49 protein-coding genes are annotated in these 57671 nt (G+C 64.9%); 27 read left to right on the top strand and 22 right to left on the bottom strand.

Going from position 1 to position 57671, the window contains the following annotated elements:
* The first annotated feature begins 83 nt into the window (after positions 1-83).
* The 6 genes from ACNJX8_RS02370 (at position 84) to ACNJX8_RS02345 (ending at position 7295) form a co-directional block, all read left to right on the top strand.
* Positions 84-1616 (top strand): caspase family protein, encoded by a 1533-nt coding sequence (locus tag ACNJX8_RS02370; protein WP_439359426.1) that lies wholly within the window; start codon positions 84-86, stop codon positions 1614-1616.
* Between the two features lie 145 nt (positions 1617-1761).
* Complete coding sequence (locus ACNJX8_RS02365; protein ID WP_249759107.1) at positions 1762-2433, top strand: OmpA family protein; 672 nt, start codon at positions 1762-1764, stop codon at positions 2431-2433.
* Positions 2434-2591: 158 nt separating this feature from the next.
* Positions 2592-3521: an efflux RND transporter periplasmic adaptor subunit gene (locus tag ACNJX8_RS02360; protein WP_439359425.1), complete on the top strand. Its 930-nt coding sequence runs from the start codon at positions 2592-2594 to the stop codon at positions 3519-3521.
* The gene (locus ACNJX8_RS02355) at positions 3521-6670 is read left to right on the top strand and encodes an efflux RND transporter permease subunit (RefSeq protein ID WP_128942594.1); all 3150 of its coding nucleotides are present in this window, start codon (positions 3521-3523) and stop codon (positions 6668-6670) included. The genes ACNJX8_RS02360 and ACNJX8_RS02355 overlap by 1 nt, the downstream gene beginning before the upstream one ends.
* Before the next feature lie 56 nt (positions 6671-6726).
* Complete coding sequence (locus ACNJX8_RS02350; RefSeq protein ID WP_128942620.1) at positions 6727-7014, top strand: hypothetical protein; 288 nt, start codon at positions 6727-6729, stop codon at positions 7012-7014.
* A complete protein-coding gene (locus ACNJX8_RS02345; protein ID WP_128930730.1) occupies positions 7011-7295 on the top strand; it encodes a type II toxin-antitoxin system RelE/ParE family toxin in 285 nt (94 codons plus the stop codon). The genes ACNJX8_RS02350 and ACNJX8_RS02345 overlap by 4 nt, the downstream gene beginning before the upstream one ends.
* Positions 7296-7300: 5 nt before the next feature.
* Here the strand turns inward: ACNJX8_RS02345 and ACNJX8_RS02340 are convergent, their stop codons facing one another.
* Entirely contained in the window at positions 7301-7975 is a 675-nt protein-coding gene (locus ACNJX8_RS02340) for a Crp/Fnr family transcriptional regulator (RefSeq protein ID WP_128930729.1), read from the bottom strand.
* Between the two features lie 248 nt (positions 7976-8223).
* Between ACNJX8_RS02340 and ACNJX8_RS02335 the strand changes: the two genes are divergently transcribed.
* Both ACNJX8_RS02335 and ACNJX8_RS02330 read left to right on the top strand, forming a co-directional pair.
* Positions 8224-10275 (top strand): AsmA family protein, encoded by a 2052-nt coding sequence (locus ACNJX8_RS02335; protein WP_439359424.1) that lies wholly within the window; start codon positions 8224-8226, stop codon positions 10273-10275.
* Positions 10276-10482: 207 nt separating this feature from the next.
* Positions 10483-12933, top strand: coding sequence for an adenylate/guanylate cyclase domain-containing protein (locus ACNJX8_RS02330; protein ID WP_439359423.1), 2451 nt, complete (start codon positions 10483-10485; stop codon positions 12931-12933).
* A 170-nt stretch (positions 12934-13103) separates the two neighbouring features.
* Here ACNJX8_RS02330 and ACNJX8_RS02325 read toward each other — a convergent pair whose 3' ends face one another.
* Together ACNJX8_RS02325 and ACNJX8_RS02320 are read right to left on the bottom strand one after the other, a co-directional pair.
* On the bottom strand, positions 13104-13508 hold the full coding sequence (locus tag ACNJX8_RS02325; RefSeq protein ID WP_439359422.1) for a PIN domain-containing protein: 405 nt from the start codon (positions 13506-13508) through the stop codon (positions 13104-13106).
* A complete protein-coding gene (locus ACNJX8_RS02320; protein WP_091897901.1) occupies positions 13505-13735 on the bottom strand; it encodes an AbrB/MazE/SpoVT family DNA-binding domain-containing protein in 231 nt (76 codons plus the stop codon). Before ACNJX8_RS02320 ends, ACNJX8_RS02325 begins: the two co-directional genes overlap by 4 nt.
* 240 nt (positions 13736-13975) lie before the next feature.
* Between ACNJX8_RS02320 and ACNJX8_RS02315 the strand changes: the two genes are divergently transcribed.
* A complete protein-coding gene (locus tag ACNJX8_RS02315; RefSeq protein ID WP_439359421.1) occupies positions 13976-14803 on the top strand; it encodes a hypothetical protein in 828 nt (275 codons plus the stop codon).
* Here ACNJX8_RS02315 and ACNJX8_RS02310 read toward each other — a convergent pair whose 3' ends face one another.
* Positions 14804-16075, bottom strand: a complete 1272-nt coding sequence (locus ACNJX8_RS02310; RefSeq protein WP_439362055.1) for a Spy/CpxP family protein refolding chaperone — start codon at positions 16073-16075, stop codon at positions 14804-14806.
* A 182-nt stretch (positions 16076-16257) separates the two neighbouring features.
* Positions 16258-17322 (bottom strand): LysM peptidoglycan-binding domain-containing protein, encoded by a 1065-nt coding sequence (locus tag ACNJX8_RS02305; RefSeq protein ID WP_439359420.1) that lies wholly within the window; start codon positions 17320-17322, stop codon positions 16258-16260.
* A gap of 177 nt (positions 17323-17499) precedes the next feature.
* Here ACNJX8_RS02305 and ACNJX8_RS02300 point away from each other — a divergent pair, with 177 nt between their 5' ends.
* The 7 genes from ACNJX8_RS02300 to ACNJX8_RS02270 all read left to right on the top strand — a co-directional run bounded on the left by ACNJX8_RS02300 (position 17500) and on the right by ACNJX8_RS02270 (position 26052).
* Positions 17500-18192 carry a hypothetical protein gene (locus ACNJX8_RS02300; protein WP_439359419.1) on the top strand — a complete coding sequence of 231 codons (693 nt, stop codon included), beginning with the start codon at positions 17500-17502 and terminating at the stop codon, positions 18190-18192.
* Positions 18193-18300: 108 nt separating this feature from the next.
* Complete coding sequence (locus ACNJX8_RS02295; protein ID WP_439359418.1) at positions 18301-20964, top strand: bifunctional diguanylate cyclase/phosphodiesterase; 2664 nt, start codon at positions 18301-18303, stop codon at positions 20962-20964.
* A gap of 297 nt (positions 20965-21261) precedes the next feature.
* A complete protein-coding gene (locus ACNJX8_RS02290; RefSeq protein ID WP_439359417.1) occupies positions 21262-22221 on the top strand; it encodes a helix-turn-helix transcriptional regulator in 960 nt (319 codons plus the stop codon).
* Between the two features lie 98 nt (positions 22222-22319).
* On the top strand, positions 22320-22625 hold the full coding sequence (locus ACNJX8_RS02285) for a hypothetical protein (RefSeq protein ID WP_439359416.1): 306 nt from the start codon (positions 22320-22322) through the stop codon (positions 22623-22625).
* Between the two features lie 118 nt (positions 22626-22743).
* Positions 22744-23949 (top strand): NAD(P)/FAD-dependent oxidoreductase, encoded by a 1206-nt coding sequence (locus ACNJX8_RS02280; protein ID WP_439359415.1) that lies wholly within the window; start codon positions 22744-22746, stop codon positions 23947-23949.
* A 149-nt stretch (positions 23950-24098) separates the two neighbouring features.
* Positions 24099-24884: an SDR family NAD(P)-dependent oxidoreductase gene (locus ACNJX8_RS02275; protein ID WP_439359414.1), complete on the top strand. Its 786-nt coding sequence runs from the start codon at positions 24099-24101 to the stop codon at positions 24882-24884.
* A 214-nt stretch (positions 24885-25098) separates the two neighbouring features.
* Positions 25099-26052: an MBL fold metallo-hydrolase gene (locus ACNJX8_RS02270; RefSeq protein ID WP_439359413.1), complete on the top strand. Its 954-nt coding sequence runs from the start codon at positions 25099-25101 to the stop codon at positions 26050-26052.
* Positions 26053-26189: 137 nt separating this feature from the next.
* Here ACNJX8_RS02270 and ACNJX8_RS02265 read toward each other — a convergent pair whose 3' ends face one another.
* Entirely contained in the window at positions 26190-26312 is a 123-nt protein-coding gene (locus tag ACNJX8_RS02265; protein ID WP_256477651.1) for a hypothetical protein, read from the bottom strand.
* An 85-nt stretch (positions 26313-26397) separates the two neighbouring features.
* Positions 26398-26574: a hypothetical protein gene (locus ACNJX8_RS02260; RefSeq protein ID WP_439359412.1), complete on the bottom strand. Its 177-nt coding sequence runs from the start codon at positions 26572-26574 to the stop codon at positions 26398-26400.
* Between the two features lie 121 nt (positions 26575-26695).
* On the opposite strand from ACNJX8_RS02260, the gene ACNJX8_RS02255 reads away from it, so the two are divergent.
* The 3 genes from ACNJX8_RS02255 to ACNJX8_RS02245 all read left to right on the top strand — a co-directional run bounded on the left by ACNJX8_RS02255 (position 26696) and on the right by ACNJX8_RS02245 (position 29418).
* The gene (locus ACNJX8_RS02255; protein WP_164935182.1) at positions 26696-26833 is read left to right on the top strand and encodes a hypothetical protein; all 138 of its coding nucleotides are present in this window, start codon (positions 26696-26698) and stop codon (positions 26831-26833) included.
* A 123-nt stretch (positions 26834-26956) separates the two neighbouring features.
* Positions 26957-28096, top strand: coding sequence for a lactonase family protein (locus ACNJX8_RS02250; protein ID WP_439359411.1), 1140 nt, complete (start codon positions 26957-26959; stop codon positions 28094-28096).
* Positions 28097-28524: 428 nt separating this feature from the next.
* A complete protein-coding gene (locus tag ACNJX8_RS02245) occupies positions 28525-29418 on the top strand; it encodes an efflux RND transporter periplasmic adaptor subunit (protein ID WP_439359410.1) in 894 nt (297 codons plus the stop codon).
* 276 nt (positions 29419-29694) lie between these two features.
* On the opposite strand, the gene ACNJX8_RS02240 is transcribed toward ACNJX8_RS02245, so the two are convergent.
* Positions 29695-31026, bottom strand: coding sequence for an IS1182 family transposase (locus ACNJX8_RS02240; RefSeq protein WP_439359409.1), 1332 nt, complete (start codon positions 31024-31026; stop codon positions 29695-29697).
* 221 nt (positions 31027-31247) lie between these two features.
* Positions 31248-32099, bottom strand: a complete 852-nt coding sequence (locus ACNJX8_RS02235; protein ID WP_128930716.1) for a caspase family protein — start codon at positions 32097-32099, stop codon at positions 31248-31250.
* A gap of 420 nt (positions 32100-32519) precedes the next feature.
* Between ACNJX8_RS02235 and ACNJX8_RS02230 the strand changes: the two genes are divergently transcribed.
* From ACNJX8_RS02230 to ACNJX8_RS02215, 4 genes are all read left to right on the top strand, one after another.
* On the top strand, positions 32520-34250 hold the full coding sequence (locus ACNJX8_RS02230; protein WP_439359408.1) for a hypothetical protein: 1731 nt from the start codon (positions 32520-32522) through the stop codon (positions 34248-34250).
* 290 nt (positions 34251-34540) lie between these two features.
* Positions 34541-35266: a thermonuclease family protein gene (locus tag ACNJX8_RS02225; RefSeq protein WP_128930714.1), complete on the top strand. Its 726-nt coding sequence runs from the start codon at positions 34541-34543 to the stop codon at positions 35264-35266.
* A 107-nt stretch (positions 35267-35373) separates the two neighbouring features.
* The gene (locus tag ACNJX8_RS02220; protein WP_439359407.1) at positions 35374-36561 is read left to right on the top strand and encodes a pyridoxal-phosphate-dependent aminotransferase family protein; all 1188 of its coding nucleotides are present in this window, start codon (positions 35374-35376) and stop codon (positions 36559-36561) included.
* A gap of 285 nt (positions 36562-36846) precedes the next feature.
* Positions 36847-38943, top strand: a complete 2097-nt coding sequence (locus tag ACNJX8_RS02215) for a S9 family peptidase (RefSeq protein ID WP_439359406.1) — start codon at positions 36847-36849, stop codon at positions 38941-38943.
* Positions 38944-39365: 422 nt separating this feature from the next.
* Here ACNJX8_RS02215 and ACNJX8_RS02210 read toward each other — a convergent pair whose 3' ends face one another.
* From ACNJX8_RS02210 to ACNJX8_RS02185, 6 genes are all read right to left on the bottom strand, one after another.
* A complete protein-coding gene (locus ACNJX8_RS02210) occupies positions 39366-40457 on the bottom strand; it encodes an SMP-30/gluconolactonase/LRE family protein (RefSeq protein WP_439359405.1) in 1092 nt (363 codons plus the stop codon).
* A 75-nt stretch (positions 40458-40532) separates the two neighbouring features.
* Positions 40533-41252 (bottom strand): ribonuclease activity regulator RraA, encoded by a 720-nt coding sequence (locus tag ACNJX8_RS02205; RefSeq protein ID WP_249759088.1) that lies wholly within the window; start codon positions 41250-41252, stop codon positions 40533-40535.
* Positions 41253-41262: 10 nt separating this feature from the next.
* Positions 41263-43005 (bottom strand): L-arabinonate dehydratase, encoded by a 1743-nt coding sequence (gene araD, locus ACNJX8_RS02200; RefSeq protein ID WP_128943452.1) that lies wholly within the window; start codon positions 43003-43005, stop codon positions 41263-41265.
* Positions 43002-43865 (bottom strand): ABC transporter permease, encoded by an 864-nt coding sequence (locus ACNJX8_RS02195; RefSeq protein WP_128930708.1) that lies wholly within the window; start codon positions 43863-43865, stop codon positions 43002-43004. The genes araD and ACNJX8_RS02195 overlap by 4 nt, the downstream gene beginning before the upstream one ends.
* 10 nt (positions 43866-43875) lie before the next feature.
* Positions 43876-44637 (bottom strand): ABC transporter ATP-binding protein, encoded by a 762-nt coding sequence (locus ACNJX8_RS02190; protein ID WP_439359404.1) that lies wholly within the window; start codon positions 44635-44637, stop codon positions 43876-43878.
* Positions 44637-45653 carry an ABC transporter substrate-binding protein gene (locus tag ACNJX8_RS02185; RefSeq protein ID WP_439359403.1) on the bottom strand — a complete coding sequence of 339 codons (1017 nt, stop codon included), beginning with the start codon at positions 45651-45653 and terminating at the stop codon, positions 44637-44639. Before ACNJX8_RS02185 ends, ACNJX8_RS02190 begins: the two co-directional genes overlap by 1 nt.
* Positions 45654-45747: 94 nt before the next feature.
* On the opposite strand from ACNJX8_RS02185, the gene ACNJX8_RS02180 reads away from it, so the two are divergent.
* The 3 genes from ACNJX8_RS02180 to ACNJX8_RS02170 all read left to right on the top strand — a co-directional run bounded on the left by ACNJX8_RS02180 (position 45748) and on the right by ACNJX8_RS02170 (position 50658).
* Positions 45748-46461 carry a GntR family transcriptional regulator gene (locus ACNJX8_RS02180; RefSeq protein ID WP_439359402.1) on the top strand — a complete coding sequence of 238 codons (714 nt, stop codon included), beginning with the start codon at positions 45748-45750 and terminating at the stop codon, positions 46459-46461.
* Positions 46462-46655: 194 nt separating this feature from the next.
* Positions 46656-47084, top strand: a complete 429-nt coding sequence (locus ACNJX8_RS02175; protein WP_439359401.1) for a response regulator — start codon at positions 46656-46658, stop codon at positions 47082-47084.
* Complete coding sequence (locus ACNJX8_RS02170) at positions 47062-50658, top strand: PAS domain S-box protein (protein WP_439359400.1); 3597 nt, start codon at positions 47062-47064, stop codon at positions 50656-50658. Before ACNJX8_RS02175 ends, ACNJX8_RS02170 begins: the two co-directional genes overlap by 23 nt.
* A gap of 159 nt (positions 50659-50817) precedes the next feature.
* Here ACNJX8_RS02170 and ACNJX8_RS02165 read toward each other — a convergent pair whose 3' ends face one another.
* Complete coding sequence (locus ACNJX8_RS02165) at positions 50818-51453, bottom strand: response regulator transcription factor (protein ID WP_091897867.1); 636 nt, start codon at positions 51451-51453, stop codon at positions 50818-50820.
* A gap of 149 nt (positions 51454-51602) precedes the next feature.
* On the opposite strand from ACNJX8_RS02165, the gene ACNJX8_RS02160 reads away from it, so the two are divergent.
* Positions 51603-51887, top strand: coding sequence for a hypothetical protein (locus ACNJX8_RS02160; protein ID WP_439359399.1), 285 nt, complete (start codon positions 51603-51605; stop codon positions 51885-51887).
* Positions 51888-52053: 166 nt separating this feature from the next.
* Here the strand turns inward: ACNJX8_RS02160 and ACNJX8_RS02155 are convergent, their stop codons facing one another.
* The 6 genes from ACNJX8_RS02155 to ACNJX8_RS02130 all read right to left on the bottom strand — a co-directional run bounded on the left by ACNJX8_RS02155 (position 52054) and on the right by ACNJX8_RS02130 (position 57651).
* Positions 52054-52557: a response regulator gene (locus tag ACNJX8_RS02155; RefSeq protein ID WP_128930701.1), complete on the bottom strand. Its 504-nt coding sequence runs from the start codon at positions 52555-52557 to the stop codon at positions 52054-52056.
* Positions 52558-52699: 142 nt separating this feature from the next.
* Positions 52700-53017: a pilus assembly protein PilZ gene (locus tag ACNJX8_RS02150; RefSeq protein ID WP_091897861.1), complete on the bottom strand. Its 318-nt coding sequence runs from the start codon at positions 53015-53017 to the stop codon at positions 52700-52702.
* Positions 53018-53019: 2 nt separating this feature from the next.
* A complete protein-coding gene (locus ACNJX8_RS02145; protein WP_439359398.1) occupies positions 53020-53898 on the bottom strand; it encodes a CheR family methyltransferase in 879 nt (292 codons plus the stop codon).
* Between the two features lie 61 nt (positions 53899-53959).
* On the bottom strand, positions 53960-54346 hold the full coding sequence (locus tag ACNJX8_RS02140) for a response regulator (RefSeq protein WP_091897857.1): 387 nt from the start codon (positions 54344-54346) through the stop codon (positions 53960-53962).
* A 32-nt stretch (positions 54347-54378) separates the two neighbouring features.
* Positions 54379-54852, bottom strand: coding sequence for a chemotaxis protein CheW (locus tag ACNJX8_RS02135; protein WP_128930699.1), 474 nt, complete (start codon positions 54850-54852; stop codon positions 54379-54381).
* Between the two features lie 21 nt (positions 54853-54873).
* Positions 54874-57651 (bottom strand): hybrid sensor histidine kinase/response regulator, encoded by a 2778-nt coding sequence (locus ACNJX8_RS02130; protein WP_439359397.1) that lies wholly within the window; start codon positions 57649-57651, stop codon positions 54874-54876.
* Positions 57652-57671 lie beyond the last annotated feature (20 nt).

Genomic DNA, 57671 nt, shown 5'->3' with positions numbered 1-57671 from the left:
GGTCTGATAATGCATGGAGCGAAAGTTAAGGTCGCCGCGGCGCAAGCTGGGAACGGTGCCTTTTTGGCTGGACCGCGCTGATTATGAAAATTCGCTTCCTTTTTCTGCTGCCTTTGCTGATCTCGCTTGTTCCGACTGCCCCGTCACTTGCGGCTGGGGACCGCTTTGCGCTGGTGATCGGCAACGCCAAATATCCGGATGCGGATGCCCCGCTGAAGGAACCGATCAATGACGCGCGCGACGTCGCCGACGAGCTCAAGCGCGACGGCTTTTCCGTCGAGATTGGCGAGAACCTGACCGGCGACGGGATGCGCCGCGCCCTCGACAAGCTCTACGGCAAGATCAAGCCGGGCTCGGTCGCGCTGGTGTTCTTCAGCGGTTTCGGCATCCAGTCCGCGCGTCAGAGCTACATGCTGCCGGTCGATGCGCAGATCTGGACCGAATCCGACGTGCGCCGCGATGGTTTCAGCCTGGAGACCGTGCTCGGCGAACTCAACACCCGCGGCGCCGGCGTCAAGATCGCGCTGATCGACGCCTCCAGGCGCAACCCCTTCGAGCGCCGGTTCCGCAGCTTCTCGGCCGGCCTGACCCCGGTGATCGCACCGAATGGCACGCTGGTGATGTATTCGGCCGCACTGGCCTCTGTGGTCTCGGACGCCGGTGGCGAGCACAGCCTGTTCGTCCAGGAACTGCTGAAGGAAATCCGCGTCCCCGACCTGATGGCCGAGGAGACGCTGAACCGCACCAAGATGGGCGTCACCCGCGCCTCGCGTGGCGAGCAGGTGCCGTGGATATCCTCTTCATTGGCTGAAGATTTCTCGTTCATTCCGGGGGCCGGCGGATCGCGTCCGTCAACGACGCCGCCACCCGCGCCGCCGGCCGTGGTCGCCAACAACCCGCCGCCAGCACCACCCGCGCCGCCGACACCGCCTCCACCGCCGAAGCCGGCCGACACGGCTGCGGCTCCTGCACCTCCTCCCGCTCCCCCTGCGCCCGCACCGGCTGCCTCGCCGAAGCCGCAGGTCGAGGCCGCCCTGCCGCCACCGCCGCCGCCCGTGAAGCCGGTTGATCCCGGTCCCGCGTCGAGCACGGACAGCGGACCGAGCCCCGCCGTGCTGGCTGACGACCCCACGATCAAGAGCCTGACGGCCAAGATTGCCGCCAATCCGGACGACGTGAACGCGCTGTACCGGCGTGGCCAGGTCTATGCCAGCAAGGGCGCCTACAACCTCGCCATCAAGGATTTCGACGATACGCTCCGCATCAACGCGAAGGACGTCGAGGCACTGAACAATCGCTGCTGGACCCGCACCGTGGTCGGCGATCTCCAGGGCGCGCTCAAGGATTGCAACGAGGCGCTGCGGCTGCGGCCGAACTTCGTCGATGCGCTGGACAGCCGCGGGCTCGTCAACCTGAAATCGGGTGCGGTCAAGAACGCCATCGCCGATTTCGACGCGGCCCTGAGGATCAACCCGCGCCTGACGTCCTCGCTCTACGGACGCGGCCTCGCCAAGCAGCGCAACGGGTCCGCTCAGGAAGGCGCGCTCGACATCGCCAATGCCAAGGCGATGGATCCAAACATCGTTCAGGAATTCGCAAGCTACGGAGTGCGTTGATATTTTTTTGGGTTGAGGCAGCAGACGCCTCGAACCTTCAACAGCCCAAGGAAGACTAATGGGCGGATGCCGCAAGGGGGCCTTTCCCGAGGGCTTGTTGCAGGAATTTGGAAATGCGCGAGCTGGCTGCGCAGGAGGGACTGCTATGAAATTGGCTGCAAAGGGACTGACCGCGATCCTGTCCATCATCACCATCGGCGCCGCTCTGTCGCTGCCGACTTCGCCCGCCTTCGCGGGCGACGAAAGTAACAGCAAGAACGTCACCGAGGACGAGATCGTCCGCGCACTCGCGCCGCCGCCGAAGAAGCCTTTGACCCGCGGCCTCTCGATCGCCCCGCAGGCCGATCCCGCGCCGAACGCGGCGGAGACCAAGCTGATCCAGTCCGTGCGCGGCCGCTCGACACGCTCGCTGTCGTCGACCGAGCGCGAGGAAATCGCCTCAGTCGCCAAGGACAAGCCGAACATCGATCTCGAGATCACGTTCGACTACAACTCCGCCAATATCAGCGCCAAATCGATGCCTTCGGTGCAGGCGCTCGGTCGCGCGCTGACCAGCCCCGACCTGAAGGGCTCAACCTTCGTGGTCGCCGGTCACACCGACGCCGCCGGCGGCGAAGCCTACAACCAGGACCTTTCGGAGCGCCGCGCGGATTCGATCAAGCGCTACCTCGTCGACAAGTACGGCATCTCGGCGACCGACCTCGTCACCGTCGGCTATGGCAAGAGCAAGCTGAAGGATCCGAGCCAGCCGATGGCGGAGGTCAACCGCCGCGTGCAGGTGGTCAACATGGAAAACAAGACCACCGCATCGAAGTAAGCACGACGCAATCCTTTGCAGTGACACGTCGTGATGTGGTGTAACGTCTCGCTTCCAAAGCGCGTCCCGCAGCCTTGCGGGACGCCGCTTTATTTCAGGGAAACGCTCTCGATAGGCCTCGTACGGACGGCCGTGAGCCAGGCCAGGGTGATCCGGCGATGAACCTTTCCGCATATCTCAAGCCGGCCGGAACGGTGGCGTTCGTCGTCGCGCTTGGCATCGGCTATTATCTGTTCGAGCATCGGCGCCGCCCCGAGGCGAAGGAAACGCCAGGCGAGGCGCTCGTCATCGTGACGAAGTCGACCAATGCCTGCTTCTCCGACCTCGTGCGGGTGACCGGCTTCTTCGTGCCGCGCCGCGAGGCCGTGGTCGTCGCCGACCAGGAAGGCTCGCGGGTCACGGACCTCTTCGTCACCGAAGGCACCACTGTCACCGACAATCAGGAGCTGGCGCGCCTGACCGCGCCACCGCAGATCCCGGGCCAGCCGCAGCGCCCCGGCTCGCAAGGCCCGATCTCGCTGAAGGCGCCCGCGCCGGGCCTCGTCACCGAGGTCCGCACCATCGTCGGCGCGCCTGCCTCGCCGCAGGCCGGCCCGGTGTTCCGCATCGCCGTCAACAACGAGATCGAGCTCGACGCCCAGGTCCCGGCGGTTCACATGCCCAAGCTGAGCTCCGGCGCGACCGTGCGCATCAGCCGCGACGACGCGCCCGATCTGATCGGCCGAGTCCGGCTGGTTGCGCCCGAAATCGACCGCACGACCCAGCTCGGGCGCGTCCGCATCAGCGTCACCAACAATCCCTCGCTGAAGGTCGGCGTATTCGCGCGCGCCTCGATCGACGCCAAGCGAAGCTGCGGCGTCTCGATCCCCAAGACCGCGATCGACCATCTCACCGTGCAAGTCGTCAAAGGCAATATTGTCGAGACGCGCAAGGTGCGGGTCGGACTGTCGTCCGACAGCGCGACGGAAATCCTGGAAGGGCTCGAGGTCGGCGAAATCGTCGTCGCCGACGCCGGCTCTTCGCTCCATGATGGCGACCAGATCAAAACCATGTTCGCCGATGAACTCGATCGCACGCGGGTACGCTGATGGCTCTTAATATCTCGGCATGGTCGATACGTCATCCGCTGCCGTCTGTCGTCTTTTCGATCATCCTGCTGGTTCTCGGCTGGACCTCCTTCACCAAACTCGCGATCACACGGCTGCCGTCGGCCGACATCCCCGTGATCTCGGTTGCGGTCTCGCAGTTCGGCGCAGCGCCAGCCGAGCTCGAATCCCAGGTCACCAAGACGGTTGAAGACGCGGTCTCCGGCGTCGAGGGCGTGCGGCACATCACCTCTTCGATCACCGATGGCCTGTCGGTCACCACGATCCAGTTTGCGCTGGAGACCAACACGGATCGCGCGCTCAACGACGTCAAGGACGCGGTGACGCGCGTGCGCTCCAACCTGCCGCAGAACGTCACCGAGCCGCTGATCCAGCGCGTCGACGTCATCGGTCTGCCGATCGTCACCTATGCCGCGATCTCGCCCGGCAAGACGCCTGAGCAGCTCTCCTATTTCGTCGACGACGTGGTCAAGCGCGCGCTGCAAGGCGTGCGCGGCGTCGCCCAGGTCGAGCGCATCGGCGGTGTCGAGCGCGAGATCCTGGTCTCGCTGGATCCCGACCGTTTGCAGGCGATGGGGCTGACCGCGGTCAATGTCAGCCAGAGCCTGCGCGGCACCAACGTCGACGTCGCCGGCGGCCGCGCCGAGATCGGCAAGAACGACCAGGCCATCCGCACGCTCGCCGGCGCCAAGACGCTGGGCGATCTTGCCGGCACCATGATCCCGCTGTTCGGCGGCGGCGAGGTCCGGCTCGACGATCTCGGCACTGTCACCGACACCATCGCCGACCGCCGCACCTTCGCCCGATTCAACGGCGAGCCGGTGGTCGCGCTCGGCATCAAGCGCTCCAAGGGCGCCAGCGATGTGAAGGTGGCCGAGGCCGTGCAGAAGCGCATCGACGCGCTCAAGACTGCCTATCCCGACGTCGATCTGAAGCTGATCGACACCTCGGTCGAATATACCAAGGGCAATTACCACGCGGCGATCTCGACCCTGTTCGAAGGCGCCATCCTCGCCGTCGTCATCGTGCTCCTATTCCTGCGCGACCTGCGCGCGACCATCATCGCCGCGATCTCGCTGCCGTTGTCGATCTTCCCGGCGTTCTGGGCGATGGACCTGCTCGGCTTCTCGCTCAACCTCGTCAGCTTCCTCGCCATCACGCTGTCGACAGGTATTCTGGTCGACGATGCCATCGTCGAGATCGAGAACATCGTCCGGCACATGAATATGGGCAAGTCGCCCTATCGTGCCGCGTTAGAGGCCGCCGACGAGATCGGTCTCGCGGTGATCGCGATCTCGCTGACCATCATCGCGATCTTCGCACCCGCGAGCTTCATGTCGGGCATCGCCGGGCAGTTCTTCAAGCAGTTCGGCATCACCGTTTCGGTGCAAGTGTTCTTCTCGCTGCTCGCGGCCCGCTTCGTCACTCCGGTGCTGGCCGCCTACTTCCTCAAGCACAGTTCGCATGAGGAGCCGCCGCCCGGCCGCATTTTGCGGTCCTATCATGGAATCGTGGCCTGGTCGGTGAGGCACTATTTCATCACGGTGCTGATCGGACTCGGCATCTTCGCCGCCTCGATCTGGAGCATCACGCTGCTGCCGCAGGGCTTCCTGCCGGCGCAGGACAGCGCCCGCTCGCTGCTTGCGCTCGAGCTGCCGCCGGGCACTCAGCTCGCCTATACCGAAAAGGTCACCGAAGACATCGTCGCGCGCCTGCGCAAGCGGCCCGAGGTGAAGAGCATCTTCGTCGACGGCGGGCGCGTCCCGCCGGGCACCCAGGAAGTCCGGCGCGCCGCCCTGATCATCAACTACACGCCCAAGGACAGCCGCGACATCACTCAGCGCGAGCTCGAGTTCTCGATCAGCCAGGAGCTGGAGAACGTTCCCGACATCCGCTTCTGGTTCCTTGACGAGAACGGCCTGCGCGCGATCTCGCTGGTGGTGACCGGTGTCGATCCCAACATCGTCAACAACGTCGCGAGCGAGCTTGCGACGCAGATGAAGCGTATTCCCACCATCTCCAACGTGATCTCGGAAACCTCGCTGGAGCGGCCCGAGCTGCGCATCGAGCCGCGCGCCGATCTCGCGGCGCGGCTCGGCGTCTCGACCGAAAGCCTGTCGCAGACCATCCGCGTCGCCACCATCGGCGACGTCGGGCCTGCACTCGCCAAGTTCGACGTCGGCGACCGCCTGGTGCCGATCCGCGTTCAGCTCGAGGATGCCGCGCGCGGCAATCTGAAGACGCTCGAGCAGCTCCGCGTGCCGCTCGGCGAGCACGGCGAGAAGGGCGGCGTGCCGCTCTCGGTCATCGCCGACGTCAAGCTCGACCAGGGCCCGACCAGTATCAACCGCTACGATCGTGAGCGACAGGCGACCGTCGCGGCCGACCTCGTTGGCTCCGCCGCGCTCGGCGATGCCACCAAGAAGATCTACGAGCTGCCGGTGATGAAGAGTCTGCCGAAAGGCGTGAAAGTCTCACCCTCCGGCGACGCCGAAAGCCTGAACGAATTGTCCGACGGTTTTGCGACCGCGATCACGGCCGGCCTGATGATGGTCTACGCCGTGCTGGTGCTGCTGTTCGGCACCTTCCTGCAGCCGATCACCATCCTGTTCTCGCTGCCGCTCTCGATCGGCGGCGCGATCGCCGCCTTGCTCGTCACCGGCAAGCAGCTCACCACGCCGGTGTGGATCGGCATCCTGATGTTGATGGGCATCGTCACCAAGAACGCGATCATGCTGGTGGAATTCGCCATCGAATCCATTCACGCCGGCAAGCCGCGCGAGGAGGCCATGATCGATGCCGGCATGAAGCGCGCCCGCCCGATCGTGATGACCACGATCGCGATGGCCGCGGGCATGATGCCGAGCGCGCTCGCGGTCGGCGCCGGCGGCGAGTTCCGCTCACCGATGGCGCTCGCGGTGATCGGCGGCCTGATCTTCTCGACCATCCTGTCGCTGGTGTTCGTGCCGGCAATGTTCATGGTGATGGACGATTTCGGCGCCCTGATCTGGCGTTTTGCCAAGCGGCTGATCGTGCACAGCGAGGATGCGGAGACCACGGAGCATCATGGAGCGGCGCCAGCGGAAGCGGGGCCAACGCCAAAGAAAATCGTGCACCCGGCGGCGGAGTAGATATTTCCCCGCGATAGCGGGCTCGACATGCGCAGGTGAAGTGTTATCTTTTGAGCATGAACCTCGTAAGCCGCACGCTTGAAATCGACGTTGACACTGATGCCCGTCTCAGGGAGATCGCCTCTGAGCGCGGCAAGGATGTTGCAACGGTGCTCGCCGAGGCCGTCGCGCTGCTGGATTCAGTCATCGACCTTTCAGGTCCGGATCTCGCAGAGGATCGCGATCGCTATGAGGAATTCAAGCGCACCGGACTTGCCGTGCCCCTCGACGACGTCAAAGCATGGGTGGCAAGCTGGGGTTCAGCCAACGAGCTGCCTCGCCCACAACCACGCAAGATCAAATGATCCTGCTTTCGCCGGCCGCTCTGGAGGATATTGAGCGGCTGCGAAGCTTCCTTGACGCAGTCAACCCCGAAGCCGCGACACGTGCCCTGCGATTAATCTGGACAGCCATCGATCGGCTGTCGGAATTCCCATCCCTTGGCAAACCAACGGAGGATGACAGCATCCGCCAGATTATCGTCCGGTTCGGTTCTTCCGGTTACATCGTGCGATACGTCATTGTTGAGGAGTCGGGCGATATTCTCATCACTCGGCTCTGGCACGGTCGTGAGGAACGCACCTGAAGTCTCTACTCGTTCCGCGCGATCGCGGTCAGCTTGGTCATGTTCCGCAGCAATATCCGGCCGCGCTGGAGATCCAGGATCGCCTCCTTGCGCCAGGCCTGAAGCTGGCGGTTGACGCTTTCGCGGGCGGCGCCGACGAAGACGCCGAGCTGCTCCTGCGAGATGTGCACCTCGGAGCCGAAATCGGCGGCGAGCGCGCAGAGCCGCCGCGCCAGCCGCACCGGCAGCGGCTGCAGCATGGATTCCTCCATGCGCTCGCTCTGCCAGCGGATGCGCTGGCAGAGCAGCGCGATGATCTTGATCGCGACCTTTGGCTCGCGCTCGAGGAAACCGAGGAAATCTTCGCGGCGCAGCACGAACAATTCGCTCGCCTCACCTGCGGTAGCATCCGCCGTGCGGCTCTGGCCGTCCAGCACCGCGACCTCGCCGAACAGGTCGCCCGGCCCCATGAAGTTCAGCGTCAGCCGGCTGCCGTCGGAGGCGCCGGTCTCGATGCGGACCTGGCCGCGGCGCACGCCAAACAGCGCGTTTCCGGGATCGCCTTTCTGAAACAGCACCTCGCCGCTCCCCAGATGCTGGGTGTGGCAGAGATTGGACAGCCGCTGGAGTTCGTCCGCGCCGAGATCCGCGAACATCGCGTTCATCTTCAGGATGACCGCAAATTCGGCCTGCTTGCTCATTTCAATGTCCTCGTCAATTTACTCGTGAATGTCCTTGGCAAATCGCTTGGAACCATCAACATCAGGATCGCGTAAAACCGCGCCGGAGAAGTGTGTCATAAGTCACATAACTTTGCAGCACCCCCCGACTATTTTTGCGCGCTTGGAGCCGCTTCCCGTCCCGGGATAAACTCAGGCACAAAAGACGGGCGCAAAGGACGGTTAATCCGCCGGGTTCGCTGCCGATCGTCCGTCGTTGGGAAGTCGACATGAGAGCACTGAAATTCGCCGGCGCGGCTTTGGCTGTCGTCATCATCGCGATCGCGGTCCTGCTGGTGGTCGGAATCCCGTCCGGCTTCCTGACCTCGACGATTGCCGCGCGGGTCGAGAGCGCGACCGGCTATCGCCTGTCGATCGACGGCACTACCAAGATCAGCCTGTGGCCGACGCTGAACGTCACCCTGAACGACCTCACGCTGCAAGACCCGAAGGACCGCAGCGGCATCACGCGCCTGACGGTCGACAGCGTGCAGGCCGACATGTCGCTCTCCAGCGTGTGGTCGGGCCGGCCTGCGATCAGCGAGCTCGTCGTCACCCATCCCGTGCTCTACCAGCCGTTGCTGCGTGAGCGCCTGCCGAATGCCGGCACCGCGTCGAAGCCGCTCGCACTTGACACGAGCGGTGCGACCATCGACCGCGTCAAGGTCATCGACGGCGAGGTGGCATTCGCGCGGATACGCGATCGCGTCGAGGGCCGCATCAGCGCCATCAATGCCGATGCCGTCGTTGGCGGCGACCGCAAGGTCAACATCACCGGCACCGCGCGCGTCGGCGAGCACCCGACCAAGTTCGATATCAAGGCAACCCCACCGACGGCGCCCGGCGACCGGCCGACGATTCCGGTCGACTTCGCCATCGACATGCCTGACGTGCTGAAATCCCAGCTCGCAGGTCACGCCGAGATGCGGCTGAGCGGCGATGTCGTGATGATCAACGGCGTGAACGGCAGGCTCGGCGACGGCGCCTTCAACGGCTGGGCTTCGGTCGACATCGCGAGCAAGCCGCTGGTCAAGGTCGATCTCGACTTCCAGCGGCTCGCGATTCCGCTGGCGAAATCGCCGGAAGGCACGGCCGGACAACCCTGGAGCAATGCGCCGATCGACGTCTCCGGGCTCAATTATGTCGATGCGCAAGTCAGGATCTCCGCGAACGAAGCCGTGATCGGCGATGCCCATCTTTCGCCGCTCGCGCTCGATGCAAAACTCGCCGGCGGCGTACTGAAGGCCGGCACCGCCAATCTCGGCGCCTATGGCGGCCAGGTCTCGGGCGAGGTGATCCTGGATGCGACCACCGGCGCGCCGAGCTTTGCCATGCATTCCGATCTCGTCGGCGTGCGCGCGCGGCCGCTGCTGCAGGGCCTTGCCGAATTCGACCGGATCGACGGCAAGTTGCAGGCCAAGCTCGCTTTGCGCAGCGCCGGCACTAGCCAGCGCGCGCTGATGGCGAACATGCAGGGCACGGCCTTCGTCAATTTTCAGGACGGCGCGATCCGCGGCATCAACGTTGCGCAGATGATCCGCTCGCTGACCACAGGCACGCTGTCCGGCTGGCAAGAAAGCCAGGACCCCGGCCAGGAGCAGAGCACGGACCTGTCGCAGCTTTCGGCCTCGTTCCGCATCGACAAGGGCCAGGCGGTGACGACCGATCTCAATCTGATCGGACCGCTGGTGCGCGTGACCGGCGCCGGCACCATCGCCCTCGACACCAAGATGATGGGCTTCCGCGTCGAGCCCAAGCTCGTGATGACGACCGAGGGCCAGGGCCGCACCTCCGATCCGGTCGGCTTCGGCATTCCCGTGATGATCCAGGGCACCTGGTCGCAGCCGCGGATCTATCCAGACATGGCCGGTGTGCTGGACAATCCGGACGCCGCCTATGCCAAGCTGCGCGAGATGGGCAAGGGCCTGTTCGGCCCTGATGGCGCCGGGCTCGGCAATATCCTGGGCAGCCTCGGGTTGGGCGGCACCACGCCGGGCGGCGGCAACGCGACCGGCAATGCCAATCCGCAAGGTCAGCAGCCGGGACAGAACAATCTGCTCGGCGGTCCCTTGGGCGAAGCCATCGGCAATCTGATCCAGCAGGGGCTTTCCAGCGGCGCGGGATCCAACACCGGCGCCGGCCGCAGCCGCAGCCTGCCGGCGACGCCATCCACGCCGGCCCCACAGGCCTCACCTTCCGGTCCAGCTCCGGAGGACCCGCCAGTCGCGCAGCAGGACAGTCAGCCAATGAACGACGTGCTGCGGCAGCTCTTCAATCGATGAGGGGCGGACCAACGCGCAGGCTGCGGCAATTCAACCGCTTTTCCACCTGCCCCTTTGTCACCGCTTCTGGCGTCCATAGCGGGTAACCACAACGGCGGCTCGGCCGGCCGCTCGGCAATCCCCTGGCCCAAATTGTGGTAGAACGGGCTCGAAAGGGCCCGTACGGCCGGCAGCGCGCAGCGTCAATGGCAGCGCGAGAGGATCGGGATGGCAGGAGCGAACGACAAGACACGGTTTCTGCGCGAGGGCCTGTTCGCCAAATATGTCGTCTCCCTCGTCGGCCTCGTCGTGTTCGTGCTCGCCGTCAACGGCGCGATGGAGACCTGGATCTCCTACCGCGCCACCCGGACGTCGCTGACCGACGGGCTGGAGGACAAGGCGCAAGGCGCCGCGCGGCGGATCGAGCAATCGATCTCGGAGCTCGAGCGTCAGATCAGCTGGGTGACGCGGGCGAGCCAGGACACGCTCGAAAAGCGCCGTGCCGACTACGCCTCGCTCCTGCACCAGGTCTCAGTCGTCAACCAACTGTTCCAGCTCAATGGCGAGGGCCGCGAGGTGCTGCGCGTCTCGCGCCAGTCGACCACGACCGGGAGCAATGCCGACCTCTCCCGCGACATGCGCTTCACCGACACCGTCGCCCGCGGCGTCAGCTACGCGCCGGCCTGGTTCGCCGACCGGACCCCGTTGATGTCGATCTCGGTGGCGCATTCCGGCTTCAACGCCGGCGTCACGGTCGCCGAGATCGATCTCAGCTTCCTCTCCGACTTCCTGTCCGACGCCCAGGTCGGCAAGGCCGCGTTCGCCTATGTGGTCGATCCGCGCGGCCGCGTGCTGGCGACATCCTCGAAAGGGCCCGACATCGGCAAGGACCTGTCGAAGCTGCCGCAGGTCGCGGCCGCGATCGCGCCCGGCCGCGAGCCGGATACGTCGGGCACCGACTTCAACGGCCATGCGGTGATGAGCGCCGCGAGCACGGTGCCGAAGCTCGGCTGGAGCGTGCTGTTCGAGCAGCCGACCACGCAGGCCCTGATGCCGATCCGCGACCAGCTGGTGCGCATCGCGCTGCTGATCGGCATGGGTCTGATGGTCGCGATCCTCGCCGGCACGCTGCTCGCCCGCCGCATGATCATCCCGATCACGGCGCTGCGCGACGGCGCGCACAAGCTCGGCGAGGGCGATTTCAGCCACCGCATCGACGTCCATACCTCCGACGAACTGGAAGACCTCGCCGGCCAGTTCAACCGCATGGCCGATCAGATCCAGGAGACCTATTCGAACCTGGAGACCAAGGTCGAGGAGCGCACCCGCGATCTCGCGCAGTCGATCCACGAGCTCAAGGTGCTGGAAGAGGTCGGCCGCGCGGTCGCCTCCTCGCTCGATCTCAATGCCGTGCTGCCGACGATCGCGGCCCGCGCCATCGAGATCACCCGTGCCGATGCCGTGCTGATCTACGGCTATGACGCGGAAGCGCGCCGCTTCAACCTGGTCGAGGCCAATGGCATCGGCAAATCGGCCGAGGGCGCGCATGTCGTCACCATCGACGAAGGCGAGAACATCCTGAGCGATTCGGCAGGGAGCGGCGAGCCGATCGCGCTGGCCGATCTCGACGATGCCACCGAGCAGCCGCTGCGCGACGCCGCGATCAATGCCGGCTTCCACGCGGTGCTGGTGGTGCCGCTGGTCGATCAGCAGGGCACGCTCGGCTCGCTGGTGGTGCTGCGCCGTGCCAGCGGCGCATTCGCCCCCAGCATCATCGGCCTGATGCGTACCTTCGCCAACCAGGCGGTGCTGGCGATGCGCAATGCGCGGCTGTTCACCGAGGTCGACCACAAGAGCCACGCGCTGGAGGCTGCGAACGAGACCGTGCGCGCCCAGGCTGACAAGCTGCGCGAGCAGACCGAGCAGCTCAAGGACTGGAACAAGTCGCTGGAGGCGCGCGTCAAGACCCAGCTCGGCGAGATCGAGCGCATCCGCAAGCTCGAGCGTTTCCTGGCGCCGCAGGTCGCGCAGCTGATCGCCTCCTCAGACAGCCCCGAGGGGCTGCTCACCAGCCAACGCCGCGAGGTGACCGTGGTGTTCTGCGACCTGCGCGGCTTCACCGCGTTCACGGAAGCGACCGAGCCGGAAGAGGCGATGAACGTGCTGCGCGAATATCACGCGGCGCTCGGCAAGCTGATCTTCAAATATGAGGGCACGCTCGACAAATATGCCGGCGACGGCGTGATGATCCTGTTCAACGCGCCGATTCAATTCGAGGACCACATCCAGCGCGCGGTGAAGATGGCGGTGGAGATGCGCGACACCATCGGCCCGCTGACCGAGCGCTGGCGCAACCGCGGACATAGCCTCGGCTTCGGCATCGGCATTGCGCTCGGCTACGCGACGCTCGGTCAGGTCGGCTTCGAGCAGCGGCTGGAATATGCCGCAATCGGCAGCGTCACCAACCTCGCCTCCCGCCTCTGCGGCGAGGCCAAGCCCAACCAGATCGTGGTGAGCCGCCGCGTCTACGGCATGGTCGAACCGTGGGTCGAAGCCCGCGCCCTCGACGATCTCCAGCTCAAGGGCTTCAATCACCCCGTGCTCGCGATGGAGATCCTGTCCTGGCGCGAGGAAGTGGCGAACGTGGTGGATGCCGCAGCGGCACGGCGGCGCGGGTAACCAAAACAAAAAAGTCGAAAAACAACCCCATGCACAGTAGGCGGGGTCTGTGAGATCAATGAGTTAGACGGGTCTCGCGCGGGTGTTGGCGTGATTTGACATGATCGGGCGCTCAGGCTGATCGCGCAGATGCGTAAAATTCCAGATCTTGGCGACGTGAGTCTGGGCGTTCACGGTGCGCTCCCGAGAAACGGATTGACGATGGTGAGCCCGCCGATGCTGCGGCCGTGTTGCAGGTCTTCGCTGTAGAGCGTGTCGCAGCCGGCCTCGACCGCCGCAGCGACGATCAGCGCGTCATAAAAGGCAAGGGTGTGACCGCTGGCAAGCGCAAGCGCCGCGGCGTGCGTGTGTGATGTCAGCGGCAAGATGTCGGGAAAGCGAAAGCGGAGGGACTGCATAGCTGCCTCGATCATTGGCCAATCCTGCTTCTGCTTCTTACGCAACACGTTGGTGAACTCGTTGAGCACCTGCGCGCTGATGACACCACCGCCAGCAATCGTGTTCAGCGCTCGCTGGCGCTTTGTGTCGGTCGAATAGGCGTAGATCAGAATATTGCTGTCGAAGAAGGCGCTCACCGCTCGTTCGCCTCATCGCGATCGAACTTGTAGCCTTCGGGCAGGGGAAACTGGAACTGCTCCACCTGCCTGAGAAATTCCGCTCGCTTGTCGATCTTCTCTACTGCGAGCCGGCCCTTCGAGGCCTCCACCACGTTGAGCTCGTCGCCGGGCGAAAGATTCAGAGCCTCGACAAGCGCCTTGGGCAGGCGAACCGCCAAGCTATTTCCCCATTTGGAAACGAGCACGGGACCCTCCATGATATACATCAGCTACTGTATATCATAAAACGGATATCATTTCTCCTCAAGAGGCCTGCAGCCGATGCCTTCGACTTGGGAGGCGCGCCGGCGAAGCCGAGGATCTCGCGCAATTCACCCTCCCACGAACCATATCCCGCGTCCCTGCGACCAATCCTCGCTTCGCGAAAATCCGGATGGAGACGACCTGTGGCGTTTGCCTTGCCTTCGCGTGCTTATGATTTGCAGATGCTGGACCGTCCCGCCGACCGTGCGTGCGATCATGGTTGGGTCTATGGGCTGCCGCCGGGTATCACATCCAAGCAATGGCCGCTCGATCCGGTCAGCGGCTATCCGCTGATGCACGGTTTCACGCTTCTGCTGCCGGAGGATTATCGCGCGCATGGCGCGGACATCGTTGCGGTGTCGTTCTTTGCCACCGCGCCCGATCACAATGACGGCGGCGCGCCCGATGATCCCGAAATCCGCGAGGCCGTGCTGGCGCTATCAGCGCATCCGCGGCTGTCGCGGATGACTGACATCCTCGACTATGAATATGCCGCGCTGCTGCTGACCAAGGCCGAATATGAGGGCGCGTTCGCGAACCCGCCGGCGCCGATTGCACTTGCGACGGCCGAGCGGCCGCGCTGGCTTGACGTCGGCGGCGCCAGCGCCTTCTTCGAGGCCGCGCCGCCTTACGGGCAGAAGATGTTCGCCAGCGCTCCGCGCACTGCTCTCATTGAAAATCGCGCGATTGCCTTGACGCCGCGCGCGAGCGATCCGAACGCCGGCAAGGGCCCTCAGGACGAGCACACACGCGAGAAGGCGCCGACCGGCTATCAGCCCTACTACTATTACGTCGGCGGCGTGCCGGGCCGCGACAATTTCCGCCTGCACGATTGGAGCAAGGACCACGCCCACAATCATCTCGGCGGCACCATGCGGCCGTGCCAGGCGGTGCCGGAGATGAGCCCGTTCTACATCGAGTTCGAGGAATATTTCGGCGGCTACAATTTTGGCGGCGGCAATGCGCAGCTCGACTTCAGGGATATGAAGTTCGACTGGGCGTGCGGGTGATCACGCCCCCCGCTTCGGTCCGATCGCCTCGAAGCCGGCCTTCTGCTCGTCGCTCAGATCGGCCTCGAAATCGTCGAGCGCATCGCTGATGCCGCCGACCGCTTGCAGCATCGTCTCCAGCCGCGCTTTCACGGCGGCGAGGCGGGCCTGCGGTGTCGCGGCGGTTTCCGCCGGGCAGGCGCTCAGCGTCTCCATGGTGCGCAGCGTGGTATCCTGGAGCACCTCAAAGCGGGCGCGGGCGGTCTCGTCGAGCTTGAGCGTGGAAGCGATGTCATTCGCGGGCCATTGCTGCTGCACCAGCTGCTCGTATTGGCGCTGCGCCTTTTCGTCGTAGCGGGGATCGTAGCCCGGCTTGCACGCGGCGGCCGCCTGCGCGTCCTTGGGCTGAGCCGCGGCAAGCGCGGCGCGACGCTCATTGCCGAGCGCATTGAGTCTGGCTTTCTGGTCGTCCTTGAGGAGGCCGACGAATTTCGCAAGCGGCGGCGCGACCGCGTCAATTGCCTTGATCATGGCCTCAAGCCGCTCGCGCATCAGGCCGAGGCGCTCGGCGGCGGTGGCCGGGGCCTGCGCCGGGCAGGCGGCACGGATGGTGTCGCGCGCAGCATTCCAGGCGGATGCGAGCTCGTCGAGCGCGGTGCGCTGCGATTCGTTCGGCGCTACGGCAGCAGTGACGCGTTCGACGGGCAGACCGCCGGTGTCGCTGGCTTCGCAAAGAGTCTCTGCGGACGGGGGCCGCCGCGCGCGCCGGCCTTGCGGCGCGGTGTAGGCGGCAAGCTCCGTGGCCGCATAAGGCGTGAAGATCGCGGCATAGATGTCGCCATAGCCATAGAGCGAGAGGCTGGTGGTGTCGCCGAAGATGATCGCGGTGGTGAGATCGTCATGCGCGAACGGCCAGAACACCGGGCCGACCCAGCCATAGCTGCCATCGGGGTGGCGCCACCAGCCCTGCGGACGGCGACCGCCCTGCCAGCCCGACAGCGCGGCCTGCGCGGTGAGCGCCGCACGCAGGACGTAAGGGTTGGCCCGCTGGCCGTGCTCGGCGCCGCGGGGATCCTGCGACCTCAGCGCGGCTGAGCGGTATCGGCCGCCGCGCACCGCCATGCGGGCTTGGCGCAAGCGCGACAGGCCAATCATGTGGCCGACGGCAAAACGTGCCACGCCGAGCGGACCGCCGCGTAATCCGAACTGGGCCTCGGCCTTGTCAGGTAGCAGCACTGCCCCAAACATGAGGGCAGCAGCACCCGCCAGCGCCAGTCCCATGCGTCCGGACATGAAAACTGACCTGACCACCTCGGCCTCCTCCCAACGCCAAGCGCGCACTGCGTCGCATCACAATGACGCGCGGGGGAACCGATAGTTCCGGAACCACAGAGGGCAAAGCGTCGCGGGCGAGCTTATCTCTCCCCTGCTTGCGGACCGCTTTGTGGCGAGAGGGAGAGGAAAGACCGTGCCCGTCACTGCGCCTTTGGCGGCATCACGAAGGTCTGGCCGGGATAGATCAAATTGGGATTGTGGATCTTGTTGCGGTTGGCGTTGAAGATCACGGCGTAGCGGGCGCCGTCACCATAGGCGAGCTTGCTGAGCGCCCACAGGCTGTCGCCGCGGGAGATCACACGGCTGCCACCCGCTTCCGCAGGTGTGCCACTGAGTGCGTCGGCGGGGGAAGCCGATGCGACAGCCGTTCCCGCTGCCCGGGCCATCACCTTCGGCTTCGGAGCACCCATCAATCTGGGCCGAGCCGCGGGCCTGTCGGGCGCTGAGGCCAGGTGCGGCGATGCCGAGGGCAAGGAGGCCACGACTTCAGGCTTGTCGTCGGTCTTCTCGGCCCGCTTCGCCTCCTGTTTCGCTTCTTGCCGCACGGCGGGTGCCGGCGGCGGCGCGGCCTCGGCGATCGTCACCGGCATGCTGCGGCTGGATTGCGTGACGGTCCCGTCGGTCGATTTCGCCCGCAAGGTCAGCTCATAGGAACCGGCGGGAAGCTGCGGCGGGGTCATCACGAACTGGCCCGACGCATCGGCCGTGACGGTGTCGAGCGGCTTGCCGTCGCGCAGCAGCTCCACCTTCGCACCCGGCGTGGCCTGGCCGGCGATCACCGCCGCCTCGCCATGATCGTCGATGCGCGCGACGTCGAAACGGGGACCCGCATCCGCCGCTGCCGGCGGCTTGACCGGCGCAAGATCCGCCAGTGCCGTGACCTGCTTCTGCGTCTCGGCCAGCGCGCCCGCCTTCGGCTCGGGCACCGGCGACGCGACTGGGGCCGGCGGCGCGCTGGCGCCAAGCTTTTGCTCTTCCGCCTTGGGTTCCGGCTTCAGCGCGGGCTTGGTTTCGACCTTCGGTTCGGACTTGGGCTCGATCTTGGCATCGACTTTGGCTTCGGCCTTGGCCTCCGGCTTGGCGGCGACTTCGGTCTTCGCCTCGCCGGGCAGCAGGCGGCGCAGTTCGGTGGGGCCGATCACCAGCACGGTGCCGCCCACCGCGAGCAGACAGAAGGCAATGAAGGCCTTGGATGCGGTGATCATCGGAAATGAACCTTGGGACGCAAATCAGCCGAGGGCAGCAAATTGCGCCGTTTTCGCTGCGGCAGCAAGACGATCGTTGGGATGATGCGCAGCCGCGCCCGAGATGAACCGGCAGGGCCCTGTCGGCGTCAAATCAACGAGACCGCATTGCACCCAATTTTTTTAAGGATTTTCCCCGTGAACGCATTTTGCCGCCCCGCACCATGGCTGGCACTTGTCCTGACGCTGGCCGCATCGCCCGCATTGGCCGCATCCGGCCCGCCGCCGGGTTTCGTCCTCACCGACAATGCCGACCTCGCCTTCACCTCGCCCGACGGTGCCACCAAGCTCGAGCAGTACATGAAGGACGGCGGCGATTTCGACGTCAAATGGCAGGTCTGGGCCCGGCGCGGCGAGCAGATGACCGAGCTGAAGCCCGAGCAAGGTTATGGCGCCGGCTTCCGCTTCACCAGCGACTCGCAATGGCTGGTGCGGATGCAGAAGACCGGCTCGGGCGAGCAGGACCTCTTTCTCTACCATGTCGAGAAGGGCGCCTTCGTCAGCGCGACGAAGCATTCGCTCAGCGATCTCGCCTGGGCCTATTTCCACAGCCGGCCGGACACGCGGAAGATGAAGCTCGACTACCACATCTCGGCCAATCTCGTGAAAGGCACGGAAGAGGCCTATCGCGGGCTCGGTGTGAAATGGCCCGACAACCGTTACCTCGTGATCTCGCTGTCGGGCGAAATGGACAAGCACCCGAAGAACGTCGCCATGAAGGGCCTCGCCGACTGGCGCTGCCGCTATGATCTCAAGACCGGGACCTTCGACGTGCCGGCGATGTTCGCCAAGGCGAATGCGGAAGCCTTGAAGTGGGAGATCCGGCGGTGACGCCGGGGAACAACCTCCTGATTCCGTTCCGATTCATATTTTCGTAACCCTTGCTGGTAACGGGGTCTTGTCGGTTTTGCTGCATCTTGCGCCCCACGGGAGGGCTGGATGGGCACATCGATCCGATGGACCGCGCGGATGCGCGCGTTGCTGCGCCGCTGGCGCGGGGCACCGCTGACATGGCTGATCGTCGGCGGCTTCGTGCTGATGGCCGCAACCGCCATCGGCACCGCACTTACCGTCGACCGCTTCCGGCAGAACGCGATCGAGAGCGGCCGCGACAGCCTGGAAAACTCCGTCCGCATGCTGGCGCGGCATTTCGACCGCGAGTTCGAGGACTTTGCGGTGCTCCAGAAGAGCATCATCGCCGAGCTCGAAAGCCGCGGCATCGAATCCGCCGAGGTGTTCCGCAGCGAGATGGGCACGCTCGCCATGCACGAGGTGCTGCGCGCAAAGGCCAGCGGCTGGTCCGACGTCGCGGGCGCCAATGTGTTCGATTCCAAGGGCGTGCTGATCAACTCGTCGCGGCGCTGGCCGGTCGCCGAGATATCGGTGGCCGACCGCGGCTATTTCAAACGTCTCAAGAACGATCCGGCCGCGCAGGAAGAGATCGAGGTCGTAAAGGGCCGCCTCGGAAACGGACCGGCGATCGTGTTCGCCCGGCGCGTCTCCGGCCCGCACGGCGAATTCCTTGGGCTCGTCTCGCGCGCGATCGCGCCGGAGCAGCTCGAATCCTTCTTCGCCTCGACTGGGCTGGGCGAAGAATCCTCGATCGCGATGCATCACCAGAACGGCCAGCTGCTCGCGCGCATCCCGCATGTCGATGCGATGATCGGGCAGAACTACCGCAAGGGCACGCCCGAGCAGATGGCGGTGTTCGAGCGCACCTTCGTCACCACGAAGCTCGCAAGCCCGATCGACGGCAAGGACCGCATCGTCGCCTCGCGCCTCCTCACCGGCGAGCCGCTGGTCGTGGTTGCGACCAAGTCGCTGGATGCGACGCTCGCCACCTGGCGCACGCAGACGAAGTTCTTCGTCACGGTGGCCGTGGTGTCGATCGGCCTGCTCGTGCTCACGCTCTATCTGATCTTCCGCCAGGTGACGCACCGGCTCTCGCTGGAGAAGCAGCGGCTCGACACCGCCATGAACACCATGACGCAGGGCCTGTTGATGTTCGATCAGGACGAGCGGCTGATCGTCTGCAACCGGCGCTATATCGAGATGTACGCTCTGTCGAGCGAGGTGGTGAAGCCCGGCGCCCATTTCCGCGACGTGATCCAGCATCGCCACGACACCGGCTCGTTCCACGGCGAAGTCTCGTCCTATTGCGACGACATCCTGAACAATGTCGGGCGCACCCAGAGCACCATCGTCGAGACCGCCGACGGCCGGCTGATCGAGATCAAGAACCAGCCGGGCGCGGCCGGCGGCTGGCTCGCGACCCATGACGACGTCACCGCGCGCATTCGCGCCGACGAGCGTATCGCCCATATGGCGCATTACGACGCGTTGACCGACTTGCCCAACCGCGTGCTGATGCGCGGGCATCTGGAGCGCCGCGTCGCCGAGCTTGCCCAAAGCAAGCCGTTCGCGATCCTCTATATCGATGTCGACGAGTTCAAGGGCGTCAACGATTCGCTCGGACACGAGGTCGGCGACGAGCTGCTGCGCCAGGTCGCGAACCGTCTGCGCGCCTGCGTCAGCGGCAACGACATGGTGGCACGGCTCGGCGGCGACGAATTCGCCATCATCAAGGCCGGCACCAACGATCAGGCCCAGCTGACCGCGCTGGCTGAAACGATCTTGAATGCCCTGCGCACACCCGTGAACTGCAAGGGCCAGGAGATCCCGACCGATGCCAGCATTGGTATCGCGATCGCGCCCGACCATGGCGATAATATCGACGACCTGCTCAAGCGCGCCGATCTTGCGATGTATGCGGCGAAGTCGGAAGGGCGCCGCACCTTCCGCGTCTTCTCACCCGAATACGACGCCAAGGCGAAGGCGCGCCGGCAGCTCGAGCTCGATCTACGTCAGGCACTCGCGCGCGGCGAGTTCGAGGTGCACTACCAGCCGCTGGTCGACCTCGCGGCCAATGTCGTCACCGGTTGCGAAGCGCTGCTGCGCTGGCGCCACCCGGAACGCGGCATGGTTTCGCCCGCAGACTTCATTCCGGTTGCGGAAGAGACCGGCCTGATCGGCGAGATCGGCGAATGGGTGCTGAAGCAGGCCTGTACCGAGGCCGCGAGCTGGCCCGGCCAGATCCACGTTGCGGTGAACGTCTCGCCAGTGCAGTTCCGATCGCGGACGCTCGCGCTCAAGGTCGCCGCCGCGCTCGCGGAGTCGGGGCTGGCGCCGGAACGGCTCGAGCTCGAGATCACCGAGACCGTGCTCATTCGCGACGACGAGGAGGCGCTGACCGTCCTCCAGCAGCTGCGCGAGCTCGGCGTGCGCATCGCGCTCGACGATTTCGGCACCGGCTATTCGTCGCTGAGCTATCTGCACCGCTTCCCGTTCGACAAGATCAAGATCGATCGCAGCTTCATCAGCGACATCGGCGAGCCCGAGGATTCCTCGCCGATCGTGCAGGCCGTGGTGCACATGGCCGCCGCCCGCCGCATGGCGACGACCGCCGAAGGCGTCGAGACCGAGGCCCAGCGCGAGGTGCTGCGTCAGCTCGGATGCAGCCAGATGCAGGGCTGGCTGTTCAGCCCCGCGGTGCCGGCTTTGAAGCTGAAGCAGCTCTTGTCGGCGCAGGCCGCGGCGGCTTGAGCTGCGCGCTCATGACTGCCGATCCATCCGCGGTGTCCGTGACGAATTGGCATCGAACCGCTCGCGATGCGGTTGAACTGATGGCACGCGACCGCCTGTCACGCCTTTTGTCATAAAGCGTTTCCCTCCCCCTCCGCCCATCGTGCGTTCGCGAAACCCCGCGCCTGCTTGGAGCAGGATCGGACAAAGCGTGGCCGCTTCAGGCAATACGCTGGGCCCTCACAGCCATAGAACGCGCACCGGCCCGTACAAATACGGGCGACTGATTTGAAGTTCGACTGATCAGGAGGCGCAACTATGACCGGAAACTCCGCTCCCATGCGCGATCCCCCGCAGCAGGGCTTGCCACCTGCACCTGGCGGACAGGGGGAGGACAACTCGCATTCCGACCGGCGCGCCGCCGGTGCGGAGATGGCGCGCGTGCTCAGGACCGAACCGTTTCGCATGGCGCTGGATGCCTCCGGCGCCGGCATCGCGCACTGGAGACACGATCCACTGCACGACGTCGTCGAGCCCATGAGCCACCACGTGATCATGGCCTACAACGGCGTGATGCAGCGCATGGAGCGGCGCTCGGGACGATCGGTCGCGATCGGTACGTTTCGCCCCGGGGTCCTGATCATCATTCCGGAAGGATCGAGCTCCAGGTGGGACATTCCAAAGCCCGTCGACGTGGTTCAGCTCTATCTTCCCGATGCGACGCTGAAGCGCATTGCCGACGAAGCCGGGACCACCGGACCGGCCGACCTGCTGGAGCGAACAGCGCATCCCGATCCCATCACGTCCCGACTGCTGCTGAGCGCGGCGGACGCGCTGGAGGGCCATGGCGCGCTGGATAATCTGTTCCGGCATCAGCTGACGGATCTTCTGGCCACGCGCGTTCTGGCGGCCCATTCAGGCTCGCCGACCACGTTGCAGCCGACCATGGGCGGGCTGTCGCCGAAAGTCCTGCTCCGTGCGATCGAACGATTGCGGTCTGACAGTGATGCGGACGTCTCGCTCGATGCGCTGGCGTCCGATGCCGGTCTGTCGCGCTTTCACTTCTGCCGCGCCTTCAAGGAAAGCACCGGGTTGTCGCCGCATGCCTGGCTCCGCCAGCACCGGCTCGAGCAGGCCATGAAGATGCTGCGCGACAGTGACGATGCGGTGGTCTCGATCGCAGCCGCGCTTGGCTATTCCTCGCAGACGGCGTTCGCAGCCGCCTTCAGGAAGCTGACCGGCGAGAGCCCGAGCGATTGGCGCAGGCGCCAGCGTTAGCAGCAATCGCGCTGCAATCACGGCAATCGCTCTGGCGCAGCGGCAGATCCGATCCGCTAAACCATCACCATGCCCAGACCAATCGACGGAGACCGAAGATGACCTGGAAAAAGATGACCTGGAAAAACTTCATCAGCCGGCGGGTGATCGCCTCGCGCCGCCGAGGTCTTGCGACTGCAACCTTGTACGGACTCTCGCTGGCCGTTCGCTTCACGTCCGCGACGGGCGAGGAGGTGGAGATTCCCGCGCAGGCCCTGCACCCAGCCTACCCGCTGATGTCGATCATGACCCGGGACGGCTCCGGCCTTCCCTACCAGGACTGGGGCCCGAGGGCGGCTCAGTCGGTCATCTTTCGCCAAGGCTGGCCATCGAGTTCGCAGCTGTCGCGCTGCGTAGCGCCTTAAGACCAGCGATTCACTTCATCCCTTCTCATCTCTTCGTGCCGTCGCCGGACGCGGCCCTGAGCGGAGCAGCGATGGCTCGCGCACGGACTTTCGAAACTGCCTACCAAGGAGCAAACCCATGCGATTAGTCATCATCGGCGCCGGCTTCGCCGGCATGTACGCCGCCCTTTCCGCAGCCCGCCTGCGCGAGATTCAGGGCGTCTCGCCAGAGGCGCTCGAGATCGCGCTGGTGGCCCCCGAGCCGACACTCGTGGTTCGCCCGCGGCTCTATGAACCGAAGCCCGAGACCCTGACGGCGCCCCTGCTCGACGTGCTCGAGGCCATCGACGTCACCTATGTGCAAGGCAGCGCCGAGACGGTCGACACCAAATCCTGCATGGTGAAGATCGCCACGGCGAAGGGCACGAAAAAGACGCTCTCTTACGACCGTCTCGTCGTGACCACCGGCAGCCGGCTGTTCCGTCCGAATATTCCGGGTCTTGCCGAGCATGGCTTCAGCGTCGATTCGCTCGACGACGCCATCGCACTCGACAAGCACCTGCATGGCCTCGCCAAGCGGCCGGCAACGAACGGGCGCGACACGGTCGTCGTCGCCGGCGGCGGCTTCACCGGCATCGAGGCCGCCACGGAAATGCCGGCACGGCTTCGCGACATCCTCGGCGCCAACGCGAAGACCCGCGTCATCATCGTCGAGCGCAACAATGCGATCGCGCCCGACATGGGCGCAGGCCCTCGACCCGTCATCGAGGACGCCCTTCACAAGCTCGGTGTTCAAACCCGCCTCGGTGCCGGCGTCACCTCGCTCGACGAGTCCGGCGTCACCCTGTCCAGCGGCGAACACATCGAGGCCGAGACCGTGATCTGGGCGGCCGGCATTCGTGCCGCGCCTTTGACCGCGCAGATCCCCGCCGAGCGCGACAGTTTCGGCCGCTTGCTGGTCGACCGCTGCTTGCAGGTGCCAGGCGTCCAGGGCGTGTTCGCGGCGGGCGATGCGGCACGTGCCGCCTGCGACGACGAGGGCAATTACGCGCTGATGTCGTGCCAGCACGCCACGCGCATGGGCGCCTTCGCCGGCAACAATGCGGCCGCGGAGCTGCTGGGCCTGCCGACCAGGCCCTATCACCAGAAGGCCTATGTCACATGCCTCGATCTCGGCGAAGCCGGCGCGCTGTTCACGCGCGGCTGGGAGCGCAACGTGGAGATCGTCGGCGAGGTCGCCAAGAAGACGAAACGGGAGATCAACACCGTCTGGATCTACCCGCCGCGCGCCGAACGTGCCGTCGCGCTGGCCGCGGCCGATCCGGAGCGCGTGACTGACCTCTAGAGCATGATCCGGAAAAGTGTGTAGCGGTTTTCCGAAAAGATCATGCTCAAACAATAACCTAAAGCGCGATGACGATTCATCCTGATCTCATCGCGCTTTAGGCACTCACACGACATCGGCCACGCACCCACACGCGGTTTCAATCGATCGTGGCTGGACTGCGCTGTCAGCGAAGAAGGAGATCGAACATGAAAAGTGAAAATGTCGTCATCGTGACGGGAGGCAGCTCGGGCATCGGGCGCGCGGCGGCACTACGTTTCGCCAGACAAGGCGACAAGGTGCTCGTGACCGGCCGCCGTCGCGGCCCTATCGAAGAAACGGTTGCCGAGCACGCAAACATTGCCGGCCTGGTTGCCGATGTCGCCTCCGCCGAAGATGCCAGGCGCACAATTGCCAAGGCGGTCGATACCTGGGGCAAGGTCGATGCCTTGGTCAACAACGCAGGCGCAGGCGCAATTCTTCCGCTGGCCGACGCGACGGCCGATCGGATCATGGACATCTTCTCCGTGAATGTGATCGGCCCAAGTCTGCTCGCCGCTGCTGCTCTGCCTCACCTCAGGGCAACACAGGGCGCAATCGTCAATGTCTCGAGCACTTTCGGTCACAGGCCGGCGGGCGCCCTGTCGCATTACGCAGCCAGCAAGGCGGCATTGGAGCACTTGACTCGCTGCTGGGCGCTGGAGCTCGCACCGGTCGGTATACGCGTGAACGCGGTCGCTGCGGGGCCCACTGAATCCGGCGCTCTGACTGGCATGATGGGGCTGTCCCTGGAGCAGGCTGCCGCAATCAAGGAGCAGGAGCGCGCGCGCATACCGCTCGGGCGGCGCGGCGTTCCGGACGATGTCGCAGAATGGATCGTCCGGCTCGCCGGCCCCGCCTCAGAATGGGTGACGGGCCAGGTGGTCGCGATCGATGGCGGCTTGGGACTGGCATAGCTGCCCGCATGCGTTGGCAGCAATCACTCTATAGCGGCGGCAATCGCTCTGGGGCAGTCGCACGTCGCGTTCGATAAATCATCACGGGACAGTCCCAGCAATGAGCGCGCCACCAATCTCCGAACACCTCACCAGCATTGACCGCGCTGCCCACGGAAGACGCGCGGTCTTTTCCCGAACTGAACGTCAAGACAGAGCGCAGGAGCTTTCAACAATGAATCAGACGATCCGCAACACCCAGGAGACAACGAACATGAACTTGCACGACACTGCACACCTCGGCAGAGGCCCCGAAGAGCTGGTCCCGTCGCGGTACGCGCTGCGGATTGGCGAGATCGACGTACTGGTGATCAGCGATGGAGTGCTGACGCTGCCAGGTGCGATGCTGGCCCACAACGCCGACCCGGCCGTCCGCGCGGCCTGGCTGAAGGACATGTTCCTGCCGCCGGATGCTTTCGATTGGGCGCTGAACGTGGTCGTGGTGCGCAGCGGCGGCCAGACCATCCTCGTCGACGCTGGACTAGGGTCCGACCCTGACTTGCACCTGCCGCGGGCCGGGCAGTTGAGCAAGCGACTGGAAGCCGCCGGCATCGATCTTGGGTCCGTGACCGACGTGGTGCTGACGCATATGCACATGGACCACATTGGCGGCCTGCTCGTCGACGAGGTCAGGGACCGGTTGCGCCCGGACCTGCGCATCCACGTGGCAGCCGCCGAGGTCAAGTTCTGGGAGGCGCCCGATTTCTCCCACGTCGCGATGCCGCCGGGATTTCCGGATGCGCTTCGGGCAACCGCCAAGCGGTTCGCGAAAGAGTACCATAACCAGCTGCGCACCTTCGAGGACGAGCACGAGGTGGCGCCGGGCGTGGTGGTCACGCGCACCGGCGGCCACACCCCCGGGCACAGCGTGGTCCGCCTGGCATCCGGCGGCGATCGGCTGACATTCGCCGGCGACGCCGTGTTCACCGTCGGATTCGATCATCCCGAGTGGCACAACGGCTTCGAGCACGATCCCGAAGAGGCGGCCCGCGTTCGTGTGCGCCTCCTGCGGGAGCTGGCGACGAACGAAGAGCTCCTCGTCGCCACTCACATGCCGTTCCCATCGGTCGGCCGGGTGGCGGTCGACGGCGATCACTTTCGCTGGGTGCCGGCGTTCTGGGACTACTGACCGCTAGAAAGCATGATCCGAACCTGACGGGCCGCGTTAGCGCAAAGTCTGCTGCGGTTTAAGGATCATGCTCAGCGCGAACCGAGGCGCGATGACGATCACCCGATCTCATCGCGCTTTGTCGCACGACAGAAAATCTACATCATGCCTTTTGCGGCACGCACTTCGGCGATCTCGGCGTCGGGATGGCTGACGATGGTCGCAAACATGATGCCGCTGATGATCAGCGACCAGGCGGTGTCCCAATAGATCCAAAACACGTGCCAGCCTCCGTCTCGATCTCCTCCGCCCGCGGGATCAGGGTAACGGCAAGGCGAGGCTGCCGTTCCCGGTGCGCATGCGGGGCTATTCTTGTTTGGTCGGCGGGGCGCTGCGACCGGTTTGACCGGTGTGGCGCTTTGCCACGACGTCCTCGTCGCGCTCGCCCTGATGCGGGCGCGGCGGCGGCTTGGGCTGGCCTTGCTGACCGCCATGCTTGCCGCCTATGTCGGGCTTGCCTTCGAGATCGTTTTCACGGGGCATGATGCTTCAATGCGCTGGCGCGGCATTGGTTCGCATTGTGAACGAGGTCATAGGATCGCCGCGGTTTGCGGTGCACGATCGTTGCCCGAGGCATCGAGATTCGACCGGCGGATTAGGCCTGATGCGGAGACGACTGATCGCCTGGACCATCCTGACCTGCGGGCTGCTTGCGGTCACCGTATGGACCGTGCTCGGTCCGCCCAATTACCCGCCCGGCCCCCATTTGCCCTCCCGCAGCGTGACGGCGGCGGTGCGGTAGCCTCCGGGCGACCGATACAATTACGGCATCGATCGATCCCAACTGGAATTTGGTACGACGGCGCGCCTCCCGCTATCCTCGACGGCAAAACGACAATGCCGCACCGGCTTTGAGGAGGAGACCATGTTGAGACCGACCCGACGCATCGCATCGCGCCTGCCCCGTGCTGCGATCGCCACCACCCTCACCTTTCTCGCCCTCATTCCTGGAGTCCGTGCCGGCATGGCCGAAACCTTCGCTTATGTCGGCAACGCCGACAGCAACGACATCAGCGTGTTCAAGATGGCCGAGAGCGGCGAGATGATGCCAGTGCAGACGGCCGCCTTCACCGGCGTCGAAAAGCCGGGATCCTCGACGCCGCTCGCGATCACCCCCGACAAGCGCGTGCTGATCGCCGGCATCCGCTCGCAGCCATACCTCGCGGTGAGCTTCGCGATCGACCCCAAGACTGGTCAGCTCAGTCATATCGGCAACGGACCGCTCGCCGACAGCATGGCCAATATCGCCGTCGATCGCAGCGGCAAGTTCCTGTTCAGTGCCTCCTATGGCGGCAACAAGGTCGCGCTGAATCCGCTTCAAGCCAACGGCGTCGCGGGCGAGCCGAAGCAGGTGATCCCGACCGGGCTGAATGCGCACGCAGTTCTGCCCTCGCCCGACAACCGATTCGTGTTCGCGACCAATCTCGGCTCCGACCAGGTGCTGAGCTTTGCGTTCGACGCCACGACCGGCACGCTGACGCCAAGCGATCCGCCGGCCCACAAGGTGCCGGAAAAATCCGGGCCGCGGCACTTCGTGTTCCACCCGGGTGGCAAGTTCGTCTATCTCGTTCACGAGCTGAACGGCGACGTCGCGGCGTTCAGCTATGAGGCCAAGAGCGGCGCCTGGACCGAGATCCAGCGCACCAGCGCACTGCCGGAAGGGTTCAACGGCAAAGCCTCCGATAAAAAACCTTGGGCCGCCGACATCCACATCACGCCCGACGGGCGCTTCCTCTACGCCTCCGAGCGCACCACGAACACGCTCACCGCCTACAAGGTCGATGCAACAAGCGGCAAGCTGACCACGATCGGCAGTGTGCCGACCGAGAAGCAGCCCCGCGGCTTCAACATCGATCCCTCTGGGCGCTATCTCGCCGCGGTCGGCGAACTCTCCGACGGCATGACGGTCTATGCGATCGACCAGAGCAGCGGCGCGCTCGCCAAGCTGAAATCCTATCCCACCGGCAAGAAGCCGAACTGGGTGGAGTTTCTGAGCCTGCCGTGAGGGACGCGCGGCCGGCCTACGTAATCATCCGTAATTTCGCGAGGCCCGCCTTGGCGCGATATCATCGGGCATGGACCGTCAAATTGTCTTCAAGTGTCCCCAGACCGGCATGAATGTGCAATATCGGCTTGGCGACGAGCCAACCGATCGGACGCATGTTTCCGTGCCGTGTCAGGCCTGTACGCGCCTGCACCTGATCGATCGCGCCACCGGCAAGCTGCTGGGTGATCGCCGGAGCTGACGGCCAGCCAGCCCCGCTGCGACCTCCCCGTCCGGCGGAGCGAACCTGATCTCCAATCCGGCGACTAATCAAAGACTTGCCACCGCGGCCCGCGCCGGCGTGGCATCCCGCCATGGGACAACGCTGCCGTAGTCCGGCCCGTTGCCATCTGCTATCGATTGAAGGGCTTGAACCCGTGGAATTTTCGATGCGTCATTTGCCCCGTGCCGTTGCCCGAAGCCTGTTTCCCGCAGCCATCGCTGGCGTGTTCGCTCTCGGCCCATATCCGGCTGGAGCCGCCGAGGACGATGCCCCCAAGGGGCCGGCGGTCACGGTGCTGAAGGTCGCGAAATCCTGCTTCTCCGACATCGTCGAGGCCACCGGCACGATCATCGCGCGCGAGGAAACCTCGGTGCGGCCCGAACGTCCCGGCCTGAAGGTGACCGAGGTGCTGGCCGAAGCCGGCCAGACCATCACTGCCGGCCAGGTGCTGGCGCGGCTGGCGCTGCCGGAAGGCGGCACGCTTCAGGTCACCGCGCCCGTGGCGGGCGTGATCGCCACGTCGACCGCGCAGATCGGCAATTTCGCCTCGGCCAAGGGCGAGGCCCTGTTCACGATCGTGGCGCGCAGCGAATATGATCTGGTCGGCCTGGTCGCGACCACCGACATGCGCAAGCTCGCCGTCAATCAGCAAGCGACCGTGCGCATCGCCGGCGCCGGCGACATCGACGGCAAGATTCGCCGCATCGGGCCGACCGTCGAGCAAAACATCCAGCAGGGCATGGTCTATATCGGCATCTCTTCGCAGAAGCGCCTGTTGCTCAACGCGAGCGGGCGCGCGCTGATCAAGACCGGGCAGAGCTGCAACGTCGCGGTGCCGCTGACGGCCGTGCAATATTCCTCGGCCGGCACCGTGGTGCAGGTGATCCGCCGCAATCGCGTCGAGACGAAGCGCGTCGAGATCGGATTGATGTCGGGCGGCAATATCGAGGTCCGCGACGGCCTCAACGATGGCGACGTCATCGTCGCCCGCGCCGGCGCGCTGCTGCGCGAGGGCGATCCGGTGCGCCCGGTGATGGCGAGCGCAGAAGCGGCGAAGTAGCAGCGACGATCGTCATTGCGAGCCAACGGGTCCGCGCGTAGCGCGGCCCGATGACAGGCTCCGCGAAGCAATCCAGAGTCCCTCCACGGAGAGATTTCTGGATTGCTTCGTCGCAAGAGCTCCTCGCAATGACGAGGTGGCGACAGATGTGCGCTCAGGCACGGCTATCGTAGAGCCTGTGAGCCAATTCGTTTGTTTCGGCATGGACCTCAAGGGGCGTTAGCGTCCCTTGAGGTCGAAGCCGGCGGCGTCAGGCCGTCGGTATGCTGCTGCGGTCTATGCCTTTACGAGACGGTGTCCCTGCAGGATGTTGTTGGTGAGGGCGTACCAGAGCACAACGGCACGGACCTTCGCGATACCGCGCACGGTTAATTGCCTGAGGTCCCAGTTCCGCCATCGGGCATGGATGCATTCGCAGATTGTGCGGGCTTGGTACTGTGCCTTGCCGGCTTCGCTGGCCATGCGAGCACGCCAGGCCGCTACGCCAGGACCGTCGTTGCTCCGGGGTAAAAAGGGATCGACACCGCTCCTGGATTTGGGAGGAGGACAGTAAACCTCGATACCTTCGCCATGCGCCCATTCGATGTCCTCGCCACTGCAAAACCCGCCATCGGCGAGGTAGCGGCGTGGCAAGCGCTTCAGCCGAGCGCGCGTTCGCTCCAGCATCGGTCGCATCAAGCCGCGATCTGAGCCGCTGTTGTCGACATCGATCGCGATCACGATCAGTTCGCCGGCCGCGCTAGCCACCTGCACATTGTAGGCCGGACGGAAGCCGGCATCCGCCATCTTCATCACCCGTGCCTGCGGGTCGGTGGTAGAGGCCCGTGGCTCTTTTGGCTTTTTGCCGTTGCCGCCCTTGTCATCGAGCTGTTTTCGCTTGCGCTTGATCTCAGCCAGCGCCGCTTGCGCGGCCTGCACCCGCTCGCTGCGTTCCCGCGCCGCGCGCTCCTTAGCGGCCCGGATACGCCGATTGCTGGCTTCCGGATCCGCATCGACCTCGCGCTTGAGCTCTTCCACCACGGCCCCGGCCTGTGCCATCTGCCGATCCAGCGTCGCCTCCCGCCGGAACGATCCGGTTCCCGCACTCGCCCGTATCCGCACCCCGTCCTGGGTCAGCTTCTCCAGATCAACCAACCCTGCCTCGTTCAGGGCCACCAGATGTTCGACCAGCAAACGGTCGAGCAAGTCGGCACAGCCGACCCGGAAGTCCGATAGCGTATGATGGTTCAAAGACACGCCGCCGCAGAGCCAGCGGTAGACGTCGTGACTGTCGCAGAGCCGGTCCAGCGCCCGCGCGCTGCCAACGCCATCGCTCGTGGCGTACAGCCAAAGCGCCAGCAGCAACCGTGGCGATGGCGCCGGATAACCCGGCCTGTTCTCCCGCGCCTTGACGCGATCTTCCAGCTCGCTCAAGTCGAGCCCTTCGACATAAGCCCAGATCACCCGCACCGGATGATCCTGCCCGATCAGGCTATCGATATCGACCGCTCGCAATTCGACCTGATCGCGCACAGGCTCGCGCAGCCGAGGTGCGCCCCGCGGCACCACTTCGGTGCATGGCGCCGACTGTTCCGGCAATTCGCCAAAAAGTCCGTCGTCAGCCATCATTCTCTCCAGCAAATCAATCTGCTTAGAGAATCATATCCGCCTGACGCTCGATACGGAAAAGAGTCACAGCCTCGTAGGGTGGGCAAAGCCACCGGGTCGCGCGAAACGCGCGCCCGATGACAGGCTCCGCGTGCCCACGTCTTTCGAAATGTTGGAGAGAATGGTGGGCACGGCGCTTTACGCCTTTGCCCACCCTACAAGAGCTGCGATTGCCGAAAAAACTAGCCGCCGGCTTCGCCGAAACGGACGTCCTCGAGCAATGACGACGAGACGCTCGGGACCTGGTCGCCTTCGCTGGCGCGGGAGATGGCGACGCGGGTCTTGTTGAAGACGCTTTCGGCGCTGCTGCCTTGCGCATTGAGGTTGTTGAGGAGCTCGCTGACCAGCACGCTGTGCTCGCCCTTGCCGTCATCGACGACCTTGCCGGGCGAGGCCGAGGTGAGGATCAGCGCATTGTCGGACGCGCTGATCGGCGCGAGACCGTGGCTGTAGGAGCGGAAGCGGCGCTCGTAGGGGTTACGGCGGGAGGCGTCGACGACGACGAGCTTGGCCTTGGCGCCCTGCTCCTTCATCATGTCGAGCACGCCCTCGATGGAGACGCCGTGGCGGCGGACGTCGCTTTCTTTCCAGATCACGGCATCGACCGGCAGCATGTAGCTCTCGCGGCCGGCCTGCACGCCATAGCCGCCGAAGAACAGCATGACGACGCTGTCGTGCTTGATCCGGGACTTCAGGCGGTTGACGGCGCGGACCATGTCGTCCTTGGTCGCGTCTTCCACCATGTCGACGTCAAAGCCGCTCTTGCGCAGGGACGAAGAGAGCGCGCGGGCATCATTGATCGACTGCGTCAGGGGCGCGTTGGCGTCTGGGTAATGTCCATTGCCGATGACCAGCGCCAGACGCGTGGCATGGCCGATAGAGCCGGTGATCTGGTCGGTCGAGACGGCCTTGGCGGCGTCGATCGCGCGCATGTTGAGGGCAGCATGGGCGCCGATCACGAGGGACACCGTGCCGATGAGGGCGGCGGCGACGGCAATCGTGCGTCGGGAAAGGTCGAGCTGCCTTACATTCATCTCGGTTCGTTCCTGTGCCAAAGACCAGCCAAGCGCGCGCACACTGTTTGAGTAGCGCGATAGCGTCTTTAGGTTTGAGGGATTGGCCGGGGATGTGCCCCCGAATTGCGCGCAATTTGCGGCGCCGCACCAAACAAACCTTTAACCGGATATCGCCTCCCCGGCAATAGATTGCCCAATATTTGGGCTAAGCAGCTGAAGATGTTAGATAATTCTCCGGCCCGATTTTCTCCGCTTTGGGTTCCCCCGGAGGCTTCCGGGGCCTCATCATGCAGCCCTCGTGCCGGCTTTTTCCGTGACTCCCATCACATTTGTATTTCCTGCGAATCCGGGTAGCTTTTTCAACGACTTGCAGGGGGTGGCACGCGGCTGGGAGCGTGTCGGCCGGCCCCCGGCCAATGCCCCGCGACCAGGTATTTCATGAGCATTCAATATTTTGCCGGCGCCGCCTGCCGGGCGCTGACGGCGCGGAAGGACGGCCCCTCGCTTTACGAGGTCTGCGATCCCGTGCTGGCGGGTCGGGCCGGCGGCGATCCGCATCTGGCCAAATTCTACAAGACCGCGCTCGGCAATCCCGCGCTGCGGGTGCTGCTGCGGCGGGCCGGATTGCCCGAGTTGCGCGACGAGGCCCGATTGGCGGCGCTGCGCCAGGCGCTCGCCCGTGCCCGCGACGAGGCGGAGCCCGACTGGGCGGCCATCGGCCAGCCCGTGGCCGATCTCCTCGACAGCATCGCGCTCGACCATCCCAGGCCGCCGCCGGCTGTGTTCGTCGGCAAGGCGCCGCAACAATCGCAGATCGACGGCGTGATCCGCGACTGCGCGCAGCACCTGCTCGGTTCGTATCGCCGAAACGGTTTTCTGCCGACCTATGCCGCCTTCAACCTGATCGGCGATCCCGATTGCCGCGGACGCGAACTGATCATGGCGCTCACCGGGCTGAACGCGCGCGGCTACAAGAATTCCTCGCTGCTGTTCAACCTCGCCCGCGTCTTCATCGCGCGCTCGCCGGCGCGCGCCGTGGTGCATCCGCCGTGGCGAGGGGTTGCCGAGCCGATGTGGGAGCCGGTGCAGATCCGCCACCGTTCGGCCTATTACGATGCGTTTTTCATCGAGGCGCTACTGAGCTATATCGAGACCGGGCTAGCCTTACCCGCCGACAAGATCGCGGCGGAGCGTGCGATCGCCGACATGGTGGATTTCTGCGTCAACATCAGCCGCGAGGAGGTCGAGGGCATCGACGGCGCGCGGTTCAATGTCATCACCGCGCTCGCGCCGGCGCCGCATCCGCGCTTCTCTCGCTTCTTCGCCCAGATCAAGCAGGATCTCGGCTTCGGAATCTACGTGCCGGATTGCGACACCACGGCCTGCTCGATCTCGGCAGCGACGCAGGCCGGCTGCACCGATGAGATCATCAACCAGCCGCTGCTGGATTTCTACGCCGGCTATCAGGTCCGCGCCGGCGTCAACGCGCCGCGCGTGACGGTGCCGCTCAACGACAACATCGACTATGAGGGCGGCGTTGCGACCTGGATCGATAATCTCGCGGGCGAGCGTCCTTACGGCAACGATCTCGATCCGACGCTCAATCTCGACATTCTCGAAGTCAGCTTCCGCAACCTGGCACGCTGGAAGATTCTGGAGACGCCATCGCGGCTCGCCACCGTGCATCGCATCATCGGCTTCCAGAAGCGATTAGCCGCGAGCGGTGCTTTCGCCAATCCGCGCTCGCACATCTATTATCTGCCGGAGCTCTACAGCGCCTATTTCGGCCGTTGTTATGCGGCCTTCCTGGCGCTGCCGCTGGCAGCGCAAACCGCAATCGATCCCGACGGCGATTTCGATTTCATCCGCCACCGCGTGCTGTCCTACGTCAAGGGCGAGCTGATGGCCGCGGAGATGAATGTGTTCGACGCCGCGCTGGCGCTGATCGCGCTCGGCCATCTCGGCGCCGACCCACGCGCCTTCGCGCCGGCGCTGAACGTGATCGTCGATGCCATCGGCGAAGGCGGCCGCCGCGGCCCGTTCCGTGCCTATGAATGGAACAAGATGAAGACACCGACGCGGATTCTGGTCGGCGGGCCCGAGGTGACGTCGGCATTCGTGCTGATGGGACTGGCGGTGGCCCGGCGAGCGATGGCAGGGCGGGGGTAGCTCTTCACCCTCCCCTGGAGGGGGAGGGTCGATCGCGCGCAGCGCGAGCGGGTGGGGCGACGGTCCCTCCGCGACGAACAGTGGCCGAGTGGAGAGATCACCCCACCCCGTCACGCAATCTCGCTTCGCTCGATCGCATGCCGACCCTCCCCCTCCAGGGGAGGGTGAAGGAGCGCCATGCAATGACGGGAAGTTGAAAGCTCATCTGTTAGGCAGGCGCTGGTCGAGTGGCCAAAAGCTGACCACAATCGCGGGGTCTATCGAGATTTTCCTGGAACTTGCGGACCGGCATGTTGCGAAAAGTCCTGATTGCGCTGGCTTTCATCGCCCTCCCGTCGCTGGCTGATGCCGCCGACATCACCGGCATGGCAAAAGTGCGCGCCGGCGATACCGTCGTGATCGGCAACACGCGGGTGCGGCTCGGCGGCATCGACGCGCCGGCGGTCGACCAGCTCTGCCTCAACACCAAGACCGAGCGCTGGACCTGTGGCGTCGCTGCGCGCGACGAGCTCGCCAAATATGCCGATGGCAAGAATTGGGTGTGCCATACCCGCGCGATCGACCGGCGCGGCCGCACCGTAGCGCGCTGCGAGGTCGGCGGCGAGGACATCCAGAAATGGCTGGTGCGCAGCGGCTGGGCGCTGGCCTACACTCGCATGTCCCATGATTACGAGGCGGACGAAGCCGCCGCGCGGGAGGCCAAGGCCGGGATGTGGCAGGGCGCCTTCATCGCGCCCTGGGACTGGCGGGTCCGCAACAAGAAGACTGCCATCCTCGGCGCCACCAAGCCGCCAGATGGGGCGCATGCGGTGCTGCTCGCCTCGGCCTCGGGACCGGTCGCGCCGTCGCCTGATTGCACCATCAAGGGCAACGTCAACAGCGCCGGCGAATGCATCTACCACCAGCCGACCAGCCGCTGGTACACCCAGATCAAGATGAAGATCAGCAAAGGCACCCGCTGGTTCTGCTCGGTGGAAGAGGCGGAAGCCGCCGGCTGCCGCGAGACGAAGCGATAACCCACCTCAGACCTGCGTTTTGAGCGCTTTTCTCAAACCCCGGCGCCGCGTAAAAGTGTGTTTCAGCGACCCACCAGTCCGTTCTCACGACACAAGGACCAACAGCAATGACCGTTCGCGCGGGCCGGGAATTTCTGGCCATCCCCGGGCCCACCACGATGCCCGACGAGGTGCTGCAGGCGATGCATCGTCCGGCGATCGACATCTACTCCAGGCAGATGACCGACCTGACCGCGGGCCTGCTCAGTGACATCTCGAAGCTGTTTTCGACCAAGGGCAAGTCCTACATCTACATCGCCAACGGCCACGGCGCCTGGGAAGCGGCGCTGAGCAACGTGCTGTCGCGCGGCGACAAGGTGCTGGTGCTGGAGAGCGGGCGCTTTGCGATCGGCTGGGGCAATGCGGCGGCGCTGATGGGCGCCGAGGTCGAGGTGCTCAAGGGCGACTGGCGCCGCGCGGTGCGGCCGCACGAGGTCGAGGAGCGCCTGCGCCGCGACAAGGAGCACACCATCAAGGCTGTCGTCGTCGTCCAGGTCGACACGGCCTCGGGCGTGCAGAACGACATCGAGGCGATCGGCAAGGCGATCAAGGCCAGCGGGCATCCCGCGCTGTACATGGTCGACACGGTGGCCTCGCTCGGCTGCATGCCATTCGAGATGGACAAATGGGGCATCGACGTCGCGATGTCCGGCTCGCAGAAGGGCCTGATGACGCCGCCCGGCCTCGGTTTCGTCGCCGCCAACGCGCGTGCGCTCGAGGTGCACAAGACAGCCAATATGGCGACGCCCTATTGGAGCTGGAGCGAGCGCGAGGGCACCGAGCACTATCGCAAATATGCCGGCACCGCGCCGGTGCATCTGTTGTTCGCGCTGCGCCAGGCGATCGACCTCTTGCACGAGGAAGGGCTGGAGAACGCCTTCCGCCGCCACAGCCTGCTCGGCGAAGCCGCGCGCCGCGCGGTCGGCGCATGGTCGGAAGGCCAGGTGCTCGGCTTCAACGTCGCGGAAGCCAGCGAGCGCTCCAACACCGTGACCACGGTGACCATGAGCAACGGCCATGACCCGGCCGTGCTGCAACGCTATTGCAAGGAGAAGTGCGGCGTCGTGCTCGGCACCGGCATCGGCGATCTCTCGGGCCAGGCCTTCCGCATCGCCCATATGGGCCATGTCAACGCGCCGATGCTGCTCGGCACGTTGGGCGTGATCGAGATCGGGCTCAACGCGCTGAAGATCCCGCATGGCAAGGGCGGGCTCGAGGCGGCGGTCGCGTATCTCGGTGAGGAAGTGGCGGTGTAGGGCGCTGCCACAAACTCCGATGTCGTCCCGGACAAGCGCCGCTGTGGCAACGCGCAGCGTTGTCAGAGCGGAGCGCTGATCGGGGACCCATAACCACAGGAAGTGGTTTGACGAAGACTCGGAGTTGGCAGCTCGCGCTACAACCCCGCCCTGGGAGTATGGGTCCCGGATCTGCGCGCGCTTGGGGCGCGCTTGTCCGGGACGACATTGAAGTTCTGAGTTCTTTAAATCCTCCACATTCGATCTGATATAGGGGCAAGACACATCCCAGCTCCGAGGATCGACTTGCCCAACACCGCCAGCAAGACCCCGCCCGTCGCCCCGCGCCGGCCGCATTCCTTCACGCGGCACGGGATCACCGTGACCGACGACTATGCCTGGCTGAAGGACGAGAAATGGCAGGAGGTGCTGCGCGATCCCACGGTGCTCGATCCCGACATCCGCAAATATCTGGATGAAGAGAACGTCTACACCGAGAGCTTGCTCGGCCACACCGCCCCCCTCCAGAAGACGCTGGTGCGCGAGATGCGGGGGCGGATCAAGGAGGACGATTCCAGCGTGCCCTCGCCCGACGGTCCCTTCGCCTATTTCCGCCGATTTCGCGAGGGCGGGCAGCACGAGCTGTTCGGCCGCATGCCGCGCGACGGCGGCGACGGCCATATCGTGCTCGACGGCGATGCGCTCGCCAAGGACCACAAATACTTCAAGTTCGGCGGCAGCCGGCACTCGTATGATCACAAGCTGCAGGCCTGGAGCGCCGACACCAAGGGCTCGGAATATTTTTCGATCCGCGTGCGTGACTGGGCTACAGCTAAGGACCTCGACGATATCGTCGAGGAGACCGACGGCGGCATGGTCTGGGCCGCGGATTGCAAGAGCTTCTTCTATGTGAAGCTCGACGACAATCACCGGCCGATGCAGGTGTGGCGGCACAGGCTCGGCACCAAGCAGGCCGACGACACGCTGGTCTATGAGGAGCAGGACGCCGGTTGGTTCACCCATCTGCACGAGAGCACCAGCGGCCGCTTCTGCGTGATCGCTGGCGGCGACCACGAGACCTCGGAGCAGCGGCTGATCGATCTCGCAAACCCCGAAGCGCCGCCGCGCCTGGTCGCAGCGCGCGTAGAGGGCGTGCAATATTCGCTGGCCGACCGCGGCGATGAGCTGTTCATCCTCACCAATGCCGACGACGCAATCGACTTCAAGATCGTCACGGCGCCGCTCGCCGCGCCCGAGCGCACGAACTGGCGCGACCTGATCCCGTATCGTCCCGGCATCTACATCATCGACCTCGATCTCTATGCCGGCTATCTGGTGCGGCTCGAGCGCGCCAACGCGCTGCCGGCGATCGTGATCCGCGATCTCGCGACAAAGGAAGAGCACGCCATCGCCTTTGATGAAGCCGCCTATTCGCTGGATACGATGGGCTCCTACGAATTCGAGACGACGAATTTGCGTTTCGCCTATTCGTCGATGACGACGCCGTCGGAGGTCTATGATTACGACATGGTCAAGCGCTCGCGCACCTTGCGCAAGCGCCAGGAGATTCCGTCCGGGCACGATGCCGCCGACTATGTCACCACGCGCATCATGGCAAAGGCGCATGACGGCGCCGAGGTGCCGGTGTCGATCCTCTATCGCCGTGGGCTGAAGCTCGACGGCTCGGCGCCGCTGCTGCTCTACGGCTACGGCTCCTACGGCATGGCGATGCCGGCTTCGTTCAGCGCCAACCGGCTGTCGCTGGTCGATCGCGGCTTCGTCTATGCCATCGCCCATATCCGCGGCGGCGCCGACAAAGGCTGGGGCTGGTATCTCGACGGCAAGCGCGAGAAGAAGACCAATTCGTTCGACGATTTTGCCGCCAGCGCCCGGGCGCTGATCGCAGCGAAATACACCAGCGCCAAGCGCATCGTCGGCCATGGCGGCTCGGCCGGCGGCATGCTGATGGGCGCGGTCGCCAATCGCGCCGGCGAATTGTTCGCGGGAATCGTGGCTGAAGTGCCGTTCGTCGACGTGCTCAACACCATGCTCGACGACACGCTGCCGCTGACGCCGCCGGAATGGCCGGAATGGGGCAATCCGATCGAGAGCGAGACGGATTTTCGCACCATCCTGTCCTACTCGCCCTACGACAATGTCGCGGCGAAGGACTATCCGGCTATACTGGCGATGGGCGGATTGACGGATCCGCGCGTCACCTATTGGGAGCCCGCCAAATGGATCGCGCGCCTGCGCGCGATCATGCGCGGTGGCGGCCCGGTTCTGCTCCGCACCAACATGGGCGCCGGCCATGGCGGCGCCTCGGGGCGGTTCGATCGGCTCGACGAAGTCGCGATCGTCTATGCGTTTGCGCTGTGGGCGGCGGGGATGGCGGAGGCCTGACCTTCTCCCTCGCCCCGCTTGCGGGGAGAGGGTCGGGGTGAGGGGGAGTCTCCGCAAGGACGGTGACAGTTGGACTCGCGGAGAGTCCCCCTCACCCGGATTGCATCTTCGATGCGGCCTCTCCCCGCAAGCGGTAGGGCTATCGCATATGCATTTCGCGGGGACCACCCGCGAGTTTGCTCCGCCTCTCCCGCTTGCGGGAGAGGCCGACGCGTCCCGGGCGATGCGAAGCATCGTCCCGAGCGCGGCGGGTGAGGGCTCTCACCGCACTGGGATCGCCTCCGCAATTCTCGACAATCCCGACGCGGAGGCACCCCCACCCCGCCCTCCCCCGCAAGCGGGAGAGGGAGCCCACTGCCGATGCCGAAGCATTATTCACGCCATATACGATAGCCCTACCTCCTGCGGGGAGAGGCGAAGACTCACACCGCCCCATGCGCCTCGACATACAGCGCGTAGACCGAATGGCTGCTGGCCATATAAAGCCGATTGTTCTTCGGCCCGCCGAAGCAGAGGTTGGCGCAGCGTTCCGGCAGCTTGATGAAGGCGAGCGGCTTGCCTTCCGGGTTGAACACCATGACGCCATCGAGATCTTCCGGCTTGCTCCTGAGCTGGAACACCTTGCGGCCGCCGATCTCGGTCGGCTCGGATTGCAACGCGCCGTTCGAGCCCCAACCGCACCAGAGATTGCCGTCGCGGTCGACGCGAAAGCCGTCGAGCGAGCCCTGGTCGGCGGCGTCGATCAGCTTGATCTTGCCGCTCAGCGAGCCGTCGTCGCCGACATTGTAGCTCCAGATGCTGCGGTTTGGCGTACCCTTCCACTCGACAATGTAGAGCTTCTTCTCGTCCGGCGAGAAGGCGAGGCCGTTGGGATTGACGAGGTCGGTGAGGACGGCGCTGAGCTTGCCGTCCTTGGCGATGCGATAGACATTGGTGGTGGCCTGCTCGGCCTTCTCCTTCTTGCCCTCCCACTCGCCGTTGATGCCGAACAGCGGATCGGTGAACCAGATGCTGTCGTCGGACTTCACCACGATATCGTTCGGCGCGTTCAGCCGCTTGCCCTCGAACTTGTCGGCGAGCACCGTGATCTTGCCGTCCTTCTCGGTGCGGGTGATGCGGCGGGTGACGGAATGCTCGCAGGTGACGAGGCGACCCTGACGGTCGCGCGCGTTGCCGTTGGCGTAATTGGCATCGGCGCGGAACACGCTGGTCTGGCCGGTCTTCTCGTCGAACTTCATGATCCGGTTGTTGGGGATGTCGGAGAACAAGAGATAGCCGCCCTCGGGGAAATAAGCCGGGCCTTCAGCCCAGCGCATCCCGGTTGCGACCTGCTCGACCGTCGAGGAATAGAGCCGGTATTTTGCAAAGCTGGGGTCGAGGATCTGGACGGCCGGGTCCGGGTAGCGCTGATTGGGCGTGAACGCGAACGACTGGGCGCCGGCAGCGCGGGCGAGAAACGTGGATGCCACTGCTGCGCCGGCGCCGGTCATCAGATTGCGTCGCGTGAAATTCATTGTAATCCTCCCTGCTTGATAAAAGGCCGGCGCTTGATGCGGCCGGCCTGCTTCTTGACGTGATTTGCTCTCGGCTTAGCGGCCGTTCTTCTTGCGCCATTCGGCAAAGTCGGTGAGCGTCTGCGGATCAGTGGCCGGATAGAGACCAAAGATGCCGCGGCCCTTGCCGACTTCCTCTGTGACGAAGTCCTCGAACGCGGTCATCTCAAAGGTCTCGTTCGCGATCTCATCCGCCAGGTGCGCGGGGATCACGATGACGCCGTCGCTGTCACCGAGGATGACATCGCCGGGGAACACCGGCGCATCGCCGCAGCCGATCGGGACGTTGATCTCGATCGCCTGGTGCAGCGTGAGGTTGGTCGGCGCGCTCGGGCGGTGGTGAAAGGCCGGGAAGCCGAGCTTGGCGATCTCCGCGGAATCGCGAAAGCCGCCGTCAGTTACGACGCCGGCGACGCCACGCTTCATCAAGCGCGTCACCAGGATCGCGCCGGCCGAGGCCGCGCGCGCGTCCTTGCGGCTGTCCATCACCAGCACGCTGCCTGCCGGACAATCCTCGACCGCCTTGCGCTGCGGATGCGAGCGATCCCTAAAGACCTCGATGGTGTTGAGATCCTCGCGTGCCGGCATGTAGCGCAGCGTGAAGGCCTCGCCGACCATGGTCGGCTGATCGGGGCTTAAGGGATGCACATCCTGGATCATCTGGATGCGCAGGCCGCGCTTGAACAGGGCGGTTGCGACGGTGGCGGTGGAGACGGATTTGAGCTTGTTGCGGGTGGCTTCGGAAAGTTTGGTCATGTCGTGCTCTCTAGTAAATCGAAGGCTCGCCGATCGGCGCGCCGAAATCGGTCTCCAGGAAGTCGAAGTCGCAGCCGTCATTGGCCTGCTTGATGTGTTTGGTGAACATCCAGCCATAGCCGCGCTCGAAGCGGCGCTCGGGCTGCTTCCAGGCGGCGCGACGTTTTTCCAACTCGGCTTCGCTCACATTGAGATTGATGGTGCGCGCGGCGACGTCGAGCGTGATGCGATCGCCGTTCTGCACCAGCGCCAGCGGACCGCCGATATAGGACTCGGGCGAGACGTGCAGGATGCAGGCGCCATAGCTGGTACCGCTCATGCGCGCATCCGAGATGCGCACCATGTCACGCACGCCCTTCTTCACGAGCTTGGTCGGAATCGGCAGCATGCCCCATTCCGGCATGCCCGGCCCGCCCTGCGGCCCGGCATTGCGCAGAATCAGGATATGATCTTCGGTGACGTCGAGATTGGGATCGTCGACCGCCTTCTTCATCGCGGGATAATCGTCGAACACCAGCGCCGGCCCGGTGTGCTTGAGGAAGCGCGGCGCGCAAGCGGAAGGTTTGATGACGCAGCCGTCGGGCGCGAGATTGCCTTTGAGCACCGCAAGCGCGCCTTCCTTATAGATGGGATTGTCGACGGAGCGGATCACGTCGGCATTGTGCACTTCGGCGTGCGCGATGTTCTCAGCCACTGTCTTGCCGGTGACGGTGACGCAGTCGAGATGCAGATGCGGCTTGATCTGGCTCATCAGCGCCGGCAGCCCGCCGGCATAGAAGAAATCCTCCATCAAATACGTATCACCGCTCGGCCGTACGTTGGCGATCACGGGCACCTTGCGGCTGGCCTTCTCGAAATCGTCGAGCCCGATGTCCTGGCCGGCGCGGCGTGCCTGCGCGATCAGATGGATGATCGCGTTGGTCGAGCAGCCCATCGCCATCGCCACCGCGATCGCGTTCTCGAACGCCTTGCGGGTCTGGATCGCCTTCGGTGTCAGATCCTCCCACACCATCTCGACGACGCGGCGGCCGCATTCGGAGGCCATGCGGATGTGGTTGGCGTCCGCGGCCGGAATCGAGGAGGCGCCCGGCAGCGTCATGCCGATCGCCTCGGCGATCGCGGTCATGGTCGAGGCCGTGCCCATGGTCATGCAGGTGCCGTAGCTGCGGGCGATGCCGGCCTCGATGTCGAGCCAGTCCTTGTCGGAGATCTTTCCTGCGCGGCGCTCGTCCCAGTATTTCCAGCCGTCGGAGCCGGAGCCCAGCGTCTTGCCCTTCCAGTTGCCGCGCAGCATGGGACCCGCCGGCAGATAGATCGCCGGGATGTTCATCGAGGTGGCTCCTAGCAGGAGCGCCGGCGTGGTCTTGTCGCAGCCGCCCATCAGCACCACGCCATCGACGGGATGGCTGCGCAACAATTCTTCGGCGTCCATCGCCAGCAGATTGCGGTAGAGCATGGTGGTGGGCTTGAGCAGCGATTCCGACAGCGACAATGCCGGCAGCTCCAGCGGCAGGCCGCCGGCCATCAGGATGCCGCGCTTGACGTCGTCGACCCGCGACTTGAAGTGCATGTGGCAGGGCTGTGCATCCGACCAGGTGTTGAGGATCGCGATGATCGGCCGGTCCTTCCACTCCTCCGGCGCGTAGCCCATCTGCATGGTACGGGAGCGGTGGCCGAACGAGCGAAGGTCGTCGGGTGCGAACCAGCGCGCGCTGCGGAGCTGGTCAGGCATTTTCTTCTTGTTCTTGGTCATGATTGCGTGCCCCATTTCTGGACGGTGTTCCGCTCGATGGCGCGGAAGATCAGGTTCTCGACAAAGAGCCCGATGATGATCACGGTCAAGAGGCCAGCGAAGACGGCAGGTATGTCGAGCAGATTGCGGTTCTCGAAGATGAACCAGCCGAGACCGCCCTGGCCCGAGGAGACGCCGAACACCAGCTCGGCCGCGATCAGCGTGCGCCAAGCGAAGGCCCAGCCGATCTTGAGGCCGGTGAGGATCGAGCCGAAGGCTGCTGGGATGAGGATCTTTGCCACATAAGGCAATCCGCGCAGGCCGTAATTGCGGCCGACCATCCGCAGCGTGTTGGACACGCTCTTGAAACCGGAATGGGTGTTGAGCGCGACTGGCCACAGCACCGAATGGATCAGCACGAAGACCAGGCTGCCATTGCCGAGGCCGAACCAGATCAGCGCCAGCGGCAACAGCGCGATCGCCGGCAACGGGTTGAACATCGCCGTGACGGTCTCGAGGAAGTCGGTGCCGATGCGCGTCGAGATCGCGAGCACGGTGAAGATCGCGGCCAGTGCGATGCCGGCCGAATAGCCCATGAACAGCACCTTCAGCGAGGTCCAGGCCCGCATCGGAATGGTGCCGTCCTTGACGCGATCGAACAGCGTCACGAAGGTGTCGTGCAGTGTCGGAAACAGCAGGGGATTGTCGAGAGTGACCCCGTACGCCTCCCAGACCGCCGCGAGAAACAGGATGATGACCGACTTGCGGACAAAGCCGTCGTTCCACAATAGCTCAAGCACACCCAGCTTGCGCTCGACCTCGCCTGCACCTCCCGTGCTGGCAACCGGCGCGTCACGCAGCAAGATTCTGGCTTCGCCCATGGCGGCTCCCTTAGTGCGCTACAGCTTCGGAGGCGAACAGGAGATCGTGGATCTCCTTCTCGAGCCGACCGGCGCTGCCGTCCTCATTCGAAACCTTGTCGACGTCGATCACCTCGGCCTTGACGCGGCCGGGATGCGGCGACAGCAGCAGGATGCGGTTGCCGATGCGGATCGCCTCCGCGATCGAATGGGTGACGAACAGCACGGTGAATTTGGTCTCGCTCCAGAGCTGGAGCAGTTCATCCTGACAGGTCCGCCGCGTCAGCGCGTCGAGCGCGGCGAACGGCTCGTCCATGAGAAGGATATCCGGCTCCATCGCCATGCCCCGCGCGATCGCGACGCGCTGCTTCATGCCGCCGGAGAGCGTGTGCGGATAGGCATCGACCACGCGGGTGAGGCCGACCTTCTCGATATAGGCGCGCGCCTTCGCCTCGGCGTCCTTCCGCGACAGCTTTCGCGCGGTGAGCAGCGGGAACATCACGTTGGCGAGCACACTCTTCCAGGGCAGGAGCTGGTCGAACTCCTGGAAGATCATCATGCGGTCGGCGCCGGGCCCGTGGATCTCGCGGCCGTTGATGGTCATGCTGCCTTCGCTGGGGCTCATGTAGCCGCCGACGGCCTTGAGCAGGGTCGACTTGCCGCAGCCGGAGGGCCCAAGCAGCACGAAGCGGTCGGACCGGTCGACGGTGAAGCTCACTTTTTCCGTGGCGGTGACGACGGCGCTGGAGGTCTTGTAGCGCAGCGTCACCGAGCTGACGTCGAGCAGCGCCATCAGTTGCCCTTCAGATCGTGCGCGACGGGGAGATAGTAATCCGTCCAGGCCTTGGGCTGATTCTTCAGCGTTCCGGTCTTGTAGAGATGGGCGGCGAATTTCATCGTGCCCTGCGGCTCGAGATTCCACTCCATCATGCCGGGCTCTTTCAAGAGAGCGAGCAGCTCTTCCACCGACGTCTTGTCGCCGGTGATCTCCTTATAGATCTCGACCGCCTGCTTGGTGTCGCTGCGGATCAGATCCTGCGCTTCCTTGGTGGCGTCGCGGACGGCCTGGATGACCTTTGGATTGGCGTCGGCAAACTTCGTTGTGGTGAAGAATTGCGCCTGGCTGAGCGGGCCGCCCATCACGTCGGGCGACGACAGCACCACATGCGCGCCCGGCACGTTCTTCAACTCCAGGAAGGTGAAGGGCGGAATCGAGAAGTGGTTGTGCACCTCGTGCTTCGGGTTGGACAGCGCCGCATAGGCGTCGGGGTGACCGAGCTGCACGGTGTTGGCATCCAGCTTCGACCATTGGTCGGCACCAAAGGCCTCGGCGGCCGCGATCTGCAGCACGATCGCCTGGGTCGAGACCTTCACGGTCGGCACCGCGATCTTGTCGCTCGGGCCGAAATCCCTGATCGACTTGATGTTGGCGTCGCGGCTGATCAGCGTCATCGGCTGCGCCGAGGTGGCGACGATGCCCTTCACGCCGCCGCGGGTGCGATCCCATAGCAGCAGCAGATTGCCGGTGCCGGTGTTGAGGATGTCGACGCCGCCGGCGAGCAGCGCGTCGGTCTGCGCTCCGCCGCCGGAGAAGGTGATCCATTTGGTGGTGACACCGGTTACGCCGAGGGAAGCCGCATGCTTCTCGATCAGCTTCAGCTTCTCCATGATGTGGCTCGGCATGTAGAAGATGCCGGGCTGGCGCGACAGCGCGATCTCGGACTTTTGCTGCGCGCGAGCCGTTGACATTGAGAAGGCGATCGCGGCGATCACGGTGGCCACAAGCTTGCTGCGAAGATGCTTGATCATTGTTGTGTGTTTCCTCCGGCCAGCGTCGATCTGCGTTGACCCCGCTGATGCACTAATATATTAGTGCATCAAACGCAAGCCCGCGGGACCCGCAATGGAATCATCCCATACCGCGCTGCGCGCGCCCCCACGCCCCGCCCGGCTCGACCGCGGCCGCCAGGCGGCGCCGCAGGTGTTCGAGCGGCTACGCAACGCGATTGTCGCGCTGGAGCTGCCGCCCGGCGCTCCCTTGTCGCGCGCCGAGCTTGCCGGCCAGTTCGGCGTCAGCTCGACGCCGGTGCGCGACGCGCTGATGCGGCTGGAGGAAGAGGGCCTCGTCGACGTCTTTCCGCAGCATGCGACCGTGGTGAGCCGGATCGACGTCGACCGCGCGCAGCAGGCCCATTTCCTGCGTCAGGCACTGGAGCTGGAGATCGTGCGCCTGCTCGCAACAAATCCCGACCAGTCCCTGGTGATCCGCCTTGATCACGCGATCACGCTGCAACAGCAATTCGCCAAGGCCGGAGATTTCGAGAGCTTCATCGCCGGCGACAACGATTTTCACGCGCAGCTTTATGCCGCGGCCGGCAAGCAGGAACTCTGGACGCTGGTGCGCAGCCGCAGCGGACATATCGACCGGCTGCGCCGGCTGCATTTGCCCTCACCCGGCAAGGCCCAGAACATCGTCCGTCACCACAGGCTGATCACGCGCGCGATCGAGGCCGGAGATGCCGAGGCCGCGCAGCAGCATCTGCGCAAACATCTGTCGGGCACGCTGAGCGAGCTGGACAAGATCCGAAGCCGCTATCCCGAATACCTGACCGACTAAGAGGGAACCCGAGCTGACCCCGGCTTATGCACGAGAGCGTGCATATAGCATTGGCAAGGCTCGGTAATCTCGACCGGATGGCGGCGCTCGCGAAGTGCTTGCGGGCCGGGCGGAATCCGCGCAACAATTTCGCGTTTGATGGCTTGATTTGCGGTCGCTGGGGCATCCCCATCCGACCCCGGAGGATCTCAGACGTGGCCAACATCCTGATCGTGGATGACGACCCGGCCGTGCAGATCACGATCCGGCTGCTCCTGGAGCGGGCCGGTCATCACGTCACCGTCGCCGGCGATGGCTACGAGGGGCTTGCGTTGTTCGAGGCCAGCCCGTTCGACCTGTTGTTTCTCGACATTTTCATGCCCGGCATGGACGGGCTGGAGACGATGCGCCATATCCGAGCGCTGGCCCCGACCGTCCCGATCATCGTCATTTCCGGCCGTTCGGCCGCGCCGGACGCCTATGCGGAGCCGAATTTCCTGAAGATGGCAACCAAGCTCGGCGCGGTGGCAAGCTTGCAAAAGCCGTTCCCACCAGGCGCACTGCTCGCGGCGGTCGATGGCTGCCTTGGCACGGCCCAGGCGGCATCGCTGGGGAATCCGGATGTCAGCACCGGCCACCGATGACAAGGACCCTCATTCCTTTCCAGGCCAGAACGGGCGTGGCCATTCGGGAACCGGTGCGAATATCCCCATGACGCTCGCAACGCGGCTTGCCATCACGATGACCCTGCTGGTGGCGGTGACCGTGGCCGCAGTCGGATGGCTGGGCTATCGCAACACCACCCAGGCCGTCATTCCGCGGGTACTGGAACGCGTCGAAGCCCAGTCACGGCTGCTGGCGACCAATCTCGAATCCTACGTCGCCGGCGCGCGCGGCGATCTGCTCGGCTACCGCTCTGCCGCAGCCATCAACGGCCTGATCCGCGCTCACATCGGTGGAGGCATCGACGCATCCGACGGCGTGTCGGAGCAAACCTGGCGCGAGCGCATCGCAGCGCGGCTCGCAGCCGAGATCGACGCCAAACCCAGTTACGGGCAATTTCGCATCATCGGTCTCGACGACGACCAACGCGAGCTGGTCCGCGTCGATCGCTCCGGCCCGAATGGAAAGGCGCGGGTTGCTCCCAACGACGAACTCGAGCGCAAGAGTGAACGAACCTACTTTCAGGAGACGATCCGACTGGCGCCGGGCGAGATCTACGTGTCCGCCATCGATCTCGCCACCCGCCAAGGGGGAACCACGACCTCCCACATTCCGACGTTACGAGTTGCAACCCCGCTGTTCACGGCGGACGGCAGGCCATTCGGCATCATCATCGCCAATATCGACATGCGACCGGCGCTCGACCGCGTCCGCTCCACCGTGACCTCGGGCGGAGAGATCTATGTCGTGAATTTGCGCGGCGACTATCTCGTCCATCCCGATCGCACGCGGGAATTCGGCGCATGGCATGATCGTCCCAACGACTGGCGCAAGGATTTTCCGTATTTCGCGGCCTCGGCCGGGACGCTGGAAGGATCCACGCGGCTCATGACCGACGGGTCGGGCCGGCCGAGCGGGGCGGCGATTGCGCCGGCGCTGCTCGTGGGCAAGGACTGGGTTGCGATTATCGAGACGATCCCCTCGCCGGTGTTCGGCCTCGTGCCCGCAGCGATTCAACGAACGTCCCTACTCGTCGGCGTGCTTGCCGTGCTCGCTGCGGCTTTACTCGCGGTGCTCCTGGCGCGCTCATTGACGCGCCCGATCGGCCGCCTGACCAGGGCGGTGCAGGCCATCGGCAGCGGACGTCCAGCGGATATACCCGTCGATGCCAGCGGCGAGACCGGCGTGCTGGCACGGGCCTTTGCCCAGATGGTCGAGGAGACCCGGGCGAAAACGGCCGCGCTCCAACGCGAGATCGAGGAGCATCGCCGCACCGAGGCAGCTCGAAGCCATCATGCGGCGCGCGAGCGCCTGTTCAGCGCCGCAGTGGAATCGTCCGACGATGCGATCGTGATGCAGTCGCTCGAAGCCATCATCACGGGCTGGAATCCGGCTGCCGAACGCCTCTACGGCTATTCGGCGGACGAGGCGATCGGGAAATCCACCGCCATCATCGTACCCGCCGACCGCCGCGACCAGGGCAAGAACATCTTGCGGCGGATCGCGGCAGGCGAGCCGATCGAACGCTTCGAGACGGTGCGCCTGCGCAAGGACGGCACGCCGGTCGAGATCTCGCTCAGCCTCTCGCCGATCAGGGGACCGTCAGGCGAGATCGTCGGTGCCTCCGGATCTGCGCGCAGCCTCACCGAGGCGCGGCGGGCCGAGCGGGCGCTGCAGCAGCAGCTCGAAGAGCGCCGGCAGATCTTCGAGACGTCGCAGGACCTGATCATGGTCATGGACGCGCGCGGTCATGTCGCGCAGATCAGCCCGAGCAGCGAGACCATTCTCGGCTACCGGCCGGAGGAGATGATCGGCCGCAGCGGCGCCGACTTCGTTCATCCCGACCATCTGGAGCAGTCCCGCGAAAACATGCGCGCGATGCGGCTCGGCGAGCGGCCAAAGCTCGGTGATACGCGCTGCTTCCACAAGAACGGACACCAGGTCTGGCTGTCCTGGCTCGGCAACTGGTCCGAGCCGGCGCAGCGGTTCTTCTTCGTCGGGCGCGACATGACGGAGGCGCGGCTCGCGCAGGAATCGCTGCGCGAGAGCGAGCGGCTTGCCCGCAAGATCGTCGAGACCTCGCTCGACGCCTTCGTGCAGACCGACGAGACCGGCAGCATCCTGAACTGGAATTCGCAAGCCGAACGGCTGTTCGGCTGGCGCCGCGACGAGGTGCTCGGCAAGAACACGATCGATCTGATCGTCGCCGAGAGCGAACGCGAGAGGGTTAGGGCCGGCCTGACGCAATTCCTCGCGAACGAAGACGACAAGACGCTGAACCGCCGCCGCGAGCTGATGTGCCGCCGCCGCGACGGCAAGGAGTTCAAGGCTGAGCTGAGCGTCACCGCGCTGAAGCGCCGCGAGGGCCTGCTGTTCAACGTCTTCTACCGCGACCTCACCGACAAGATCGCGGCCGAGGAGCGCATCCGCCATGCCGAGAAGATGGAGGCGGTCGGCCAGCTCACCGGCGGCGTGGCGCATGATTTCAACAACATCCTCACCGTCATCACCGGAACCATCGAGATCCTTGCGGAGGCGGTCGAGAAGGAGCCGCAGCTTGCCGCCATCACCAAGATGATCGACGAGGCGGCCGCGCGCGGCGCCGATCTGACCCAGCACCTGCTTGCCTTCGCGCGCAAGCAGCCGCTGCAGCCGCGCGAGATCGACATCAACTCGCTGATCATCGACACCGCGAAACTGCTGCGGCCGACGCTGGGCGAGCAGATCCAGATAGAATCGGTGTTCGAGGACGAGAGCTGCGTCGCGATCGTCGATCCCAACCAGCTCACCACTGCGATCCTCAACCTCGCACTCAATGCCCGCGACGCCATGCCGAACGGCGGCAAACTGATCGTGGAGACGGGCGCTGCCTATCTCGACGAGGTCTATGCCAGCGCCAACGATGTGCCGCCGGGGCACTACGTGCTGATCGCCGTGAGCGACACCGGCACCGGAATCCCCGCGAACATGCTGGCCAGGGTATTCGATCCCTTCTTCACCTCGAAGGGCCCGGGCAAGGGCACCGGACTCGGACTCTCAATGGTTTACGGCTTCATCAAGCAGTCCGCAGGACACATCAAGATCTACAGCGAGGAAGGCCACGGCACCACGATCAAGATGTACCTGCCGCCGGGCAAGACGCCGACGGCGGTCGGCGAGGGCGTGACGGCGGCGGCGATCGAGGGCGGACACGAGACCATCCTGGTGGTCGAGGACGACCGCCTGGTGCGTGACTACGTGCTGGCTCAGCTGCATTCGCTGGGATACGTCACCTTGCAGGCCGCGAACGCTGCGGAGGCGCTCGCGATCGTCGCCGCCGGCAAGCCGTTCGACCTCCTGTTCACCGACGTCATCATGCCCGGCAAGATGAACGGACGTCAGCTCGCCGACGAGATCCAGAAGACCCGCCCCGATCTCAGGGTGGTCTACACGTCCGGCTATACCGAGAATGCGATCATCCATCACGGCCGGCTGGATTCGGGGGTTCTGCTGCTCGCCAAGCCCTATCGAAAATCGGATCTGGCGCGGATCATCCGCAGGGCGCTGCAGGGATGAGCGCAGGCCTTTTAGGCAGGCCTTTCATAGCTGGTCGCGTGTAGCCCGGATGGAGCGCAGCGCAATCCGGGAAGTCTCTCCGGGAAGTCTCTTGCTGCGTGCACCGGTCCCGGATTTCGCTGGCGCTCCATCCGGGCTACAAAGGCTCGCCGATCGATTCTACGACGCGCGCTGGGCCGCGGTCATCACGATGCGGATCAAGTCGGCGGCATTGCGCGCGCCGAGCTTCTTCATGATGTTGGCGCGGTGGTCCTCGATGGTGCGTGGGCTGATGCCGAGCGTGCGGCCGGCTTCCTTGTTGGATGCACCGGAGGCGAACTGCTCGAGCACCTCGCGCTCCCTGCGCGTCAACGGCTCACGTCCGGGGAAATGCAGCGAGCCGAATTTCGGCGACGCATTCTCCGCCTGCCGGCGCGCATAGGCGCCGATCGCCTCGTCGAGCCGGCCGACGATCTCGCTGCCGCGGAACGGCTTCTCGATGAAGTCGAGCGCACCGCTCTTGATCGCCCCGACCGCCATCGCAATGTCGCCCTGCCCGGAGATCATGAAGATCGGCGCCGGATAGTCCTCGCCGTGCAGTTCCTTGAGAATGTCGAGGCCCGACTTTCCGGGAATATGCACGTCGAGCAGGATCGCAGCCGGTGTGCGGTTCCGCGCGACGGAGAGCAGCGCTGCGCCGTCCGCAAAACAGATCACCTCATAGCCCGCTGCCTTCAACACCATCGACAAGGTGTCGCGAACAGCAGGGTCGTCGTCGACCACGAAGATTTCACCGCGAGAGCTTTGTTCGGCCATGTGCCACATCCAGTTGGCATGAAGGACTCGCGTCCGCGCCAACCGTTATGGCGTTCGGCGCGGATTCGGCCCACCCGTATTTGTACGGGACATAGACTTAACGCACAAGTAGCGGCATGGCGCCTAATTGCGGGAGACGGAGAATATCCATGCTAACTTTAGCCGATACACCGTTGCTCGCAACACCCGAAGTCGAGAGCCGTGAGCTGATTGCAGCTGACCTTCGCTTGCTGATCGCACAGATCGAGACCAGCATGCGCCGGATCGCCGCAGCCATGGATCAAGAACACGGCAATGATGCGGAAAGTTCCGCGGACGTCTTCATCCTCGACGACGTCACGCCCCAGTATGCCACCGCGAGCGCCGCCCTCGGCGCCTGCCGGGCGGGCCTTCGCCACGCCCTGCAATGCCTGTCGGAATCCACCGACGCGTAGGATCGCGATCAGCGGCGGCACATCCGATCGCATGGCAGCTCCGCAGCTAAAGCGCGACGAGATTAGGATGCATCGTCATCGCGCTTTAAGGCTGTTGTTTGAGCATGATCCTTTCGGAACCGCTGCGCACTTTGCGCTAACGCGGCCTTCGGGTCCGGATCCTGCTTTAGGCGCGGTGCCGTTCCACGATCGCGTCGGTGGCGACACCGCCCCAGGTGTGGATTGCCGGCAGGCCCATCGCAGTCTTGCCGAGATTAGCGAGGCTGATGCGCAGGGCCGCCAGATCCAGCGGTTTCGGCAGGCTCTGGAGCTCGATCCCGACGGAACGGGCGAAGCTGCGGGCGGCACTGCGGCGCTTGCCGTCCATGCCGCTGATGACGATCACCGCGCCGGCGAATTTCGCTTCCTTCATCTCGCGCAGCACGTCAATGCCGTCGCCATCCTCCAGCACGAGATCGAGCGTCACGCAGTCGAAGCGCGCGGCGCGGAGCTTCTCGATCGCTTCCGCCACCGAGGGCGCCACGGTGACTTCGTGGCCGGCCTGCTTGGCGGCAACCGTGATCAGGCTGCGCTGCGTGGCGTCGTCATCGACGACCAGGAGCTGAAGCGCACGCCGCTCGGCGACGTCGGGCAGGTTCGACGAGATGGGGGAGAGAGAGCTTCTGGGCATTGCCGGTATTCCTGAGATTGAGACCAGCAATGGTTACACGGCTCGCGCTTAGACGACGTAAAGCGGCTACGGCAAATTGGTTCTGATGTTTCAGCAAATATAAAGCAACGTGGCGGAAAGTGCGGCGGCAGCCACGCGCCGATCAGGCCGCGGCGTCATGGCCGCCGGTCGCGCCGCGCTTCTTCCGGTTCTTGCCGCGCAGGAATTGGATATCCATCTCGGCGCCGTTGACCCGTACCAGCTCGCAGCGGCGGTAGGCAAGGCCGGTTGAGGACAGCAGCAGAAAGAACTCCTTCAGGTTCAGCCCCTGGATCGAGCCTTCCACCGTGAGGATGGCGTCGGTGTCGGAGATCGCGTTGAGCTTGCAGTCGCGCCGCCAGGTGCCGTCGATCGCCATGATGCAGACGTCATAGCCGCGGCTGAACGTCACGCGCTCCGCACCTTTTCCATCCTCGGCCATGCTTACCGTCCTGCCATCACCGCCAGGCGCGGGGCCACGCCCACGAGAGCCGGCTTGGCTGCCGCCGCGCGCGGATCGTTCGGCTTGTAGAGGCCGCGCCGCTCCGCAATCGGCCTGAACGTGTCGGTCAATCCGACCACGGTCTCGGCCGCACCCAGCACCAGGAAGCCGTCGGGCTCGATCTGGCGCGCCAGGCGATTGAAGATGTTGATCTTGGTGTCCTGGTCGAAATAGATCAGCACGTTGCGGCAGAAGATCACGTCGAAGGTGCCGAGCTGGGCAAAATCGTTCAGCAAATTGAGCTGCCGGTGCTGGATCATCGCGCGCAATTCGGGATTGATCTGCCAGGTCTCGCCGGTCTGCTTGAAATATTTGACCAGCATCTGGATCGGCAGGCCACGCTGCACCTCGAACTGGCTGTAGACGCCGGCCCTGGCCTTTTCCAGCACCTCCTGCGACAGGTCGGTCGCGATGATTTCGATGCGCCAGCCGGTGAGGGCCGCGCCCATCTCCTTCAGGCACATCGCCAGCGAATAGGGCTCCTGCCCGGTCGAGCCGGCGGCGCACCAGATGCGCACGCTGCGGCGTCCGGCGCGCGCCTTGATGATCTCGGGCATGATCGTGTCGCGGAAATGTTCGAACGGCACCTTGTCGCGAAAGAAGAAGGTCTCGTTGGTGGTCATGGCTTCGACCACGTCGGTGATCAGCGGACGCGAGCCGGCCTGCAGCTTCTGCACAAGCTCGGCGATGCCGGAGAGCCCGGTCTTGCGGGCGAGCGGCAGCAGGCGGCTTTCGATCAGATATTGCTTGTCTGCGGACAGGTCGAGACCGGAATTATCCTTTAGGAACTTGCGCAGATACTCGTACTCGGTCGGGGTCACGGATGGCCTCTTCGAAACTGTACTGGAACACTCTGGCCCAAACACTTTGGGCCAGACACACTCAGACCATGGTTTGTCCGACCGGGATCAACCCAACTTCAGCGAATTTGTCGGCGATAATGTCCTTGTCGAAGGGCTTCATGATGTATTCGTTGGCGCCGCCGCTGAGCGCCTGGGCGATATGAGCCACGTTGTTCTCGGTGGTGCAGAATACCACCTTGGGCTGGTCGCCGCCGGGCAGGCGACGCATGTGGCCCATGAATTCGAAGCCGTCCATCACGGGCATGTTCCAGTCGAGCAGCACCGCATCGGGCAGCTTGCGCTGGCAGATTTCGAGCGCCTTCGAGCCGTCCTCGGCTTCGGTGACCTCGAACTCCAGGCCTTCCAGAATCCGGCGCGCGATCTTGCGCACGACGCTGGAATCATCGACCACCAAACACGTTTTCATTTTGGTTCTCCGGTTTCGATGTTTCGGTTGGCTCACGCAGCCATTTGCACTTTGGTTTCAAGCTCGAGGACGCGATCGACGTCGAGGACGACCATGAGCTGGCCGTCGAGGCGGTGGACGCCGCCGGCGAGCTTGGCCATGCGCGGATCGAGGTTGACGGGGTTTTCCTCCTTGCCGTCCTCGGGCAGGCGCAGCACCTCGCCGATCTGGTCGATCAAGAGGCCATAGGATTCACCGCGCAGGTCGACGCCGACCGCCATCGGCACCTTGCCGTCTTCGGCCTTGGGCAGGCCGAGCCGGGCGCGCATGTCGACCACGGTGACGATGCGGCCACGCAGGTTCAGGACGCCGGCGATCTCGCGCGAGGACAGCGGCACGCGGGTGACGCGCTCGGGCATGAACACGTCCTGGACGCGGGAGATCGGCAGGCCGAACAGCTGGCCGCCGATCATCGCGGTGACGTATTCGACCATGGCGCCCTCGGTGGACTGGGTCTTGCGGCTCATCGATCTATCTCCTTGTCGCCCTTACGCCGCCGCCCGGCTCAGCTCGGAGGCGCCGGCGGCGCCCGCGGTCTGCTCCTTCAGCGCCGCGATCAGACCGGGACGGTCGAACTTGGCGACATAGTCGTGGAAGCCGGCCTGACGGCCGCGCTCGATCGCCGCCGGCGACACCAGCGCGGAGAGGCCGATGATCGGCATCGACCCCAGATTGTTGTCGGAGCGGATCAGTTCGGCGAACTCGAACCCGTTCATGTCGGGCATCTCGATGTCGGTCAGGACCACGTCAAAGCTCTGCGCGCGCAGCGCGGCGAGGCCCTCCTGCGCGGTCGGCGCGGTGCGGACGCGGTAGCCCGCCGCTTTCAGCACCGGCGCCAGCATGTTGCGGAAGAAGGCGCTGTCGTCGACCAGGAGCACCGACTGCGCGTGCAGCGACGGCTTCATCTCCTTGCGGGTGAACCAGTCGGCGAACGCCATCGGCAGGAAGTGGCCGACGTCGATCACCTCGGTGGCCTGGCCCTTGATCACGGCCGAGCCCAGAATGCCCGAACCGGAGCCGCCGACCTCGATGTTGAGCCGCTCCTCGACGATGTCGATGATCTCGTCGACGACGAGGCCCATGGCGCGGCCGTCATCGGCGAACACCAGGATCGGCTGGGCGCCCTGGCTGGCGATGGTGACGCCCTCCATCGCGACCAGCGGCATCAGCTGCTCGCGGTACTGCACCATGTAGCGGCCGTTACTAAACTCGATCTTGTCGGCCGGCAGCTCCTCCAGGCGGGTGACGAGGCCGAGCGGGACCGCCTTGGGCTGGGACGAGCCGGCGCGGAACACCAGCAGCGAGGTGGTCTGCTCGCCGCTGCCGATGTGATGGCCTGCGTTCTCGTCGGCCATGTCATGGGCCGAGGAGCCGGCGGCGCCGAGCGCCTTGGCAATGCCGTTGGGATCGATGATCATGATCACGGCGCCATCGCCCAAGATGGTGTTGCCGGAGAACATGTCGATGTGACGCAGCTTGGTCGACATCGGCTTGACCACGATCTCTTCGGTGTGGAACACGCCGTCGACGACGATGCCGAAGGTCTGGCTGCCGACCTGGGTCACCACGATGAAGCCGTTCTCGGGATCGGACGCGGCGCCGTCGTCGATCTTCAAGAGCTTCTTCAGATGGATCAGCGGCAGCAGCTTGTTGCGCAGGCGCAAGACCGCGGTGTCCTTGATGCGCTCGATGCGGTGCTCGCTGTTGGCGCGGGCGCGCACCAGCTCGACCACCGAGAGCTGCGGGATGGCGAAGCGGTCGCCGGCGGCTTCGACGATCAGGGCCGAGACGATCGCCAAGGTCAGCGGGATCTTGATGGTGACCGAGCTTCCCTCGCCGGCCACGCTCTTGATGTCGATGGTGCCGCCGATCTGGTCGATATTGGTGCGGACCACGTCCATGCCGACGCCGCGGCCCGAGACCGAGGTGATGGCGGCCGCGGTGGAGAAGCCGGGCGCGAAGATGAACTTGTGCACTTGCGCCTCGCTCATCTTCTCCAGCTCAGCCTCGGTGACCAACCCTGAGGAGATCGCCTTGGCCTTGATCTTCTCGGTGTTGAGGCCGCGGCCGTTGTCGGCGATGCAGATGATGATGTGGCCGCCCTCGTGATAGGCGGACAGCCGAATGGTGCCCTGCTCGCCCTTGCCGGCCGCTAAGCGCTCGGCGGGGGTCTCCAGGCCATGATCGGCGGAGTTGCGCACCATGTGGGTGAGCGGGTCCTTGATCAGGTCGAGCACCTGGCGGTCGAGCTCGGTGTCGGCGCCGTGCATCTCCAGCTCGATCTGCTTGCCGAGCTCGCTCGAGAGATCGCGGACGATGCGGGGCAGCTTCTGCCAGGCGTTGCCGATCGGCTGCATGCGCGTCTTCATGACGCCCTCCTGCAGCTCGGCGGTGACGTTGGACAGCCGCTGCAGCGGCACCTTGAACTCGGTGTCCTCGTTGCGGCGGGAGATCTCCAACAGCTGGTTGCGGGTCAGCACCAGCTCGGAGACCATGGTCATCAGATGCTCCAGCGTATCCACGTTGACGCGGATCGACTGGTTGGCGATGCGGTCGCCTTCGCCGGCACTCTCGTCGGCCATCGACTTCTTCGGCGCGGGCTTTTGCTTGGCGGCTTCCTTCGCAGCCGGGGCTTCAACCGCCGGCGCGGGCTCGGCCTTGGCTTCAGCCTTGGCAACGGGCGCCGCAGGCACCGGCGCTTCGATCGCGGTCTCGCGGAACGCGCGCTCGAGCTCGTCGAGCGAGACTTCGCCGGGACGCAACGGCCGCTCCAGCGTCTGTTCGATCAGCGTGCCCGTGGTCATCTCCTTGGCGGGCACAGCGGCGGGGGCTTCCGGCGCCAGCGGCGGCGCGTCGGCAACGGGAGCTGCGCCAGCCGCCATGGCCGCCATGCCCTGCTCGACCATCGCCTCCAGCTTGTCGATGAGATCGCGGTCGTTGCCCTCCGGCTCGGCTTCGGTCGCCTCGAGGCCAGCCAAAATCTCCTTGATGCGGTCGATCGAGGACAGGATCACCGTCACCGCCTGCCCGGTCACCGGCATGCCGTCGCGGAATTTGCCCATCAAGGTCTCGCCGGCATGCGCCAGCGCTTCCAGCCGCGGCAGGCCGAGGAAGCCGCAGGTGCCCTTGATGGTGTGGACCAGGCGGAAGATGTTATCCAGGATCTTGGCGTTGTTCGGCTCCTGCTCGAACTTCACCAGCTGATTGTCGACGGTGTCCAGGCTCTCGCTGGTCTCCGTCAAAAACTCCCGCAACAGATCATCCATGAGGTACGCCTTACTGACTG

This window comes from Bradyrhizobium sp. SPXBL-04, assembly GCF_051853035.1.
Taxonomy (GTDB): Bacteria; Pseudomonadota; Alphaproteobacteria; order Rhizobiales; family Xanthobacteraceae; genus Bradyrhizobium; species Bradyrhizobium zhanjiangense.
The sequence above is the reverse complement of the archived record's forward strand: the minus strand, read 5'-3'. Positions and strand labels throughout refer to the sequence as shown.

Bases quoted from the DNA above. Each gene is read 5' to 3' on its own strand.
- ACNJX8_RS02245 (WP_439359410.1), top strand. From the start codon at position 28,525: ATGCGTCATTTGCCCCGTGCCGTTGCCCGAAGCCTGTTTCCCGCAGCC.
- ACNJX8_RS02235 (WP_128930716.1), bottom strand. From the start codon at position 32,099: ATGAATGTAAGGCAGCTCGACCTTTCCCGACGCACGATTGCCGTCGCC.
- ACNJX8_RS02155 (WP_128930701.1), bottom strand. From the start codon at position 52,557: ATGCCCAGAAGCTCTCTCTCCCCCATCTCGTCGAACCTGCCCGACGTC.
- ACNJX8_RS02295 (WP_439359418.1), top strand. From the start codon at position 18,301: ATGGGCACATCGATCCGATGGACCGCGCGGATGCGCGCGTTGCTGCGC.
- ACNJX8_RS02185 (WP_439359403.1), bottom strand. From the start codon at position 45,653: ATGATCAAGCATCTTCGCAGCAAGCTTGTGGCCACCGTGATCGCCGCG.
- ACNJX8_RS02190 (WP_439359404.1), bottom strand. From the start codon at position 44,637: ATGGCGCTGCTCGACGTCAGCTCGGTGACGCTGCGCTACAAGACCTCC.
- araD (WP_128943452.1), bottom strand. From the start codon at position 43,005: ATGACCAAGAACAAGAAGAAAATGCCTGACCAGCTCCGCAGCGCGCGC.
- ACNJX8_RS02280 (WP_439359415.1), top strand. From the start codon at position 22,744: ATGCGATTAGTCATCATCGGCGCCGGCTTCGCCGGCATGTACGCCGCC.
- ACNJX8_RS02230 (WP_439359408.1), top strand. From the start codon at position 32,520: ATGAGCATTCAATATTTTGCCGGCGCCGCCTGCCGGGCGCTGACGGCG.
- ACNJX8_RS02170 (WP_439359400.1), top strand. From the start codon at position 47,062: ATGTCAGCACCGGCCACCGATGACAAGGACCCTCATTCCTTTCCAGGC.
- ACNJX8_RS02365 (WP_249759107.1), top strand. From the start codon at position 1,762: ATGAAATTGGCTGCAAAGGGACTGACCGCGATCCTGTCCATCATCACC.
- ACNJX8_RS02220 (WP_439359407.1), top strand. From the start codon at position 35,374: ATGACCGTTCGCGCGGGCCGGGAATTTCTGGCCATCCCCGGGCCCACC.
- ACNJX8_RS02310 (WP_439362055.1), bottom strand. From the start codon at position 16,075: ATGTCCGGACGCATGGGACTGGCGCTGGCGGGTGCTGCTGCCCTCATG.
- ACNJX8_RS02240 (WP_439359409.1), bottom strand. From the start codon at position 31,026: ATGATGGCTGACGACGGACTTTTTGGCGAATTGCCGGAACAGTCGGCG.
- ACNJX8_RS02335 (WP_439359424.1), top strand. From the start codon at position 8,224: ATGAGAGCACTGAAATTCGCCGGCGCGGCTTTGGCTGTCGTCATCATC.
- ACNJX8_RS02315 (WP_439359421.1), top strand. From the start codon at position 13,976: ATGCTGGACCGTCCCGCCGACCGTGCGTGCGATCATGGTTGGGTCTAT.
- ACNJX8_RS02355 (WP_128942594.1), top strand. From the start codon at position 3,521: ATGGCTCTTAATATCTCGGCATGGTCGATACGTCATCCGCTGCCGTCT.
- ACNJX8_RS02345 (WP_128930730.1), top strand. From the start codon at position 7,011: ATGATCCTGCTTTCGCCGGCCGCTCTGGAGGATATTGAGCGGCTGCGA.
- ACNJX8_RS02210 (WP_439359405.1), bottom strand. From the start codon at position 40,457: ATGAATTTCACGCGACGCAATCTGATGACCGGCGCCGGCGCAGCAGTG.
- ACNJX8_RS02305 (WP_439359420.1), bottom strand. From the start codon at position 17,322: ATGATCACCGCATCCAAGGCCTTCATTGCCTTCTGTCTGCTCGCGGTG.
- ACNJX8_RS02150 (WP_091897861.1), bottom strand. From the start codon at position 53,017: ATGGCCGAGGATGGAAAAGGTGCGGAGCGCGTGACGTTCAGCCGCGGC.
- ACNJX8_RS02180 (WP_439359402.1), top strand. From the start codon at position 45,748: ATGGAATCATCCCATACCGCGCTGCGCGCGCCCCCACGCCCCGCCCGG.
- ACNJX8_RS02160 (WP_439359399.1), top strand. From the start codon at position 51,603: ATGCTAACTTTAGCCGATACACCGTTGCTCGCAACACCCGAAGTCGAG.
- ACNJX8_RS02135 (WP_128930699.1), bottom strand. From the start codon at position 54,852: ATGAGCCGCAAGACCCAGTCCACCGAGGGCGCCATGGTCGAATACGTC.
- ACNJX8_RS02255 (WP_164935182.1), top strand. From the start codon at position 26,696: ATGCGGAGACGACTGATCGCCTGGACCATCCTGACCTGCGGGCTGCTT.
- ACNJX8_RS02205 (WP_249759088.1), bottom strand. From the start codon at position 41,252: ATGACCAAACTTTCCGAAGCCACCCGCAACAAGCTCAAATCCGTCTCC.
- ACNJX8_RS02250 (WP_439359411.1), top strand. From the start codon at position 26,957: ATGTTGAGACCGACCCGACGCATCGCATCGCGCCTGCCCCGTGCTGCG.
- ACNJX8_RS02350 (WP_128942620.1), top strand. From the start codon at position 6,727: ATGAACCTCGTAAGCCGCACGCTTGAAATCGACGTTGACACTGATGCC.
- ACNJX8_RS02270 (WP_439359413.1), top strand. From the start codon at position 25,099: ATGAATCAGACGATCCGCAACACCCAGGAGACAACGAACATGAACTTG.
- ACNJX8_RS02130 (WP_439359397.1), bottom strand. From the start codon at position 57,651: ATGGATGATCTGTTGCGGGAGTTTTTGACGGAGACCAGCGAGAGCCTG.
- ACNJX8_RS02140 (WP_091897857.1), bottom strand. From the start codon at position 54,346: ATGAAAACGTGTTTGGTGGTCGATGATTCCAGCGTCGTGCGCAAGATC.
- ACNJX8_RS02225 (WP_128930714.1), top strand. From the start codon at position 34,541: ATGTTGCGAAAAGTCCTGATTGCGCTGGCTTTCATCGCCCTCCCGTCG.
- ACNJX8_RS02340 (WP_128930729.1), bottom strand. From the start codon at position 7,975: ATGAGCAAGCAGGCCGAATTTGCGGTCATCCTGAAGATGAACGCGATG.
- ACNJX8_RS02360 (WP_439359425.1), top strand. From the start codon at position 2,592: ATGAACCTTTCCGCATATCTCAAGCCGGCCGGAACGGTGGCGTTCGTC.
- ACNJX8_RS02290 (WP_439359417.1), top strand. From the start codon at position 21,262: ATGACCGGAAACTCCGCTCCCATGCGCGATCCCCCGCAGCAGGGCTTG.
- ACNJX8_RS02195 (WP_128930708.1), bottom strand. From the start codon at position 43,865: ATGGGCGAAGCCAGAATCTTGCTGCGTGACGCGCCGGTTGCCAGCACG.
- ACNJX8_RS02370 (WP_439359426.1), top strand. From the start codon at position 84: ATGAAAATTCGCTTCCTTTTTCTGCTGCCTTTGCTGATCTCGCTTGTT.
- ACNJX8_RS02260 (WP_439359412.1), bottom strand. From the start codon at position 26,574: ATGCCCCGTGAAAACGATCTCGAAGGCAAGCCCGACATAGGCGGCAAG.
- ACNJX8_RS02285 (WP_439359416.1), top strand. From the start codon at position 22,320: ATGACCTGGAAAAAGATGACCTGGAAAAACTTCATCAGCCGGCGGGTG.
- ACNJX8_RS02165 (WP_091897867.1), bottom strand. From the start codon at position 51,453: ATGGCCGAACAAAGCTCTCGCGGTGAAATCTTCGTGGTCGACGACGAC.
- ACNJX8_RS02330 (WP_439359423.1), top strand. From the start codon at position 10,483: ATGGCAGGAGCGAACGACAAGACACGGTTTCTGCGCGAGGGCCTGTTC.